The 55,353-nt window shown below is 60.5% G+C and carries 56 protein-coding genes (1 of these 56 only partly in view); 32 read left to right on the top strand and 24 right to left on the bottom strand.

The annotated features are described in order from the left end of the window. Positions 1 to 249: 249 nt before the first annotated feature. From FD715_RS18655 to FD715_RS18705, 11 genes are all read right to left on the bottom strand, one after another. Positions 250 to 1,011 carry an SDR family NAD(P)-dependent oxidoreductase gene (locus tag FD715_RS18655; RefSeq protein ID WP_147113541.1) on the bottom strand — a complete coding sequence of 254 codons (762 nt, stop codon included), beginning with the start codon at positions 1,009 to 1,011 and terminating at the stop codon, positions 250 to 252. Positions 1,012 to 1,024: 13 nt separating this feature from the next. Continuing rightward, on the bottom strand, positions 1,025 to 2,011 hold the full coding sequence (locus tag FD715_RS18660) for an acetamidase/formamidase family protein (protein ID WP_147113544.1): 987 nt from the start codon (positions 2,009 to 2,011) through the stop codon (positions 1,025 to 1,027). A 31-nt stretch (positions 2,012 to 2,042) separates the two neighbouring features. Further along, positions 2,043 to 2,567, bottom strand: coding sequence for a hypothetical protein (locus FD715_RS18665; protein ID WP_147113547.1), 525 nt, complete (start codon positions 2,565 to 2,567; stop codon positions 2,043 to 2,045). A gap of 1 nt (position 2,568) precedes the next feature. After that, positions 2,569 to 2,859, bottom strand: a complete 291-nt coding sequence (locus FD715_RS18670) for a putative quinol monooxygenase (protein ID WP_147113550.1) — start codon at positions 2,857 to 2,859, stop codon at positions 2,569 to 2,571. Positions 2,860 to 2,922: 63 nt separating this feature from the next. After that, the gene (locus tag FD715_RS18675; RefSeq protein ID WP_147113553.1) at positions 2,923 to 4,482 is read right to left on the bottom strand and encodes an amidase; all 1,560 of its coding nucleotides are present in this window, start codon (positions 4,480 to 4,482) and stop codon (positions 2,923 to 2,925) included. Between the two features lie 65 nt (positions 4,483 to 4,547). Then, complete coding sequence (locus FD715_RS18680; RefSeq protein WP_147113556.1) at positions 4,548 to 5,255, bottom strand: ABC transporter ATP-binding protein; 708 nt, start codon at positions 5,253 to 5,255, stop codon at positions 4,548 to 4,550. Beyond that, positions 5,252 to 5,974, bottom strand: coding sequence for an ATP-binding cassette domain-containing protein (locus tag FD715_RS18685; RefSeq protein WP_147113559.1), 723 nt, complete (start codon positions 5,972 to 5,974; stop codon positions 5,252 to 5,254). Before FD715_RS18685 ends, FD715_RS18680 begins: the two co-directional genes overlap by 4 nt. After that, positions 5,971 to 7,008 (bottom strand): branched-chain amino acid ABC transporter permease, encoded by a 1,038-nt coding sequence (locus tag FD715_RS18690; RefSeq protein ID WP_147113562.1) that lies wholly within the window; start codon positions 7,006 to 7,008, stop codon positions 5,971 to 5,973. Before FD715_RS18690 ends, FD715_RS18685 begins: the two co-directional genes overlap by 4 nt. Then, positions 7,008 to 7,874, bottom strand: a complete 867-nt coding sequence (locus FD715_RS18695; RefSeq protein ID WP_147113565.1) for a branched-chain amino acid ABC transporter permease — start codon at positions 7,872 to 7,874, stop codon at positions 7,008 to 7,010. The genes FD715_RS18690 and FD715_RS18695 overlap by 1 nt, the downstream gene beginning before the upstream one ends. Positions 7,875 to 7,884: 10 nt before the next feature. Continuing rightward, positions 7,885 to 9,123 carry an ABC transporter substrate-binding protein gene (locus FD715_RS18700; protein ID WP_147113568.1) on the bottom strand — a complete coding sequence of 413 codons (1,239 nt, stop codon included), beginning with the start codon at positions 9,121 to 9,123 and terminating at the stop codon, positions 7,885 to 7,887. 105 nt (positions 9,124 to 9,228) lie between these two features. Further along, positions 9,229 to 10,749 (bottom strand): amidase, encoded by a 1,521-nt coding sequence (locus tag FD715_RS18705; RefSeq protein ID WP_147113571.1) that lies wholly within the window; start codon positions 10,747 to 10,749, stop codon positions 9,229 to 9,231. A gap of 429 nt (positions 10,750 to 11,178) precedes the next feature. On the opposite strand from FD715_RS18705, the gene nthA reads away from it, so the two are divergent. The 4 genes from nthA to FD715_RS18720 are packed head-to-tail and all read left to right on the top strand — an operon-like array spanning position 11,179 to position 12,865. Next, positions 11,179 to 11,787 carry a nitrile hydratase subunit alpha gene (gene nthA / locus FD715_RS18710; protein WP_147113574.1) on the top strand — a complete coding sequence of 203 codons (609 nt, stop codon included), beginning with the start codon at positions 11,179 to 11,181 and terminating at the stop codon, positions 11,785 to 11,787. A 30-nt stretch (positions 11,788 to 11,817) separates the two neighbouring features. After that, positions 11,818 to 12,129: an SH3-like domain-containing protein gene (locus tag FD715_RS22960; protein WP_255450671.1), complete on the top strand. Its 312-nt coding sequence runs from the start codon at positions 11,818 to 11,820 to the stop codon at positions 12,127 to 12,129. After that, positions 12,129 to 12,482: an SH3-like domain-containing protein gene (locus FD715_RS22965; protein WP_255450672.1), complete on the top strand. Its 354-nt coding sequence runs from the start codon at positions 12,129 to 12,131 to the stop codon at positions 12,480 to 12,482. The genes FD715_RS22960 and FD715_RS22965 overlap by 1 nt, the downstream gene beginning before the upstream one ends. Further along, positions 12,479 to 12,865, top strand: coding sequence for a nitrile hydratase accessory protein (locus tag FD715_RS18720; RefSeq protein WP_147113577.1), 387 nt, complete (start codon positions 12,479 to 12,481; stop codon positions 12,863 to 12,865). The genes FD715_RS22965 and FD715_RS18720 overlap by 4 nt, the downstream gene beginning before the upstream one ends. Before the next feature lie 70 nt (positions 12,866 to 12,935). Here the strand turns inward: FD715_RS18720 and FD715_RS18725 are convergent, their stop codons facing one another. Continuing rightward, entirely contained in the window at positions 12,936 to 13,280 is a 345-nt protein-coding gene (locus FD715_RS18725) for a MarR family winged helix-turn-helix transcriptional regulator (protein WP_223274976.1), read from the bottom strand. Between the two features lie 169 nt (positions 13,281 to 13,449). Here FD715_RS18725 and FD715_RS18730 point away from each other — a divergent pair, with 169 nt between their 5' ends. Together FD715_RS18730 and FD715_RS18735 are read left to right on the top strand one after the other, a co-directional pair. Continuing rightward, positions 13,450 to 14,583, top strand: a complete 1,134-nt coding sequence (locus FD715_RS18730; protein ID WP_147113584.1) for a substrate-binding domain-containing protein — start codon at positions 13,450 to 13,452, stop codon at positions 14,581 to 14,583. A gap of 683 nt (positions 14,584 to 15,266) precedes the next feature. Further along, positions 15,267 to 15,860: a hypothetical protein gene (locus tag FD715_RS18735; RefSeq protein ID WP_147113588.1), complete on the top strand. Its 594-nt coding sequence runs from the start codon at positions 15,267 to 15,269 to the stop codon at positions 15,858 to 15,860. Positions 15,861 to 15,959: 99 nt separating this feature from the next. Here FD715_RS18735 and FD715_RS18740 read toward each other — a convergent pair whose 3' ends face one another. Next, the gene (locus FD715_RS18740) at positions 15,960 to 16,838 is read right to left on the bottom strand and encodes an IS1595 family transposase (RefSeq protein ID WP_147113592.1); all 879 of its coding nucleotides are present in this window, start codon (positions 16,836 to 16,838) and stop codon (positions 15,960 to 15,962) included. A 490-nt stretch (positions 16,839 to 17,328) separates the two neighbouring features. Here FD715_RS18740 and dusA point away from each other — a divergent pair, with 490 nt between their 5' ends. Genes dusA through FD715_RS18755 form a run of 3 tightly spaced genes read left to right on the top strand, consistent with a single transcriptional unit; the run spans position 17,329 to position 19,923 of the window. Further along, positions 17,329 to 18,339, top strand: a complete 1,011-nt coding sequence (dusA, locus tag FD715_RS18745; RefSeq protein ID WP_147113595.1) for a tRNA dihydrouridine(20/20a) synthase DusA — start codon at positions 17,329 to 17,331, stop codon at positions 18,337 to 18,339. 28 nt (positions 18,340 to 18,367) lie between these two features. After that, positions 18,368 to 19,189, top strand: a complete 822-nt coding sequence (locus FD715_RS18750) for a sulfite exporter TauE/SafE family protein (protein WP_147113598.1) — start codon at positions 18,368 to 18,370, stop codon at positions 19,187 to 19,189. Then, positions 19,186 to 19,923 carry a hypothetical protein gene (locus FD715_RS18755; protein WP_147113601.1) on the top strand — a complete coding sequence of 246 codons (738 nt, stop codon included), beginning with the start codon at positions 19,186 to 19,188 and terminating at the stop codon, positions 19,921 to 19,923. Before FD715_RS18750 ends, FD715_RS18755 begins: the two co-directional genes overlap by 4 nt. Positions 19,924 to 19,954: 31 nt before the next feature. Here FD715_RS18755 and FD715_RS18760 read toward each other — a convergent pair whose 3' ends face one another. The 3 genes from FD715_RS18760 to ccmI are packed head-to-tail and all read right to left on the bottom strand — an operon-like array spanning position 19,955 to position 21,884. After that, positions 19,955 to 20,197 carry a DUF1289 domain-containing protein gene (locus FD715_RS18760; protein WP_147113605.1) on the bottom strand — a complete coding sequence of 81 codons (243 nt, stop codon included), beginning with the start codon at positions 20,195 to 20,197 and terminating at the stop codon, positions 19,955 to 19,957. Then, positions 20,194 to 20,670 carry a Holliday junction resolvase RuvX gene (ruvX, locus tag FD715_RS18765; protein WP_147113608.1) on the bottom strand — a complete coding sequence of 159 codons (477 nt, stop codon included), beginning with the start codon at positions 20,668 to 20,670 and terminating at the stop codon, positions 20,194 to 20,196. Before ruvX ends, FD715_RS18760 begins: the two co-directional genes overlap by 4 nt. Continuing rightward, a complete protein-coding gene (ccmI, locus tag FD715_RS18770; protein WP_147113611.1) occupies positions 20,667 to 21,884 on the bottom strand; it encodes a c-type cytochrome biogenesis protein CcmI in 1,218 nt (405 codons plus the stop codon). The genes ruvX and ccmI overlap by 4 nt, the downstream gene beginning before the upstream one ends. A 206-nt stretch (positions 21,885 to 22,090) precedes the next feature. Here ccmI and FD715_RS18775 point away from each other — a divergent pair, with 206 nt between their 5' ends. Next, on the top strand, positions 22,091 to 23,335 hold the full coding sequence (locus tag FD715_RS18775; RefSeq protein ID WP_147113614.1) for a sarcosine oxidase subunit beta family protein: 1,245 nt from the start codon (positions 22,091 to 22,093) through the stop codon (positions 23,333 to 23,335). 2 nt (positions 23,336 to 23,337) lie between these two features. Here the strand turns inward: FD715_RS18775 and FD715_RS18780 are convergent, their stop codons facing one another. After that, the gene (locus FD715_RS18780) at positions 23,338 to 23,523 is read right to left on the bottom strand and encodes a hypothetical protein (RefSeq protein ID WP_147113617.1); all 186 of its coding nucleotides are present in this window, start codon (positions 23,521 to 23,523) and stop codon (positions 23,338 to 23,340) included. Positions 23,524 to 23,723: 200 nt separating this feature from the next. Between FD715_RS18780 and FD715_RS18785 the strand changes: the two genes are divergently transcribed. The 7 genes from FD715_RS18785 to FD715_RS18815 all read left to right on the top strand — a co-directional run bounded on the left by FD715_RS18785 (position 23,724) and on the right by FD715_RS18815 (position 29,725). Further along, positions 23,724 to 23,942, top strand: a complete 219-nt coding sequence (locus FD715_RS18785; protein ID WP_147113620.1) for a hypothetical protein — start codon at positions 23,724 to 23,726, stop codon at positions 23,940 to 23,942. A gap of 87 nt (positions 23,943 to 24,029) precedes the next feature. Beyond that, entirely contained in the window at positions 24,030 to 24,359 is a 330-nt protein-coding gene (locus FD715_RS18790) for a sarcosine oxidase subunit delta (protein ID WP_147113623.1), read from the top strand. A 67-nt stretch (positions 24,360 to 24,426) separates the two neighbouring features. After that, entirely contained in the window at positions 24,427 to 27,441 is a 3,015-nt protein-coding gene (locus FD715_RS18795; protein ID WP_147113628.1) for a sarcosine oxidase subunit alpha family protein, read from the top strand. Continuing rightward, positions 27,434 to 28,003 carry a sarcosine oxidase subunit gamma gene (locus FD715_RS18800; RefSeq protein WP_147113632.1) on the top strand — a complete coding sequence of 190 codons (570 nt, stop codon included), beginning with the start codon at positions 27,434 to 27,436 and terminating at the stop codon, positions 28,001 to 28,003. Before FD715_RS18795 ends, FD715_RS18800 begins: the two co-directional genes overlap by 8 nt. A 64-nt stretch (positions 28,004 to 28,067) precedes the next feature. Then, positions 28,068 to 28,460: a hypothetical protein gene (locus FD715_RS18805; RefSeq protein WP_189799554.1), complete on the top strand. Its 393-nt coding sequence runs from the start codon at positions 28,068 to 28,070 to the stop codon at positions 28,458 to 28,460. A 138-nt stretch (positions 28,461 to 28,598) separates the two neighbouring features. Further along, positions 28,599 to 29,024, top strand: a complete 426-nt coding sequence (locus tag FD715_RS18810) for a hypothetical protein (RefSeq protein WP_147113638.1) — start codon at positions 28,599 to 28,601, stop codon at positions 29,022 to 29,024. A gap of 101 nt (positions 29,025 to 29,125) precedes the next feature. Continuing rightward, complete coding sequence (locus FD715_RS18815; RefSeq protein WP_147113641.1) at positions 29,126 to 29,725, top strand: superoxide dismutase; 600 nt, start codon at positions 29,126 to 29,128, stop codon at positions 29,723 to 29,725. A gap of 155 nt (positions 29,726 to 29,880) precedes the next feature. Here FD715_RS18815 and FD715_RS18820 read toward each other — a convergent pair whose 3' ends face one another. Then, positions 29,881 to 30,420 (bottom strand): TIGR00730 family Rossman fold protein, encoded by a 540-nt coding sequence (locus FD715_RS18820; protein ID WP_147113644.1) that lies wholly within the window; start codon positions 30,418 to 30,420, stop codon positions 29,881 to 29,883. 126 nt (positions 30,421 to 30,546) lie between these two features. Here FD715_RS18820 and FD715_RS18825 point away from each other — a divergent pair, with 126 nt between their 5' ends. Together FD715_RS18825 and FD715_RS18830 are read left to right on the top strand one after the other, a co-directional pair. Further along, entirely contained in the window at positions 30,547 to 31,893 is a 1,347-nt protein-coding gene (locus tag FD715_RS18825; RefSeq protein ID WP_147113647.1) for a LysM peptidoglycan-binding domain-containing protein, read from the top strand. Positions 31,894 to 31,973: 80 nt separating this feature from the next. After that, positions 31,974 to 33,827 (top strand): ABC transporter ATP-binding protein/permease, encoded by a 1,854-nt coding sequence (locus FD715_RS18830; protein WP_147113650.1) that lies wholly within the window; start codon positions 31,974 to 31,976, stop codon positions 33,825 to 33,827. A 291-nt stretch (positions 33,828 to 34,118) separates the two neighbouring features. On the opposite strand, the gene FD715_RS18835 is transcribed toward FD715_RS18830, so the two are convergent. Together FD715_RS18835 and FD715_RS18840 are read right to left on the bottom strand one after the other, a co-directional pair. After that, on the bottom strand, positions 34,119 to 38,009 hold the full coding sequence (locus FD715_RS18835) for an efflux RND transporter permease subunit (protein ID WP_147113653.1): 3,891 nt from the start codon (positions 38,007 to 38,009) through the stop codon (positions 34,119 to 34,121). Then, the gene (locus FD715_RS18840; RefSeq protein WP_147113656.1) at positions 38,006 to 39,301 is read right to left on the bottom strand and encodes an efflux RND transporter periplasmic adaptor subunit; all 1,296 of its coding nucleotides are present in this window, start codon (positions 39,299 to 39,301) and stop codon (positions 38,006 to 38,008) included. The genes FD715_RS18835 and FD715_RS18840 overlap by 4 nt, the downstream gene beginning before the upstream one ends. A gap of 243 nt (positions 39,302 to 39,544) precedes the next feature. Here FD715_RS18840 and FD715_RS18845 point away from each other — a divergent pair, with 243 nt between their 5' ends. Beyond that, complete coding sequence (locus tag FD715_RS18845; RefSeq protein ID WP_147113659.1) at positions 39,545 to 40,216, top strand: hypothetical protein; 672 nt, start codon at positions 39,545 to 39,547, stop codon at positions 40,214 to 40,216. 1 nt (position 40,217) lies between these two features. After that, a complete protein-coding gene (locus FD715_RS18850) occupies positions 40,218 to 41,573 on the top strand; it encodes a PQQ-like beta-propeller repeat protein (protein ID WP_223274977.1) in 1,356 nt (451 codons plus the stop codon). A gap of 40 nt (positions 41,574 to 41,613) precedes the next feature. On the opposite strand, the gene FD715_RS18855 is transcribed toward FD715_RS18850, so the two are convergent. Next, positions 41,614 to 42,126 carry a GNAT family N-acetyltransferase gene (locus tag FD715_RS18855; protein ID WP_189799555.1) on the bottom strand — a complete coding sequence of 171 codons (513 nt, stop codon included), beginning with the start codon at positions 42,124 to 42,126 and terminating at the stop codon, positions 41,614 to 41,616. 115 nt (positions 42,127 to 42,241) lie between these two features. Here FD715_RS18855 and der point away from each other — a divergent pair, with 115 nt between their 5' ends. Next, positions 42,242 to 43,693 carry a ribosome biogenesis GTPase Der gene (gene der / locus FD715_RS18860; protein WP_147113668.1) on the top strand — a complete coding sequence of 484 codons (1,452 nt, stop codon included), beginning with the start codon at positions 42,242 to 42,244 and terminating at the stop codon, positions 43,691 to 43,693. Positions 43,694 to 43,731: 38 nt separating this feature from the next. Here der and FD715_RS18865 read toward each other — a convergent pair whose 3' ends face one another. Beyond that, positions 43,732 to 44,448: a tryptophan-rich sensory protein gene (locus FD715_RS18865; RefSeq protein ID WP_147113670.1), complete on the bottom strand. Its 717-nt coding sequence runs from the start codon at positions 44,446 to 44,448 to the stop codon at positions 43,732 to 43,734. 112 nt (positions 44,449 to 44,560) lie between these two features. Between FD715_RS18865 and FD715_RS18870 the strand changes: the two genes are divergently transcribed. After that, complete coding sequence (locus FD715_RS18870) at positions 44,561 to 45,634, top strand: DUF2235 domain-containing protein (protein ID WP_147113672.1); 1,074 nt, start codon at positions 44,561 to 44,563, stop codon at positions 45,632 to 45,634. On the opposite strand, the gene serS is transcribed toward FD715_RS18870, so the two are convergent. Together serS and FD715_RS18880 are read right to left on the bottom strand one after the other, a co-directional pair. Beyond that, on the bottom strand, positions 45,631 to 46,923 hold the full coding sequence (serS, locus tag FD715_RS18875) for a serine--tRNA ligase (protein WP_147113675.1): 1,293 nt from the start codon (positions 46,921 to 46,923) through the stop codon (positions 45,631 to 45,633). The two genes, FD715_RS18870 and serS, sit on opposite strands and share 4 nt — an antisense overlap. A gap of 315 nt (positions 46,924 to 47,238) precedes the next feature. Then, entirely contained in the window at positions 47,239 to 48,486 is a 1,248-nt protein-coding gene (locus tag FD715_RS18880) for a pentapeptide repeat-containing protein (protein WP_147113677.1), read from the bottom strand. A 182-nt stretch (positions 48,487 to 48,668) separates the two neighbouring features. Between FD715_RS18880 and yajC the strand changes: the two genes are divergently transcribed. From yajC to FD715_RS18925, 9 genes are all read left to right on the top strand, one after another. Then, on the top strand, positions 48,669 to 48,947 hold the full coding sequence (yajC, locus tag FD715_RS18885) for a preprotein translocase subunit YajC (RefSeq protein ID WP_039683235.1): 279 nt from the start codon (positions 48,669 to 48,671) through the stop codon (positions 48,945 to 48,947). After that, positions 48,947 to 50,611, top strand: a complete 1,665-nt coding sequence (gene secD, locus FD715_RS18890) for a protein translocase subunit SecD (RefSeq protein WP_147113680.1) — start codon at positions 48,947 to 48,949, stop codon at positions 50,609 to 50,611. The genes yajC and secD overlap by 1 nt, the downstream gene beginning before the upstream one ends. Before the next feature lies 1 nt (position 50,612). Further along, positions 50,613 to 51,581 (top strand): protein translocase subunit SecF, encoded by a 969-nt coding sequence (gene secF, locus FD715_RS18895; RefSeq protein WP_147113684.1) that lies wholly within the window; start codon positions 50,613 to 50,615, stop codon positions 51,579 to 51,581. Positions 51,582 to 51,651: 70 nt separating this feature from the next. Then, positions 51,652 to 52,407, top strand: a complete 756-nt coding sequence (locus FD715_RS18900; RefSeq protein ID WP_147113686.1) for a sulfite exporter TauE/SafE family protein — start codon at positions 51,652 to 51,654, stop codon at positions 52,405 to 52,407. Then, a complete protein-coding gene (locus FD715_RS18905; protein ID WP_147113689.1) occupies positions 52,404 to 53,174 on the top strand; it encodes a sulfite exporter TauE/SafE family protein in 771 nt (256 codons plus the stop codon). The genes FD715_RS18900 and FD715_RS18905 overlap by 4 nt, the downstream gene beginning before the upstream one ends. Beyond that, the gene (locus FD715_RS18910) at positions 53,161 to 53,514 is read left to right on the top strand and encodes an Mth938-like domain-containing protein (RefSeq protein WP_147113692.1); all 354 of its coding nucleotides are present in this window, start codon (positions 53,161 to 53,163) and stop codon (positions 53,512 to 53,514) included. Before FD715_RS18905 ends, FD715_RS18910 begins: the two co-directional genes overlap by 14 nt. Before the next feature lie 113 nt (positions 53,515 to 53,627). Continuing rightward, positions 53,628 to 54,242, top strand: coding sequence for a heme ABC exporter ATP-binding protein CcmA (gene ccmA / locus FD715_RS18915; protein ID WP_147113695.1), 615 nt, complete (start codon positions 53,628 to 53,630; stop codon positions 54,240 to 54,242). After that, positions 54,239 to 54,895 carry a heme exporter protein CcmB gene (gene ccmB, locus FD715_RS18920; RefSeq protein WP_039683222.1) on the top strand — a complete coding sequence of 219 codons (657 nt, stop codon included), beginning with the start codon at positions 54,239 to 54,241 and terminating at the stop codon, positions 54,893 to 54,895. Before ccmA ends, ccmB begins: the two co-directional genes overlap by 4 nt. 47 nt (positions 54,896 to 54,942) lie before the next feature. Further along, positions 54,943 to 55,353: the 5' portion of a heme ABC transporter permease gene (locus FD715_RS18925; protein WP_147113697.1), read on the top strand. Its footprint extends 342 nt past the window's final position; the window shows 411 of its 753 coding nt (coding positions 1–411); the start codon lies at positions 54,943 to 54,945; the stop codon falls past the right edge of the window.

Here is a 55,353-nt window from a genome sequence, read left to right on the forward strand (position 1 = left end):
TCTGCCAAACATGATCTAAGTCCGAATGCGGCGCCTGTTGTATCGGAAAGGTATCTCGCGCTCTTTGCGACCTGGAATGCACGCCCGTTCCCTCCTCCAAAACAACGTAGTCAAAACGACCACACCGTCGCCGTGATGCGCCAAATGCCGCCGCAGCAATCATTCAAACGCGATCAGCGAGCCCAAAGCGGAACTAACGTTTCCTGTTTGCTTGCGAACGCTAACATGTCATGCGCAATGCAGCCCCGGCTAAAGCTGCACACCTTTGGTCAAGGCTCCATCAATCACAAGATTTGTTCCTGTGGTGAAACTGGAACAAGGCGCAGATAAGAACACAACTCCGGCAGCGACCTCTTCGGGCGTACCCATGCGACCCGTTGGGTTGAGCGACATGGCCTCGGCAAAAAGCTCGGGATTGCCTTCTTCGATCTGCTGCCAGATGCCCCCTGGGAAGTAGGTGTTGCCTGGTGAGACCGTGTTGGCACGGATCCCTTTCCTCGCCAATTTGTATGCTAAACCCTGCGCGTAATGCACTAACGCGGCTTTGAATGCCCCGTAACTCGGCCCGGTAAAATCTATCTCGCGCCCCGACACTGACGAGATCAGGGTAATTGCTGCATGATTTGACTTTTCCAACCAAGGCATCGCGGCGTTCACCAGGCGGACGGAGTGCATCATGTCGGTGTCGAAACCGGCATTCCAAGCGGCTTCATCGTCGCCGACGGCCAACGCAGACACATTGGCGATGATGATGTCGATGCCTCCGAGCGCTGCGGCGCTTTCGGTAACCCAGCCCTCCAGCGCGCTCTTGTCGGACACGTCCACCGGCGCACCAGAACACAAGGTGCCGTGGGCCTTCAGGTCGGCTACCGCGGCCGCGACCTCGGTCGCGCTGCGTGCGCAGATCGACACATTGGCCCCTTCCCGCACCATCAAATCGGCGCAGCGTTGGCCTATGCCCTTGCTGCCGCCGGTTATCAGAACATTCAGCCCTTTCAATCCCAGATCCATGGCCGTCTCCTTCTCAAACCAAGTAGCGTTTCAGGATCGAAGCCCCGACCGAGTATTTCGGATCGACCATATTGCCCAAGCGCACCTTGCCGCACATCGTCAACAGCATATAGGCTTCCTCTTCCGACTGCCTGGTCTGCGCAGCAACCCAGCGGACCAATTCGCGATAAGCAATCCGCGAGGCGTCCTCCAGCGGGCGGGCGCTGCCGACGAACATCATGGCGTCTTCGGTCTCCAGCTGGGGCCAAGCATTGCCATGCCCCTTTATCAGATCAATCTGCAGCTCCACCGTCGCAGGGATTTCAAGCGCCACACCGCAAAGCTCACCATCGCCCTGAATAGCATGGCAATCCCCGACATAGAGATACCCGCCCGGCGTATTGACGGGCAGATAGATGATCGCCCCCGGTGCCACATCGGGCAGGTCCATGTTACCGCCGTAGTAATCCGGCTGCAGCGACGAAATCGCCTCGATCTCGGGCGCGGTCCCAATAGTGCCGATGAAGGGCTCATAGGGGAGTGTCAGCGTGTCGGACCAATGCACGCCCTCTTCATCCACCACCACTTTCTTAACGATCTCGGGTAAGGGCGCGTTCAGCATTGCGGTCTGACCAGTTGAGACCAGGCCCCCGAATTCTGGGATAAGACATGTTGTGCCCACAGGTTGCGGCCCACGTGGCGTGATCGAGATAATTCGCACCGCCAAGGCATCGCCCTTTTCCGCACCGCGCACATGGATCGGGCCGGATTGCGGGTTGAGGAAAGGGAATTGCAGGATCTCGGACGGTTTATCCGCCTCGCTCAGGATCTTGCCCTCAAAGGCGTCATGGGTTTCGACTGTGACGACAGCACCCGGCTCGATCTCCAGCACCGGATCGGCATAGGGCCCATAGACGTAGTGAAAGGTTTTCTGATCTTCGACGGTCAGCTTGTACGCCGCACCAGCGATACCGCCAGCCACCCCCTTTTGTCCCATGATCGACCGTTTCAACCACTCCATACGCGCGTCTCCCTCTTGCTGTTGGTCACGTTCAGATATGCACTCCACCATCTTTGGACCAAGATGGCAGCGCAGCTAAGGCCGCTGTCGATGCGCTTTGCGTCTGGGGGAAGCGCTCACCGGCCACCGGGGCTAGCCCAGGCATCCAGGTCTCATGAATAAAGGACCAGGCCACACCCAACGGTGCAGAGGCGGCCGCGGTGTAGAGGACCGTCGACAGCCGGGCCGAGCTTTGACCATCGAGATCATGCCATTCCTCATAACTGACCAACGCGTGATCTTTCCAACGCCGCAGAACGCTTGCGTTTTCAACCCTGATCACAAACACCTCGCCCTGCGCAGACAGCGAGCCATGGATGGCCTCGAACTCCGTGAGCAAAGCGGCACGTTCCGTAATGGTGCCCAACGGGCTCACCACGCGGCAGGGATCGCCGAGCGCGTCGGCGAAGGGGGCAAAGCCCGCTGGCGTCCGCGGCAACGTCCCGCGCAGCCAGTCTTGCAGGACCACATGTAGCCTGTGCGCCTCTTCGATACAGGCGCTTGCGAACCTATCCATCTTATGTGACTTCGCGACAGGTGTGCAGCACCACGTCACCCTCGATCAAACCCGGGGCCTTGGCAAAAAACTGTGCGACAGCCTCCGACCCATTGTGCGTATCCTTGGCGGCCTCATCCACGAACCGTTCGTAGGTTGTGAAGATTGCTGTGTCCTCAAGGCTTTGCGCCACGTGGAAGCCAAGAGTACCGGGCTCATGCGCGGCCACATACGCAGCAACTTCCAAGAGGGCATCCTGCAAGGCTGTCTCTTGTCCGGGCTTAGACTGGATAATGGCCGTAATCGTGATCATGTGGCCCTCCGATGACTGGAGAAACCGGGGCCGACACAGCACAGGATCAGCCCCGGATCATGGTTACTCTGCGGGGGTCAGCTCAGGTTCGGGCGTGACCGCCTTGGGTGCGGTCGCCGCTACACCCACCGTTGCCTCATATGCGGCAGCCGCGGCATAGACGGTGCTTTCGGTGTAATCCGCCCCAGTCAACATCAGACCGACAGGCAGGCCATCGACCTCACCGCAGGGGATCGACATAGACGGATGACCGGTCACGTCGAATTGCGACGTATTGGCGATCATCTCAAACGCCCGCGCGATAACTTCAGAGATCGGTGCGCCGGGCTCGGGCAGTTTCGATGCAGTGATCGGCAGCGTCGGCATCAACAGCAGGTCGTAGTCAGCAAAGACGGCATCATAGGCCGCCTTGACCTTGCGCGACAGGTTCTGCGCCTTGGCGTAGTAGCGGCCATTGTAGTGGTCGATGCCGTATTGCCCGATCAACATACAGATCTTCAGGCTTTCGGACAGATCATCCGCCTTGCCGCGCCAGTTTGCATGATAGTCCATCAGCCCGACGTCGTAGGCCCCTTTCCAGTTCATGCCCATGCCGTTGCCCTGCATCATCTGCCACTGCAGGCCTTCAATCGCAATTGGCCCCCAGACGGCGGCGGCCAAGAGATGCTCGGGGATCGAAATCTCTTCGACCGTGGCCCCCAGACCGCGATAGGTCTCTGCTGCCTCTTTCACGGCATCCGCGACGCCGGGCATCATGTTGCCTGCCACAAAGCCCTCTTTCAGAACGCCGATTTTCATGCCGGTTACACCGCGATCGAGCGCGCTTGTGTAGCCGTCGACCTTCGGTGCGTATTGGCGCGGATCCAGGCCATCAGCGCCTGCCAAAACCTCAAGCATCAGGGCGTTGTCGGCCACGGACATGGTCATCGGGCCAGTGTGGTCAATCGTGCTCTCGATGGGCATGACGCCGGTGTAGGGCACCAGACCATGCGTTGGTTTCATGCCTGAGATCCCGCAGTAGGACGCAGGCATCCGGATCGACCCGCCCTGGTCGCCACCGATGGCCATATCGACCTCGCCTGCGGCCACAAGCGCTGCGCTGCCGGAGGACGACCCACCCGCCGAGTAGCCCATTTTGCGCGGGTTATGCACCATCGACGGCTTGGAGGTGTGGCTGCCGCCCGACAGGCAAAAGTATTCGCAAACTGCCTTGCCCTTGATCGTGGCTCCGGCATTCAAAAGCCGCGTGACGATGGTTGCATCAGCGACCGGCACAAAGCCCTCCAGCGTCGAGGCACCATTTGTCATCGGCACGCCAGCCAAGGCCACGTTATCCTTAAGAGCCACGGTCTTGCCTTTAAGCTTTCCGCTTGCCGCCCCTTCAACGTCAACTTTGCGGGCCCAGGCACCGAATGGATTTTCAGGCGCCGAGGGCGCATAGCCTGACGTGCGTGGATACATCACAGGTGGCGTAAAGTCCGGCTCTGCATCAACCACATCATAAGCGTCGAGGTTTGGCTGCATCAGCGTGTGATACTCTTCGGCCTCGGCCCGGGTCAGGCTCATTCCCAGCCCTTCCGCAATCTCTAGCACCTTGTCGACTGTAGGTCGTGTGATGGTCATGGGTTGTCTCCTCTGGGTCAGTTGAGTTGTGCAAATGCGGCCTCCCCGCCGCATCGCTTAGATGGTCAGGCCGTTGTCATTCCAACGAATTCAGCAACGGTTTCGGGGTTTTTCAGATCCTGCGGGGAAAGCTCACCGGTGATCGCGCCTTTCTGAATGATCAGTACGCGGCCCGACAGCGCCGCAATGAAATCAAGGTTTTGCTCCACCAGCACCAGCGACAGGCCCCGGTCCCGAAGCGCCTTCAGCGTGTCCACGATTTCCTCAAGGATAGACGGCTGGATGCCTTCTGTAGGCTCATCCAAAAGCATCAGTTTGGGCCGGGCGCAGAGGCACCTGGCCAGTGCTAGCAATTGCTGTTCCCCGCCCGAAAGCGCACCCCCGCGGCGGTCGAGCAAGCGATGCAGGCGCGGTAAGAGATCCAGAATGTCGCCTAACAGGTCAGCGTCTTCGGCCTTGCTGCCCGCCATCCCCATGCGTAGGTTTTCGTGCACGGTGAGGTCTGGAAAAATCTGGCGACCCTGCGGAACCAGGCCCAAACCGGCGAGCGCGCGCTTGTGCGCAGGCTGCCGGGTCACATCCTCGCCGTTGAAGCGGACGGTGCCACCGGTGGCGGGCAAATGCCCCATCAACGTGTTCATCAGCGTCGTCTTGCCCATGCCGTTATGGCCAAGGATGCCAAGAAACTCGCCTTCTTCGACATTGAGCGTGACACCGGCGAGGATCGGAATCCGGCCGTAGCCGGAGCGCAGCGCATCGACTTCGAGGATCATGCCGCAAGCCCTTTGCCGAGATAGACATCGCGCACGCGGGCATCTTCTAGCACGCGTGATACATCATCCTCGATCAGCACGGCCCCCTGATGCAACACAGTCACCGTCTTGGCGATCATCTTGATGAATTGCATGTCATGTTCCACGACGACCAAAGCACGCGACCGATTGATATCCTGTATAAGTTCTGCGGTGCGCTCGACCTCCTCGTGGGTCATGCCCGCTGCCGGCTCATCCAGGAGGATCAGCTCAGGTTCACCCGCCAGTACGGTGCCGATCTCGACCCATTGCCGCTGTCCGTGGGCCAATTGGCCAACTTCCTTGTGGGCAATGGCGGTGAGGCGCAATTCCGACAAGATCTGGTCGGTCAATTCTGTTGCATAGGCAGGCGTGTGTTTGTGCCGCGCGGCAATCCAGAGGTTTTCCTGAACCGTCATTGCATTGAAAACGTTTGGAACTTGCGTCTTGATGCCCACGCCCAGCCGCGCAATTTCATGTGGCCGGGCACCCGAGATGTCTTGGCCCCGCAGATGCACGTGCCCTTCGGTCGGGTGCAATTGGCCCGTCAGCAGCTTGAAAAAGGTGGACTTGCCAGCGCCATTGGGCCCGATCAGACAGCGCAGTTCAGCCTCCTTGAGGGTGAAGTCGACCTGATCGACCGCCGTGACCCCGCCAAAGCGGATCGTCAGGCCACCGGTTTGCAGCAAGGGCACGCTCATGTCTTCACCTTTGCGGTTGCGTCGGCTGTTGGTGCCGGTGCTGTGTCACGCGACAACCGTGACATCGCCAGATCGCGCAGCGTGGGAGCGATGCCTTTGGGCACCAACAGGACAAAGACGATAAGGATCGCGCCGAGCACAAAATTGGCGTCCATCGCCTGTTGCGCGCCGATTTCTGTGACCAGCCATTGCAGCAGTAGGCAGCCGATGACTGGTCCGATCAGCGTGCCACGCCCGCCAATAATGACCCAGATGATGATCTGCGCCGACAGGCCCAGTGCAAAGATCGTCGGGCTGACGAAGGCCCCCCAGTTGACATAGAGAGCGCCCGCCAACCCGGCGATTGCGCCACCGATCATGAAGGTGATGAGCTTGTAGATGCGCGGGTCGTAGCCCAGCAGGGCGGCCCGTGTTTCGTTCTCGCGGATGGCGACGATGATGCGCCCGAACGAGCTAGCGATCAGCACGCGCAGACCTAGATAGACCAGGATAAGCGCCATGCCGGTCACCATCCACGCCTGTTCTGGTGTCAGGATGTAGCTGGGATCGCCCGGCAGGTTGAAGGTCGGCACTCCCGGGATGCCGTTAAAACCGCCAAGGCGCGCCTCTCCGATCTTGTAGAAATCGCCTGCGGTGGAGTTCACCAGATTGAACAGGATCAACGAGACGGTGAGCGTGATCACCCCCAGATACACATCGCTGATCCCGCCATAAATCATGAAATATCCCAGCAAAGTGGCGAAGATCACTGGGACAAGGATGGCCAGCGCGATGGCGGGGGTGCTGTCGCCAAAGTTGATCGCCGCGACCGCATAGGCATAGGCACCCAGCCCGAAAAACGATGTCTGGCCAAAGCAGAGGATCCCCCCATAGCCCCAAATGAACCCAAGGCTCAGCGCCAGCACTGCCATCGCGGCAAAGACAGTCAGCTGCATGATCTGGAAGAGATCGATGTAAAGCGGTGCGGTCAGGATCGCGACGGCGGCAATGGCCGCCCCGATCAGCGCGCCCCTCATTCCGTTCAAAAGGTGCATTACAAACGTCCCTTGAAAAACCGACCAGAGATGCCCGTAGGCAGCAACCGGATCAGGATGATGGCAGCGATGAAGAGGATCACCTCACCAAAGACCGGCGTGGTCAGGAAGGCCGCGATCTGGTTGATGAAGCCAAAAAGGCCCGAGGCGGAAATCAGGCCCCAGAGGATTGAGGTGCCGCCGCCCACCACAGTGATAAAAGCCTTGGCGATAAACGCGGCCCCCATTGTCGGGACAACCCCGGCAATCGGCGCCAACAACCCGCCCGCAAGGCCCGACATTGCCGCCCCCAACCCGAAGGTGGCCATATAGACCCGCGCCGGGTTGACACCGAGGGTGGCAGCCATGTCGGGGTTCTGCATGACCGCTCGCGCTATGAGACCAGCGCGAGTGAAACGCATCACCCCAAACACCGCCGTCATAAGCAATAGTGCCATGAGCGCCAGAAATGGCGTGTAAAGGCTGGACTGATACGCCCCGACCTGAAATCCGCCCAGAGGCGAGGATACCCCCACAATCGTATTGCCAAAGATCATCGTGGTGCCGCCGACGATGACGAGGCTGAGCCCCCAAGTAGCCAGCATCGAATCCACCAGCCGCCCGTAAAGAAACTGGATCAGGCAACGCTCGACGATCATGCCGACGAGACCCACGAACACGGGCGCAATGACCAGCATGGCAAACCAGATGTTCACACCAGCCGACACCGACAGCACCGTGGCGTAAGCCCCGAGCATGAGGAATTCCCCGTGCGCTAGGTTGATGATTTTCATCATGCCGAAGATCACCGCAAGACCGGCGCTGATCAGCACCAGCGAGGCGATGCCGCTTACAACGTCCAGCCCTACAATGATCGCGATGTCCATGTGCCTGCCCTTAGATATCGATGATGTAGTGGGTGGTGTCGTTCGGGTTCGCTTCGAGATCGCAAACGGCCGCCGTATCCAGCGGTTGTTGCTGCTCAAAGGTTTCCAGCACTTTCCACGCCCGATTTTCGACCTCTGCCAGGAAGGTGTTGCGGGTCACGTGGTGGGTCTTGGGATCAACCACCACCTTGCCGCTCGGCCCTTCAAAGGACAGGCCAGTCTCCAGCGCTTCGATCACCTCCATCCGGTCGACCGATCCCGCCTGTCTGACGCCTTCGGCCCAGAGGTGGACGCCTTCGTAGCTGGCCGCAGCAAGTTCGCTGACGTAAGGGGTCTGTGCCCCGTGCCGGTCCTTGATCGCTTTGACAAAGGCGACGCTGGCTGGCGTGTCGAGCTCTTCGAAGTAGCCGTAGCTGCCCAGAACGCCGGTACTTTCCGCATCCTCCAACGTGGCCGGTTCGTTCACCAGACCGAATGTCGTCGAAGCGATCGGGATTTCGTCCTTCAAACCGGCTGCGGCCCACTGCCGGTAGAAGGCGGTGTGGTTCCCGCCGACCATGGCTGACAGAAGCAAATCGGGCTCCGCCGCCTGAATGCGCGAAATCGACGGGCCGAAATTTGTCACATCCAGCGGGAAGAAGTCGATGGAGGCCACTTCGCCGCCATTGTCTTCAACGTATTTGCGCATCCATTTGGCGGTGATCTGTCCGTAATTGTAATCCGCCGCGATGATGTACGCCTTCTTGCCCCAAAGGTTCATGGCGTGGGGCACCAATTTCTCGACCGTTTGCGCAGGTGTAGTTCCCGTATTGAACGTGTTGCGGTCGCAAACGCCGCCCTCATAGAGCGTGTTGTAGAAATAGAGAGTTCTGAACCGGCTAAAGATCGGCCGGATCGCCTCGCGTGATGCCGAAGTGATACCCCCATGGATCACGTCCACCCTGTCCCGCACAGCCAGTTGCTGGGCAAACTGGGAATAGAGTTGGATGTTGGACTGGGTGTCATAGTTGATCAACTCGACCTCACGCCCCAGCAATCCGCCTGCCGCGTTGATCTCTTCCACAGCCAGCATGATCGCATAAACCATGGGCTCTCCGGTGGCAGCCAGCGGTCCGGCCAAGTCATGCAAGCTACCCAGCTTGATCGGACCATCCTGCGCTCGCGCCACGCTGCCGATAAGCGCAGGCGCGGCCAACGTCGCCCCGCCTGCTGCGGTGTTGCGAATGAACTTACGGCGTGAAAGTGTCATGGAAATACTCCTTCTGTTGGTCTTAGGTCGCGTGCAGTGCCGCGACCGTTTGGTGCGCCGTGCGCCAGGGCAAATCGCGTCGCGCAAGACGGGGTTGCGGCAACGTCACTCGACCGCTGCATTCTCAAACGAAAGCTGTTCAACTGCTGCCGCCGCGCGGTAGAGCGTCTTTTCATCCAGCTTGGCGGCGATAAACATGGCCCCAATCGGTCGGCCATCGCCAGTCGTGCCGGCGGGGACTGAAATGCTGGGGTGGCCCGAGGCACAGGAGGGCGCGGTGTTGGGGATCATGGCAAAGGCACGCTCGACAATCGTCTCGCGGCTGACCTCCGGTCCGGGCAGCGGGTGCGTTGCCATCGGCGTAGTGGGCATCAACAGCACATCAAATCTGGCCAGCAGATCGTCATAGGCCGCCGTCAACAAACGGTTCAGATTCTGCGCCTTGCCGTAATAGCGCCCTTTATGGCGCGACGACATGTAATGGCCCATCAAAAGGCCAAGCTTCAGCGTCTCCGACATATCGTCGGCCTGCTCTTTCCATCTGGATTGCTTGTCCAGCAGGCTTTCGAGAAAGACGCCCTTCATGTTGGTGCCATAGGCGTTTTGGCGCATCATCAATTCGGTGGCACCTTCAAGGAAGATCGGCGTCCAGATCGCAGCACCCGCGGCATGCAGCGGCATCGAGACCTCCTCGACCTCAGCCCCTTGCGTGCTCAACCTGTCGGCCACCTCGCGAATGCGGACATCGACCTCAGTCTCTGCCCCTGGATGCTCAAACCCCTCCGCAAGCAGGCCTACCTTTAGTCCACGCGGCGGCGAACCGAGGTGTTTGGAGTAGTCCTGCGATGGCGCACCCGTCTGGCGCGGGTCAAGCCCGTCCGGTCCGGCCATGACCTCCAGCATCAGTGCATTGTCCGCCACGGTTCGCGTGATCGGCCCGACGTGGTCAACGGTCAATTCGACAGGGAAAACGCCTGTATACGGCACAAGCCCGTGGGTCGGTTTCAGACCGACGACGCCACAAAACGCGGCCGGAATGCGGATCGAACCACCCTGGTCGCCACCCGTCGCCATGTCGACGATGCCCGCCGCCACCAAGGCCGCAGAGCCGGAGGATGACCCGCCCGCGTTGTGCCCCGGAACAACGGGGTTCTCCACAGGACCGCTTGCCGACGTATGGCTGCCGCCGGAGGCACAATAGTACTCACAGACCGACTTGCCGTGGATGTCAGCACCGGCATCAAGCAGGCGTGTGACGATTGTCGCGTCAGTTTCCGGGACATAACCGCCAAGAATGGTCGAACCATTCTCCATCGTGACGCCCGCCACATTGACGTTGTCCTTGATCGCGACGGTCTTGCCCGACAGCTTGCCGTTGGCAGCGCCCTTAATCGTGGTTTTGACGGCCCAGGCATTGAACGGGTTGTCATTCGGGTCGGGCCGGACTCCCGGCGACCGGTCGTATTTGACCTCTGGAAGCGGAGTGTGCATGCCCGCCACAAGGTCATATGCCTCAAAGAGACCTTCCATAAGGCCTAGAAAAGAGGCACTGTCTTGCGAACTAAGATGCAAGCCCAACTCGGCCCCTGCGGCACGCACAGCCTCTGCGTCTGGACGGTCTATCATCTTGGTGGCCCCATCTGTTCAGGCCCGCCCGGGTGCGCGTCCGGGCAGTTAATTGCTGTTTCGCTGCGTCCAAATAGTCAGCATCAGACGCGTAACACGCTGTCTCTACTAAATAAAATGAAGCAGTCGCGTCTTGCCGCACGACGGGGCCTCATGTACTCCCGCTGTCCTTACCCAACCACTAACTGAAAATTAGTTGAATTGGAAAGTTAATTTCGGTTAACCTCTCGATAGCCACACTGCAACAGATCGCAAAAGGAATTTCGACGATTTTTGCAGCCTCTCGACAAGGTGCCCGGTTTTTAATCAGCGACACTCCAGGTTTTGCGCCACCATTAACAGCTTCTCTGGACTGATCGGACTGTGACCAAGCCGCGTCAGTGTGCACCGCAGTTGAGGCGCACCAACATTGCCAAGGAGACGATAAACATGCCTCATGACCATCCCCACGCGCACAACAAACCGCTGTCGGATGTGGAATTGCGCGTCAAGGCGCTGGAATCCGTGCTGAGCGATAAGGGGTTGATCGATCCAGAAGCCATCGATCTGATCGTCGAAACCTATGAGACGAAGATAGGGCCGCGCAACGGCGCGCGTGTCGTTGCAAAGGCATGGTGCGATCCGGCCTACAAAGATCGGCTGCTAACCGATGCCACGGCTGCAATCAGCGAACTCGGCTTTTCCGGCGTGCAGGGCGAGGACATGGTGGTGGTTGAGAACACCGAAACCGTCCATAACATCGTCGTCTGCACCCTGTGCTCTTGCTATCCTTGGCCGACGCTGGGCCTGCCGCCGGTGTGGTACAGGGCTGCACCCTACCGCGCAAAAGTGGTGAAGGACCCGCGCGGCGTTCTCGAAGAATTCGGCGTCACCCTGCCAGAAGATACTGAAATCCGCGTTTGGGACAGCAATGCCGAGTTGCGCTATCTTGTTCTGCCCAAACGACCTGCTGGCACCGACGGGCTGACCGAAGAGCAACTGTCCGAGCTTGTGACCCGCGATGCGATGATCGGAACAGATGTGCTCGCTGCGCGCTGAACGGCCCAACATGACAGAAAGGACAGTCGGATGAATGGCATACATGACCTGGGCGGCATGGACGGGCTTGGACCGATCAACCCCGTCAAAGAAGAGCCTTGTTTCAAGGATGAATGGGAGCGCCGGATGTTCGGCCTCTTTGTCTCCTGCTTTGCGGGCGGGCATTACAACGTGGATGAGTTCCGACATGCTATCGAACGCATGGGCCCGGCGCATTATCTTGAGACTAGTTACTACGAGCATTGGCTCGCCTCGCTTGAGACGCTGCTGACGGAAAAGGGCGTTGTCACCCAGGATGAGTTGGAAGCGCGCAAGAAATTCATCGCGATGGAGGACGCCTGATGCCCACTTTGACCCCAGACATTGTGCCTGGCCTGATTGCCACAGGCGCGTCGGCGCGCCTCGACGAAGACGTGGCCCCTAAATTCAAAGTCGGCGACAGGGTGGAGATGAAGAACATCAACCCTGTGACGCATACCCGCCTGCCACGGTATGTGCGTGGCAAGACCGGCGTTGTGCAGCGCGCTCACGGCGTCTTTGCCTTTCCCGACACCGCAGCCCACGGTCATGGCCACAAAGCGCAACACGTCTATTCCGTCAAGTTCTCGTTCCGTGAGCTTTGGGGCGAGGATCACGCCGAAAACATGTTTCTCTATATCGACATGTTCGACGACTACATGAGGCCGGCACCATGAACGATCAGATCAAGGGGTCCGACTTGAAGCATACGCCGCACCTGCCTCACGACGAAGGCGGCCCGGTGTTCAACGCGCCATGGGAAGCCAAAGCTTTCGCCATAACTGTCGACTTGCACAAGCGCGGTGTCTTTGACTGGTCAGAGTGGTGCGACACCCTCGCGGATGAAATCCGGTCGGCTCAGGCCGCAGGCGATCCAGATCTGGGTGACACTTATTACGCGCACTGGCTCAACGCGTTGGAGACGCTGATCACCGCCAAGAAAGTGAGCACCGCCGAGAGCCTTCTAGCGGCTAAAGATGATTGGCGCGCTGCCGATGAACATCGTGGGTTCGGTGAGGCCCCTGTATTTGTGAAAGGTGCGGCGCAACCCGGTGCCTAAGCGATTGTGAGCTGACCAATACAACGGCTGCATGCACCCCGATGGGTCCCGCAGGCTCGCTTGCCATGGATCATGTCAGCGTTTGAAGTGCTTCGCGCAGTAGCTGCGCCTTTTCCGAACCGATCGTCTCAATGATCCGGTCGTTTTGCTCTTCGACATGCAATACGATCTCGTCAGACAGTTTGACCCCGAGGTCCGTCAACGCCAAGTAGACCCGACGTTGATCATGCGGCGACAGCTGCCGTTGCACCAAACCATCGGCAACCATTCTGTCCACCAGCTTAGTCAGTGTCGGGGGATTCATCAGAACACTATCCGCGAGTTCACGCATTGTGATACCCTTGGTAACACGCAATGACTGCAGCACACGCCACGTCTCGACCTGCACGTTGAGCGTCTTCAATTTGTCGCTCAATTCGACGTGAAGCTTACGATGCGCCGCAGCAAGTGCGTAAGAAATGTACGAGTCTATGGATTTCTGTGGCTTTGTCATCCTGAGACCAGCAGTACACTCGTTGAAAAGTTGACGTTGGACACACCACGTACCACCGTCTTGAATGCAAAACTAGCAGAGAAACAGATCGATGGCTTCGACGCGCGTGCATCTCTGGCGAGCCAACGAAAAGGCGGATCTTTCAACGGACCGACCGGATATACGCACAGACCAAAGGAACGAGCATGCCTACCGCGTCGCCTTGTTAATCCCGATGTGTGGCGCGGCAGGCATGTGGGCGCCGTCCTGCATTGCAAGCGCCGAGGTTGCCTTGCAAGAACTCAACGCACAGTCAGGTATCTGCGGACGTTACGTCGAACTTGTGCTGATCAATGCCGCCATCGAAGCGGAAACACCAGCCGAAACCCTGATTGACGACCTGATCATACAGGGGCAAATCGATGCCATCGTAGGGATGCACATCAGCGCCGTGCGCCAGAGGGTCATCGCAGCCGTCCGCGGCAGAATTCCATTTATCTACACCCCGCTCTACGAGGGTGGTGAGGCGGCACCCGGCGTCTTTGCAATCGGTGATACCCCCGCCCGTCAGCTAGGTCCGGCTATTCGGTACATGAGCGCGCGGTTTCGGCTGAAGAAGTGGGCACTGATCGGAAACGACTACATATGGCCTCGCGTATCGCATGCCCACGCCAAAAAAGAACTGCGCTGCCAGCATCTCGATCTGGCTTCAGAGACTTACTTGCCGTTCAGCTCCAACAAGATCAGTGAGGCCGTGGAGGCCATTGGGGCTTCCGGAGCAGACGCAGTGCTGATTTCACTGGTGGGTCAGGACGCGGTTGTATTCAACCGCATTTTCGGCGCGATGAAGTTGCATGACAGGATGTTCCGCCTGTCCTGCGCCATCGAGGAAAACGGTCTGTTGGCAAGTGGCGTACGAAACCTTGATCGCTTGTTCTCTTCTGCATCCTATTTTGCTCGGCTCGAGACGGCGGAGAATGCTGAATTTCGTGCAAAATACCACAACCTTCATCAAGAGCGCGCGCCGATGCTGAACGCCTTGGGCCAATCGACATATGAGGGGCTTCACTTTCTGGCCAGCTTGGTGAGCCAACCTGGCCAAGACTGGCGGATGCGTGCATCCGAACCAGTTTTATATAAGAGCGCGCGGCGTGGCTTCTATACAACCAATGCCTCCAACACGTCGCCTGTATTTGTCGCACGTGCGAATGGATTTGTTTTCGACGATTTACGAAGGCTTCCCTGACGCAGCCTGAAGTGCACTTGTAACGTAAGCGATAATGCCTCTGGCCCCTGGGCTTATGATGGGTAAGTACGTTTGGGCGATCGGCGTTTTTGTTCGTATCCCAGTCTGCAACTATGCACGGCAAGAAGAATCCGTTTGCGTGGCTAGTTCAACCACGACCACATGACCCGCGCGGAAGATGTTTCTTGTCGTCCCATGCGTCGCCGATTTGGTCGAGGCTCATCAGATCATAGTCCTGCGCGTTGTTGTGGGTGCATCTTTGGCCTAGCAATTGCTGGTCTCTGGAAGGCTCGGGATACTGCGTCCTCAGCAAAATGTGCATCCTAAGATGCTTCAGATAGTTGCTGAACCGGCCCAAACCTGCCATCCAACTAGCGCCTTCGGCGCTGCGGCGCAGCCCGCCAAAGACACCATTCGCTACCATCGCGAAATCCAATTGTGCTGAGAGGTCAGCTAAGCAGGACCAAGCGCTTACTCGCTGCGTAGTTACCAGCTGAGAAGTGTTGTGCTCGTTGACGGAAGCCAACTGCTGAGCGCCACTCTACGTTGTTGTTCGAATGCAAAAACAGTGATCGTGGTTGGCGCGGCCTGACGGAGGTTGGCTGGGAGGTGATCTAGTGGGGTGTATCCCCTCTGCATACGTTGTTCTCGACTCTCGCGGGGGTTCGTGAGATGAGAGGTTCATGCTCAAACGAATTGCGATTTGGCTTTGGAATGCTGGCGGATGGCTTTGGCTGGCCGTCAATGCGGCAACAACCTATGCGACACTGCCCGAGGATATTGAAGAATTCTGGAGGGAGAACATGATGGGTGAGCCGCTCCTGCCATGGCTTGTTGTCGGTACAGGTGCACTTCTTATGCTGTGGGTCTATTACCCAGCATTTCGAGCATGGGGTACCGTCAAAAATGAGCGGGGCGCAGTGGACCGGAGTGTCAGTATTGGCCGCGACAACCTAGCACCAATTTTAACTGGTGACGTTCATATCAACCCAAGGCTTGAGGTCACCGATCACCTCGTTTCAGAACTGGTCCAAGCAATAGACTTGAGTAAACCAGTGGTAGTCGCCTCCGCCATGGACGGTAGGTCCCAGACTTTAAGTTCGGAACTTCGCGAGAGACTGAAAAGCGCCGGTTGCAACGTTTCAAGCGCGACGCTGCAAATTGGCTCTAGTACTGCTATGGTGTACGATAAGCCCGTTACAATCTGGCCTAATGGCTTGCCACTCTTTGGCGGGCAAGAACAGACAGTATTCATTGATGCGGGCGTCCCTCTATGACCAATCTTAAGCAGGCTAGAAACAAAGGCAAAATTGAAGCCTTCATCAAGGAACACGAGGCCGACCCAGACGGCGACCTCGACAAGCTAGACGCCTTGATTAAGCGTCCAGTTCAGGAAAGCGGGAAAGCAACTCATCCAGCATCGTCTCAGGACGCATCCGACGATTGAAGCGGTACTCAAACTCTTTGACGTAACGCTCTAGGTACTTTGGCGAAACGCTGGTGTGCGTGCCTGCAATCGACTTCTTTAAATGGTTGAAGAAGCTCTCAATCTGGTTCGTGCTGGTCCCGTCTGGCGTGGCGTACTCGCCCTTGCCGTGGTTGACCGTCTCGTGGGTGTAGTCGGTGACGGGAAGCGCCTTCTGATAGGCACGCAGTTCGTCCGTGTGAACCTCTGAGCCGGGCTTCACGTGCTCTATAATCTCTGGCACCAATGACCAGCGCGTCTGGTCAGGGACAACTTGCAGGATCGCGTCACCGCCGCGCTCAACCATACCCATGACAACGGTCTTACGTTTACGCCAGTCCATCCCGGTAGTCTTGCCACCCACAAAGGTTTCATCAACCTCTACGACCTCACCAGCGCCGCCCAGAGGCGCATCACCATCGACTGCCGCCATGTGTTCGCGGATCAGCTTCGCCATGCGCCATGCGGTCTTGTACGTCACGCCAAGCTGGCGCTGCAATTCCTTGCCGCTCACGCCGTGCTTTGACGTGGTGAAAAGGAAGATAGCGTAGAACCAGAGTTGCAGCGGTGTGCGCGACTTTTCAAAGATGCTGCCAACCATCGGGTGGATGTGGTGGCCGCACCACTGGCACGAATAGGCCTGCTCATTGGTCAGGCGATACCACTTCGCCTCGCGCTCACACTTGGGGCATTCGTGGCCCTGACCAAAGCGGACGTTGAACAAATGCTCAAGACAGGCTTCATCGTTGGGGAATTGTGTGAAGAACTGGCGTACGTTGGTCTGTTTCATACCCTTTACGTGGGTATTGGTCTACCGTATGTCAAGGGGATACACCCCAGATAATCTATAGTAATCGCTATCCTGAAAGCTTGGATTACAGGCAGGCAGGCTGGTTGCGCATCAGTACGCGGGATTATCCGTTCCCTAGAGCAACGCAAAGGAAACGGCAAAAAAAGGGCAAGCCATCCAACGTTTTTGTCGTTTTGGGAACTGCCGAATACGTGTCGTGACAAGCTGGTTCGGGGGAGCTTTCGTGAGATTGCTCCCAATTACGACGGAGCCGGTTTGTGTGTTTATCGGCAGTGCGCTGACGGTCGTCGGTCGTTTTGACCTCAACGTGGCAACGCCGAGGCGTCGTTACTAGTCTTTTTCGCCCTTGACGCCAATGCTGCCGGTCGCACGTCTTTGCGCGAGGCGGGATGGCTTATCATACACTACCTGCGTATCGTGCACGGAATAGGTCCCACCTGAAAACTTTTGAACCTTTGGAGAGTGTTCAATGCCCAAGAACGCAGCCACTAAGGCAGCGAGACTATCGACTGCCCCCATGATGGATTGGACGGATCGGCATTGCCGCTACCTCCACCGGCAGCTGAGCACGCATGCGCTGCTATACACGGAAATGGTGACGGCGCCTGCGTTGGTGCGTGGCGGCGCATTGCATCTGTTAGACCACGATCCAGCTGAACATCCAGTGGCGCTGCAGCTTGGCGGCTCTGATCCCGCCGAATTGGCACAGGCGGCGCGATTGGGGGCGGTCGCGGGTTATGACGAGATCAACCTGAATTGCGGCTGCCCATCGGATCGTGTCCAGTCGGGGACATTCGGTGCGATCCTTATGCGCCATCCGGCAACTGTCGCCGCTTGCGTGGCCGAAATGCAGGCCGCAGTGGACGTGCCTGTCACCGTAAAGTGCCGCATCGGTGTGGATGACCAGGATCCCGAAGAGGTGTTGCCAGAGTTCCTGTCCCGTATCGTTGCCGCCGGTTGCGAGCGGGTCACAATTCATGCCCGCAAGGCCTGGCTCAAGGGGCTGAGCCCCAAGGAAAATCGCGATATTCCCCCGCTGGACTATGACCTCGTTCAAAGAATGAAGGGGCTCTTTCCCAATCTGCACATTTCCATCAACGGCGGTGTCACTTCGTTGGAGCAGGCGGAAGCGTTGCTGGACAGTGGGCTTGACGGCGTCATGATCGGGCGGACAGCCTACCACCAGCCAACAGATATCCTCGCACAAGCGGATCGCAGAATCTTTGGCGCGGGCGAGGACCGATCAGCCGAAACCGCCGTTTTTGCCATGCTGCCCTATATCGAGGCGCATGTGAGTGCGGGCGGACGTCTGCATCAGGTCACACGGCATATGCTGGGCCTGTTTGCCGGACGTCCCGGCGCGCGTGCATGGCGCCGTGTCATCAGCGAGGGTGCCACCAAAGATGGCGCGGGACCGGAACTGGTCGAAGCGGCACTTGCCCACGTCACTGCACTGGTCCCGGACGCCAAAGCGGTGTAGCAGCACGCGACATTCGGCGGAGCCGCTTATGCCGGACACCACTCTTTTCATCCATATGTCGCTGCTGCTTGCGGGCATCGGTGCGTTTGCAGGCGTGTTTGCGGGTCTTCTGGGTGTAGGCGGCGGCATTGTTCTGGTGCCAGCATTCTTCTACGCATTCCAGACCCTCGGCTATGACGGACCCGACGTGATGCAGATGTGTCTGGCCACTTCGCTGGCGACGATCATGGTCACATCCGCGCGCTCTGTTCTCAGTCACCACAAAAAAGAGGCCATTGACTGGGACATTCTGAAAGGCTGGGCGCCGGGTATTATCATCGGCGCTGTGCTGGGGATGCTGTTGGTCGCGCAATTGCGCTCGACGACGCTGCAAGCAACTTTTGGCATCCTGGCCCTTCTCATCGGCCTCTACATGGCGTTTGGCCGGGAAAGCTGGCGGCTGGGCGCGTCCATGCCCGTGGGCGCGCGGCGCGCCGCTGTGTCGCCTGCCATGGGCTTTCTGTCGGTCCTTATGGGGATTGGTGGCGGCAGCTTTGGCGTGCCGTTGATGAGCCTCTTTTCCGTACCGATCCACCGCGCCGTCGCGACGGCCGCAGGCTTTGGCGTGCTGATCGCTGTACCCTCGGTTATCGGCTTTCTAACGGTTGGGATCGAAGGGCCGGTGCCACCTCTGACAATTGGTGCGGTGAACCTGATCGCCTTTGGCATCGTCATCACCATTACATTGATCACGGCGCCCTGGGGCGTGAGGTTGGCACATGCGATGGATCCGGGCCCGCTAAAACGGATTTTTGCGGTTTTTCTGGTGCTGGTTGCCCTGAACATGCTGCGCAAGGTTGTCCTCGGATGATGTCCCGTGATGGCTTTGTCGTGTTCGACCACGATCCACGCACGGCGCGGTGGGCTCATGCCGCGCACAACGTCGCCGCAAGACTGGCAACGGATCCGCAGGTCCGAGCGCAGAACTTGCGTCATGGCGACACCTGGTTCGTGGGTGTCGATCTGCTCCCGAATGACCGCCAAGGCGCTGTCGAAAACGTCCCGCTTGCCGGTCCGTGGCAAACGGATGTGCCCGATCTGCTACTTCATCCGGCACAAGTGTCGATTGTGTATCCCGGCTATCCCGCGCGCGACCCTGATCAGTCCGAGGCAAATCATCGGTACCGCGTGACGCGCATGGCTGCTCATGTGGACGGATTGCTGCCAGAGGGGAAAGACCGGCGGCGCTTTCCACGTGAGTTTCATGCATACATCCTGGGCTTGCCCCTGAAGGACGTGTCCGCATCGCCGACCGTCGTGTGGAAAGGGAGCCACATCATCATGCAGGCTGCCCTTGCCGACGTAATCGGGGGGCGTGACCCCAAGACTGTAGACGTGACAGAGGCCTACCACGCCGCCCGCCGAGAGGTTTTTGAACGCTGCGATGCCGTGCCGATGGCCGCAAGGCCGGGCCAGGCTTTCCTGATCCACCGCATGGCGCTGCACGGGACCGCACCTTGGACCGGGCCGCCAGGTGCAGGGCGTATGATCGCGTTTTTCCGCCCGGAGTTTGCAGACCCTCGAGATTGGCTAAACGATCTTTGAAGGGTCTTGTCGGGTCCCGAGGTGGTCCACGCTACCGTTTCAGCCGGGCCGCCCGTCCGCCGCGCCGTCCCTTGGGGGCTGCCTCCCGGTTCGGCAAGTCCGCCATGATCGCACGACGCTCTTCGGGCGCCATCCGGCTCCACCCGCCAATCTCGTCAATGGAACGGGCGCATCCCGTGCACAGACGCGTCTCGGGATGAATCACGCAGATCTGCACGCAGGGGCTTTCCATCTCGTTGCGTTTCCACACCACTGAACTGGGAACGTCGGTCATGCCTGCCTCTTCATAACTGCCAGCCTGTCCAGCAGTCCCTGCAAGATATAACCGGCGGCCACATGATCAATCACCTCGGCGCGACGTTTCCGTGTCGTATCCGCCTCAAGCAGCGCTTTTTCCGCTGCAACCGTGCTGAGCCGCTCGTCCCAAAAGGTGATGGGGCCGTCCCAAAGCCGCTCGAAATTCCGCGCAAAGGCGCGTGTAGACTGGCAACGCGGCCCCTCGGATCCATCCATGTTGCGCGGCAGGCCGAGGATCAGGCCTCCGACCCGCCGTTCTGCGATGATTTCTTGCAAACGGGCGGCATCCACACCGAATTTCTTTCGGCGCACAGTCTCAAGCGGTGTGGCCACAGACCAGAACGTATCCGATACCGCGACACCAATGGTCTTGTCGCCCAGGTCCAGGCCCATCAGCGCCTGCATCGGCGGCAGGGCGTTCACAAAAGACGCAGTGTCGTCTGTGATCATTCGAGGCCCACGCGGTCGGCCACTTCGCTCAGGATGTCACCGGCGCGAGGGTCGTCGCCGAACACCTCGCGGGCGTTGATCAGAATGGCGCGGGCCTGATCCATCTGACCCAATACGCCAAGGGCAGAAATCAACTGGGCCCAATCCTCTACCGGGCCACCCTCGGTCGCAAGCCTGTCGGACAAGCCCGAAACCATGCCCTGGATCATATCCATACGCTCTGACGGGCTCAGATTTTCGGCTGCCGCGATCTGGTCGGCGTTGGGGCCACGGCCTGTGCCAATGGCAGGCAGGGCGTAGTTGACCCCGGCGCGTATGGCGATGTCCTCGATCTGAGCCGACACGGGGCCGATCCATGGCGCTTCTGCCGGACCTTCCCGCAGCAGTTGGTCCCAGATGCGCAGCGCCGTATCCGGGCGCCCGGTTTGGGCATTCATCAAGCCATAGTAGTAACGGGATGGTCCGTCGGTCGGATCCATCGACAAGGCGCGTTCAAGCACGCCCTCTGCCTCGGGCGACACATATCCGCCAGCCGCGAGGATCAGCAGGTCGGCATATTCCGAAAAGTCGGATGCGGTCGCGTCTGCACCTTTCAGGCTGATCACCTGCGCCTTGGCGGCATGGGCGCGTGCAAAGTTACCAAGCCGCCCCTCGGCTCGGCTTAGTAATTCGTGCCCTTCAATGTCGCCTGGGCGGGTGACGACGGCCTGCCGCAACTGCTCGACCAGCGCGATGTAATCAGGATCGACATCCGCCGGCGGTGGGCGTTGGTCCAGGCTCGCCTCGGCCGTCTCCTGGCTGGGGCGTTCTTCGCGAAGGATTTGTGCAGCCTCGATCCGATCCGCCAGCGCGAGATCGCCGTATCCGGGCGCGCCCAACGCGTCATAGATCACATATGTGCCCACCACGATCGAACCGATGGTTAGCCCAAGCGTGATATACCCGCCGGAGCCTTCCAGCTTCTGCTCTTGCTTTTGCAGTGCGGCATCGGCGGCCAGGATGCGACGCGACACTTCGGTGCGCACCCGGTCGGCATCAGCCTCGGACACCACGCCGCGCGCCAGATCGCGATCCACCTCGCGCAATTGGTCGCGGTACACGTCCAGATCATACGCCGCCGGTGGGCGGTCTCCGACCGAGCCACGCAGCATCGCGCGGGCCAGCGTTGCCAGAACCGCAAGGGTCAAAAGTGCTGTCACAATCCAGAAATACATGCGCCTCACATCCAAGCCTTCACGTCATGTAACCCCTGCATGCGCCACGCAAAAGGGGCCATGCCGGACCCGTTATGTCGCAGGGCTGATGGACGTGTCGCAAATCCGTCAAAAAGCGACGCGGGTGCGGCCCCTTTTTTCGGGCGCAAAGGCGATTAAAACGTGAGAAATCCGCATCGCGATTCCAAGGTTCCAGACGGCTGCACATGAAAAAATACTCTGCCTTTGCCATCGCCCGAGAGGCCGCGCGCTACCACACCGGCTGGGAACGGGCCTGGCGTGCGCCAGAACCGAAGAAGAAATATGATGTGATCATCGTCGGTGCCGGCGGCCACGGGCTCGCGACCGCGTATTATCTGGGCAAGAATTTCGGCATCACGAACGTGGCGATCCTGGAAAAAGGGTGGCTCGGTGGCGGCAATACGGGCCGCAATACGACGATCATCCGCTCGAACTATCTGCAGGATCCCTCGGCCGCCATCTACGAAAAGGCGCGCAGCCTGTATGAGACGATGAGCCAGGATCTGAATTACAACGTCATGTTCAGTCCCCGCGGTGTGATCATGCTGGCGCAGACCCATCACGAGGTTCGCGGTTATCAGCGCACGGCCCACGCCAATGCGCTTCAAGGCGTCAAAACCGAATTCATCGGCCCGGAAAAGGTCAAGGAACTGGTCCCGATCATCCATTTGGACGGCCCACGCTACCCGGTCATGGGAGGTCTGTGGCAAGCGCGCGGCGGCACCGCGCGGCACGACGCGGTCGCCTGGGGCTACGCGCGCGCGTGTTCGGACATGGGCATGGACGTCATCCAGAAATGCGAAGTCACCGCCATCCGGCGCGAGGGCAACAAGGTTGTTGGTGTCGATACCTCCAAGGGTGCCATCGACTGCGACAAGCTGGGCATCGTCGTGGCAGGGCATTCCGGCCACCTGGCCGACATGGCGGGCTTCCGTCTGCCCATTGAGTCCGTCGCCCTTCAGGCGCTGGTGTCAGAGCCGATCAAACCCTGCATGGACGTGGTGGTGATGGCCAACACGGTGCACGGCTACATGAGCCAGTCCGACAAGGGAGAGATGGTGATCGGTGGCGGCACCGACGGGTACAACAATTACACGCAGCGAGGCTCGTTCCACCATATCGAGGAAACAGTGCGTGCCCTGATCGAAACCTTCCCCATGATCTCGCGGCTCAAGATGCTGCGTCAATGGGGCGGTATTGTGGATGTGACGGGTGACCGCTCTCCCATCCTGTCGAAGACACCGGTGGATGGCGTATTCATCAATTGCGGCTGGGGGACTGGCGGGTTCAAGGCGATACCCGGATCCGGCTGGGCCATGGCAGAATTAATCGCCAAGGGTCGGTCACCACTGACCGACGAATTTGGTCTCAACCGCTTCCGCGAGGGGCGGTTCATCGACGAAAGCGTTGCGGCAGGGGTCGCACACTGATGTCAGTCGTGCGTCTTTTCTCCTTCGCCCGCGGCAGAGCCAAAGGCGATCAGGCTGGCGACATCCACTTCGCGCCCGCCACGGGCTTCGAGCCGCTTGGCCGCCGCGCGCCGTTCGAGCATAAACATGATGACCGCACCTACTGCGATCGCGCCAAAGACCAGGATGGCGCCGGTTGTGTGATCCATGGTGATCTCCTGTCAACTTTGGTTGACAGTGGCACAGAATCGCCGGTCAGGTCACGCAAAATCACCAAACAAGCGGAACGTGGCCACCTGAAACCGGCTAAACCGGCTGCCCTCGGCCCGTTTCCGGGCCATTGCCGCGTACCAATTGCGCTAGGCCGTTCCAGTGCTGACATGAGGCTTCAGAAATCGGAGGCTTACTCATGTCAGACTATCCTAACCCGAATATCTATCGTGGCGACGGCGTGTCCGGCCGCGGGCTTCTTATCTCATTCGCCGTCGTCGTTGCCGTTGTCGCGCTGCTTGCCCTTCTGGGCTCTGTCGGCTCGGGCGGTCGCGAAGGCGCGCCAACCCAGGATGCCGTTGCGCCAGCAGTCATTGACTCGACCGGCGCTGCAGGCATCGCGGTGCCAACCGAATAACTCCTCCCCAACTATTCGGACCGCATTAGGCGGGCGTCTTCGGGCGCCCGCCTTTTGCGTGTCCGCACCAACCATCGGACCACGCGCATGCTGATGCTGACTTGTCCCGTATGCGGCGTCACAGCCGAAGAGACCGAGTTTCACGCAGGGGGTGAGGCACACCTGACCCGCTTCGGACCCGGATCATCTGACGATGACTTTGAGACCTACCTGTTCATGCGCGAAAACCCTAAGGGCGTGCATTTCGAACGCTGGCGGCATGTCTATGGATGCGGCAAGTGGTTTCATGCGGCGCGCTGCACAACGACGCTTGAGGTGTTCGGGACGTATTCGGCCCAAGTGACAGAACCGCCAAAAGAGATCCTCGACGCAATCTCTGAAAAGCGCCCCGGCTGGACGTGGAGGGACCTCGCGTGATGTTTCTTCTGCCCAAAAATACCACCGCCGGGGGCTCCCACGCCAGCCGCAGCGATGAGGCCCAAACATGAGCACACGTCTTGCCACGGGTGGCCGCCTACTCAACAAGGAAAAGGCGGTGCGCTTTACCTTCAACGGCCAGCACATGCGTGGGTTCGAGGGGGACACGCTCGCCTCTGCCCTGCTTGCCAATGACCAGATGCTGGTGGGCCGGTCGTTCAAATACCATCGCCCGCGCGGCATCGTCGCTGCCGGAGCGGAAGAGCCCAACGCCTTGGTCAACCTCGGGGTCGAGGGCAAGTTCGAGCCGAACCAGCGCGCCACCACGACCGAGCTGTTTGAAGGTCTGCTTGCCACATCGCAGAACCACTGGCCGAGCCTGGAATTCGATGTGGGTGCCATCAACGCCAAGCTGTCGCGGTTCATGCCCGCAGGCTTCTACTACAAGATGTTCATCCACCCGCGGCCCTTGTGGAAGCACGTGTACGAGCCGTTCATCCGGCAAGCCGCCGGCCTGGGCCAAGCGCCCAAGGGACGGGACGCGGACACGTATGAGCATTTCCATGCGTTTTGCGATGTACTGGTGATCGGCGGTGGCATTGCCGGTCTTTTGGCCGCGCGCTCAGCGGCTCAGGCTGGTGCGCGGGTTCTGATCCTAGAACAAACGGCCCATTGGGGCGGTCGTGCGCCCGTTGACGGCGGCGAAGTTGACGGCAAGCCTGTGGATAAGATCGTGGACGAACTGGTGTCAGAGCTCGCTGACATGGCAAATGTCACGATGCGCACACGCACGATGGGGGCAGGTTTGTATGACCACGGCTATGTCCTCGGGTATGAGCGCCTGACGGACCACGCACCCGAAACAGACGGTCCGCGCCATCGCCTGTGGCGTATCCGTGCCGGGCACATCATCACCGCAACAGGCGCCATTGAACGTCCGTTGTCCTTTGCAGGCAATGACATACCGGGCGTGATGCTCGCCTCTGCCGTCCGGGATTACGTGGTGAACTACGGTGTCAGCGCGGGCGACCGAACCGTCATCGTGACCAACAATGACGACGCATACCGCACTGCAACCGCTTTGAAAGCGGCGGGGCTGGATGTTCCGGTCATTCTGGACGCACGTGTGTTGCCCGTCGACAGCCCGCTTATGGCCGAAGCGAAAGCCGCAGGCATTCGGGTGATGATGGGCCACGGCGTTGCCAAGGTTCTGGGCGGTAAGCGCGTGACCGGCGTGGCCGTCTGCGCGCAGGCGGGCGAGGGCGCAGTTCTGGAAGAGATCGCCTGCGACGCGGTTGCCATGTCAGGCGGCTGGTCTCCGGTCGTCCACCTGTGGTCGCATTGCGGTGGCAAGCTGCTCTGGGACAGTGATTTCGCCATGTTCCGCCCCGATGTGGATAAAGCGCCGACAGGCGCGGATGGTTCACCCTTCGTCAGCTGCGCTGGCGCTGCAAACGGCCATTTCGGTCTGACCGAGATTGTCGGTGACGCACACGCCATGGGTCACGCAGCGGCCCGAGCGACTGGACATGAGGCCATACCCAAGCCCGCACCCGACGCCGCCAGCACCGAAGAGGCGCCGATGGCCCCTGTCTGGCTCATGCCGCAGGCGGCAGGGACGGCGTTGCGTGGCAAGGCGTGGCTCGACTACCAGAACGACGTCAAGGTGTCGGATGTGCAGCTTGCCGCGCAGGAAGGGTTTGAAAGCGTCGAACATGCCAAACGCTACACGACCCTCGGCATGGCGACGGATCAGGGCAAGCTCAGCAACATCAACGGGCTCGCGATCCTGTCGGACGCCTTGAACCAGCCGATCCCGCAGACCGGCACGACTACCTTCCGTCCGCCCTATACGCCTATTTCCATGGGCGCCATCGCGGGCGAAGCGCGTGGCAAGGTGTTCCAACCCGTCCGCCAAACCCCGATGCATGCCTGGCATCACGAAAACGGCGCAAACTGGGAACCCGTGGGCCACTGGCGCCGTCCCTACGCCTATGTTCGCAGCGGCGAGACCGTGCACGACGCTGTTATGCGCGAGACCAGAAACGTTCGTGAAAACCTTGGGCTGCTCGACGCCTCAACGCTCGGCAAGCTGGTTGTCAAAGGGCCGGATGCGGGCAAGTTCCTCGACCTGCTCTACACCAACATGATGAGCACGCTGAAGCCTGGCAAATGCCGCTACGGCCTGATGTGCAGCGAAAACGGTTTTCTGATCGACGACGGCGTGGTGGCCCGGATCGACGAGGACACGTTCCTCTGCCACACCACCACCGGAGGGGCCGAGCGCATCCACCAACACATGGAAGAATGGCTGCAGACCGAATGGTGGGACATGAAGGTCTATGTCGCCAACGTGACGGAGCAATACGCCCAGATCGCCGTGGTCGGCCCCAAAGCGCGCAAGGCTCTGGAAGCGCTGGGCGGCATGGATGTCTCTGCTGAGGCGCTTGGGTTCATGGAATGGGCCGATGGCACGCTGGGCGGGTTCGACGTCCGCGCCTACCGCATCTCGTTCTCGGGAGAGCTCAGCTACGAGATTGCCGTCAAAGCCTCCGAAGGGCAGGCGTTCTGGGATGCGCTGATGACCGTCGGCGATGCGCTTGGTGTCATGCCCTATGGCACAGAGGCGCTGCATATCCTGCGCGCCGAAAAGGGCTTCATCATGATCGGCGACGAAACCGATGGCACCGTGATCCCCCAGGATCTTGGCCTGCACTGGGCGCTGTCGAAGAAGAAGGACGACTACCTAGGCAAACGGGCGCAGGAGCGCACGCATATGATCGATCCCGAGCGCTGGCAGCTTGTCGGGCTGGAAACCGTCGATGGTTCGGTCCTGCCTGACGGGGCCTATGCTGTGGCAGCTGGAACCAACGAAAACGGTCAACGCAACATGCAGGGGCGGGTGACGTCGTCCTATCACTCACCAAACCTGAACAGGGGGATCGCCATGGGCCTCGTGCTACACGGTCCTGATCGCATGGGTGAGGTGATCGACTTTCCCGGCACTGATGGCACCACCTATACGGCCAAGATCGTGAGCCCCGTCTTTTTTGATCCCGAAGGGGAGAAGCAGAATGTCTAAGGCAGTCAGTGCGCTGAACGGCGCCACGTGGTCCGACGGGATCGCAACGATCAGCGAAGTGACACTGCAGGGCATGATCACTCTGCGCGGCGACCTAAGCGATCCGGCCATACGAAGTGCCGCGACTGGCGTTGCCGCGGTGGATATGCCCGATCAGGGACAGGCGCAGTGCACAGACGACCGCGGTCTCTGCTGGATGTCGCCGGACGAATTGCTGGTGCTGTGCCCATATGATGAGGTCGCGGCAAACATCGAAAAGATGCAGACGGCTCTCAAGGGCATTCACAGCCTGTGCTTCAACGTCTCTGACGCGCGCGCGGTCTTTGACCTGTCCGGCCCGAACGCGCGGGATGTTCTGGCCAAGCTCGTACCGGTTGATCTGGCGCCGGAGCGTTTCACGAAAGGTATGTTCCGACGCACTCGGATGGCGCAAGTGCCTGCTGCCTTTTGGCTGCACGACACGGACCACTTCCGCATCATCTGTTTCCGCAGCCAGGCGCAGTATGTTTACGATTTGCTAAAGACCGCATCTGCCTGTGGCTCAACTGTGAGTTACTTTTAGTCTGGAAATCGGCATAGGTTTCGTGTTTGGGTGCAATAGCAACAACCAGATCTATGAGTATCGAGTGAAAACAGTATTGTTGGGCGCAGCCTCCGCAATCGTAATGTCCACAGCTGCCTTTGCGGAACAGTATGTTTGCAACATCAAGGCAGCGAAGGACTCGTTCGTGTCGCCCGTTCTGGCATTCGAACTTGTGCCAGGCCAGGACAGCGCCCTGGTTTACGACGTCTTTGTGCACGAGGTGCATGGCGAACCGGTCGCGGCCAAGGTAAAGAAGATGGGTGGCGACAAGTACCGCTTGCAATGGGTTGTGAACGGTATCCCGACAACGACCACACCGGCCAGGGTCAGCTACCGCGCCACAATTGATATCGCCACGAAGCAGGTTTTTGTGCGCGGCAACATCTTTGCTGCTGACAACACCGTGCAGGGGCGCGGCGCTTGCGTTATCGAATAGCGTGCTAGGCAAGCATGAGAGTTAGCCGACCACCTGCGCACGCAGTATAAGAAATCAACTTACACCGCACGCAAAACAGCGCTGCATGTGCTTTGCGAAAACTCCGCGATTGTATTTCTCTGAAAATGGGCCCGATCAATGAAACGTAATATTCTGAAACTGGCGACTGCTGCTTTAATGCTGACCGCACCAGCGGCTTTTGCACAAACCACGACCTATGATTGTAAGGTGGCTTCCCTGGAAGGACGCGGGTTCATTCAAGACCGCGTCATCTTCTCGGTCAATCCGAACACGGGTCAGGCGGCTGTCGTCGATGGAGTCGTCATGTATGTCTACGAAAAACCTATCGCCGCTGACTTCCAACTGCTTGGCAACGGACAGTACCGGCTGAAGTGGGAAGTGAACAACCTCAAGTCGGGCTCACAAAGTTTCAACGTCGACTACACTTTGCAGTATCGCCCAAACGACAAGGGGTTCACCATGCGCGGTTGGCTCAGCGGGTTTGCCAACCGTCCTTTCGGCAGCGGCACCTGTGCTGTTTCCTCTGGCCGAGCGCTGTTCTGATCCTCAGACACAGTGACATTTCGTACGGCTTCGCCTTGATCTTGCAGCGTAACGCACGATCTGTCAGGAGCGGACTGTAATACGAAAATGAGGTGGCCCCAATGGCTTTTGAACTTCCTGACCTTCCCTATGCCCACGACGCTCTGGCGGACAACGGCATGTCGAAAGAGACGCTGGAATATCACCACGACCTGCACCACAACGCCTATGTCACGAACGGCAACAAGGCGATTGAAGGCACCGAGTGGGAGGGCAAGTCGCTCGAAGAGATCATCGTCGGCACCTACGATGCCAGCGCCGTGGCCCAGAACGGCATCTTCAACAACATCAGCCAGTTGTGGAACCACAACCAGTTCTGGGAAATGATGGGCCCGGGCGACAGCGCAATACCCGGTGAGTTGGAGAAGGCCCTGACCGAAAGCTTTGGTTCGGTCGACACGTTCAAAGAACAGTTTTCCGCGGCAGGTGCAGGCCAGTTCGGCTCCGGCTGGGCGTGGCTGGTCAAGGACACCGACGGTAGCCTCAAAGTCACCAAGACCGAAAATGGCGTGAACCCGCTCTGCTTCGGTCAGACGGCACTGCTGGGATGCGACGTGTGGGAGCATTCCTACTACATCGACTTCCGCAACAAGCGGCCTGCCTATCTGACGAACTTCCTCGACAATCTCGTGAACTGGGAAAACGTCGCCAGCCGCATGTAATCGGTCTGGCCAAGCTTAATACAGCTTTGTGGGGGCTGGCAGCGCTGCTGCCGGCCCTTTTCATTTGTGTTTGATGGAACGAAGCAGCGAGGTTGAGGCGGTGTCGGACATCACCGGAATCGCGTTTTGCGGATTGCCAATGCCGCAGCCGGTGCCTAACCCAGCGCGGCCAGTGCCTCAGCCGCGCACTCGACAACCGAGTAGTAGTCCAGCAGTGACTTGTCGGCGAACCCCTTTGTCACAACGTGCTGCAAAAGGTCGACCAGCGGGTCCCAATACCCTTCGACATTCATCAGAACGACCTGCTTCTCATGCAGACCCAGTTGCCGCCATGTCAGCACCTCGAACAGCTCATCAAGTGATCCGGCACCGCCCGGCATGACAACCACCGCATCACAATTCATGAACATGACCTTCTTGCGCTCGTGCATGGTCTCGGTCACGACGTAGCGGGTCAGGTCGGTCTTTCCGACCTCCCAGTCCACCAGGTGACGCGGAATGACACCGAACGTATCGCCGCCCTCGGCCTGTGCGGCCCGTGCGACTGATCCCATCAGGCCCACATCCCCCGCGCCATAAACCAGTCGCCAACCGCGCGCTGCAATGCCTGCGCCAAGGGCCTCGGCCTCAACGCTGAATGCGGGCGAAACACCCGGGCGCGAGCCGCAATATACGCAGACGGACAGATAGGACATGTGGTGCTCCTGTAACGGGCGCGCGAAAGTGATGGTTTTGTGACGCCGTTCTTTTGACCGCTATAGCGCCGCCTGTTATTGAAGCGCAACGAAACCGGGAAAACCGGTGCGGTGGAAAGGGTCTACATGTCCAAATGGGCGGCATTTGCCGGGTCAAACGGTGCCTTGGTCGGGACGGTCGCGGTTGTGGCGGCAGTGGCCGTTGGCGCTGGGCTGTACTTCAACGCCAACCAGTCCGGTCCAGTCCCGGTCGCACAACCGACCGAGGTTGCGACCGCGCCGCAAGTGACCGCCGCCGCGCCTGATGCTGAAGCTACACCTGACGTCGCTGTGCCGCTTGATCCGCCCTCGATCGACGAGGTGCGCGTGGAACCCGATGGCCTGACCGTGATCGCTGGCCGCGCAGCGCCAGGCAGCAAGGTGTCGGTGCTGCTGGACGGCGCGCAGAATGCAGAAACAACCACCGACAACGGCGGAAGCTTTGCCGCAATCACCAAATTGCCGCCCAGCCAAAAGGCGCAGGTCCTGACCGTCGTGCAGCGCGTCGGCATTGACGAGATTGCATCGGTGGATGAGGTGATCCTTGCACCGCAACGTCAGCCCGAGCCGAATGCCGTTGCCACAGCCCCGGCCGAACCCCAACAAACGGAAGCGGTGGCTATGGCCATACCGGAAGATGCGATAGAGGAGCCGCGCCTGCCTGCAGACGCGGGCTCCGCACAAGCGACCCCGGAGGCTGCGACACCGGACGCTCAATCAGTCGCTGCAGCATCCGACGCTACGGCGCCGACTGACCCTGTTGCACCCGAGCGGCACGCCGAGGACACCGCCGCCGCGAAAACAGCGCCCGACCCGGCAGGGGCTGCGGTCACGCAAGCGCCGGTTGCCGAAGCTGACGCACCGCAAGCAGACCCGGTACAAACCGCACAGGTCGACAGCGCGCAGCAGGTCACAGTGCTCAAATCCACCGAAGACGGCGTTGAAGTGCTGGGCAACACAGCCCCCGAGGCGTTGGACAATATTGCCCTCGACAGCATCAGCTATTCCGACGCAGGCGAGGTTGAGCTTGCAGGCCGGGCGCAGGCCGACGCCGATGCCGTGCGCGTCTACGTGAACAACGCGCCCGTCGCCGACATCGACGTGGCATCCGACGGCCGCTGGAAGGGCGAACTGCCCGACATCGACACAGGCACCTACACCCTGCGCGTAGACGAACTGGACACCGCGGGGCAGGTCACCAGCCGTGTCGAAACACCATTCCGACGCGAAGACCCACAAGTGCTGGCCCAGACAGAGGGGGTCGCAGCCCCCGCTACACAGATCACGGTTCAGGCCGGAAACACCCTCTGGGCCATTGCACGCGACCGCTACGGTGAGGGGACGCTCTATGTGCAGGTGTTCGAGGCCAACCGCGACCGCATCCGCAATCCGGACCTGATCTTTCCCGGCCAGATCTTTGCCCTACCAAACTGACGTGTAAATCGACCGGCGCGCTGGCAACTCACCCACCGCTGCCTTAGATAGTGGCACCTGAACGTCAGGAACCTACCCGCATGCCCGCAGACAGCTCAGCGTCGTCAGCACCCGCTGATCAAGCGCCCCACTCCAATGACCCCAGCGACAAGGTGGCAGAAGCCGAACGCAAATCCGGCCTGCGCACGATCCGTAAGGTCGCGCCATATCTCTGGCCTGACGACAAACCGTGGGTCAAGAAACGGGTCGTTCTGGCGATGCTGGCGCTGGTCCTGTCCAAGGTCGTGTCGGTCTACACGCCCATCCTATACCGCGACGCCGTCAACGTCCTGAGCGGCGAAGGTGTCTCGGACCTCGCCCTTGGGGCTATCGGCCTCACCGTTGCCTATGGGGTGGCGCGGCTCATGAACGTGGGCTTTCAGCAACTGCGCGACGCCATCTTTGCCCGTGTCGCGCAGCGCGCGCTGCGGATGCTGGCGCTTGAAACCTTCCAGCACATCCACCGCCTGTCCATGCGCTACCACATCACGCGCAAGACCGGTGGGCTGAGCCGCATCATCGAACGCGGGGTAAAGGGCGTCGAATTCCTGCTGCGCTTCCTTCTGTTCTCCATCGGGCCGCTGGTGCTCGAGCTTTTGATGATCGGGGTCGTGCTCACGATCCTTTTCGACATCTGGTATCTGGTCGTCGTGGCCGTCACCATTGGGCTTTATGTCTGGTTCACCTTTGCCGTCACCGAATGGCGGGTAAAGCTGCGACGGGTCATGAACGACCAGGACACGGACGCCAACCAAAAGGCCATCGACAGCCTGCTCAATTACGAAACGGTCAAGTATTTCGGCGCCGAGGCGCGCGAAGCCGGGCGCTATGACAAGGCGATGGAAGGGTACGAGGCGGCGGCGCTCAAGACCAGCTATTCGCTGGCCTTCCTCAATTTCGGCCAGTCGCTGATCATCACCGCGGGCCTTGTGGGTGTCATGGTTATGGCGGCCATCGGCGTGCAGAACGGGTCGCTGACCGTAGGCGATTTTGTCATGGTCAACGCCTACATGATCCAGATCACTATGCCGCTCAATTTCCTCGGCACCGTCTACCGTGAGATCCGGCAGGCGCTGGTGGATATGGGCGAAATGTTCGATCTGCTCGAACAACCGGCCGAGGTGGTGGACGCTCCGAACGCCAAGGCACTGGATGTGACCGGCGGACGGATCGAACTGGATAACGTGCATTTCGGCTATGACGCGGCCCGACCGATCCTCAAGGGCGTATCGGTCGTGGCTGAACCCGGCCAGCAGGTGGCCATCGTCGGCTCGACCGGGTCGGGTAAGTCCACAATCGGGCGACTTCTTTTCCGGTTCTATGATGTGGCGTCGGGTGCGCTGCGCATCGACGGGCAGGACGTGCGCGAGGTCACCCAAGACAGCCTGCATGCAGCCATTGGCGTCGTGCCGCAGGACACGGTGCTGTTCAACGATACGATCCGCTACAACATCGCTTATGGACGCGATGACGCCACTTACGCGGATATCGAACGGGCGGCCAAGGCGGCTCAGATCCACGATTTCATCATGGGCCTGCCGGACGGGTATGACACCGCAGTGGGCGAGCGCGGGCTGAAGCTGTCGGGCGGTGAAAAGCAGCGCGTCGGCATTGCACGCACGCTTCTGAAGAACCCGCCCATCCTCCTGCTGGACGAAGCCACCAGCGCGCTCGACACCGAGACAGAGCAGGAGATCAAGGAAGCACTGAACGCCGCCGGTCAGGGGCGCACAGTCCTGACCATTGCGCACCGGCTCAGCACGATCGCAGAGGCGGACCGCATCGTTGTGCTTGAACAGGGTGAAATCGTCGAAACCGGAACCCACGATGAATTGCTGGCCAACGATGGGCGCTACGCCCAACTGTGGCAGCGGCAGCAAGCGGACGAGTTGTGACGCGCCGCGCGGCCTTGTCTTGCCGTCAAACGGACTCCGCCTGCCATCCCGTAGCCGTTTCATAAAGCACGCGTTTTAATAAACGCAGACAAGATGCGGCCTTGTCTCAAGGCAAAAGTCTGCGCTGTAGGAAGCTCCTGGCGAGGTAACGCAGAACGTGGGTTCTACCTTTATGCCGCGTGGTCGCAGGCAGGTGTGCCAGATTGACAGGCGGTTCGTGGACCCGGAACGAATAAAGCGCCGGTCGGAAGACCGGCGCTTTTGCTTTTCGGCGCGGCAGCGCTCGTGCGCCTATTCCGCCGCTTTAAGCGGTGCCGCCGTGAGTGGTTTGGGCAGTGGCGCCTCAGCATGGGCGGGTTCTTCGCCGAAGTCCCAGACCAGTTCCTCGGTTGCCACGGTCTTGCAATCGCGCGACAGCGCCCAGTCCTGTGCCGCGCGGCTGGCGCGGCCCATGGAAAGTTTGGCAAAGAGCTGGCTGAGCCAACCGGCATAGGTCACGATCCAGACCCGCAGCGCCAGCAAGGATGGCGTCACCATCAGTGTCAGCACCGTGGCAATCCCCAGGCCAAATACGACCGCCGTCGCCAACTGCTTCCACCAAAGTGCCGTGGGGCTGTCGACGGTGTAACCGCCATTGCCGAAGTCCAGAGACAGGCCGAACATCATCGGCGCAAGGCCCGCCATCGTCGTGATCGTGGTCAGCAGCACGGGGCGGATACGGTCCTGCGCCGTGCGGATGATCGCCTCGATCCGGGGCATGTATTTTTCGTATTCCTGGTAGGTGTCGATCAGCACGATGTTGTTGTTCACCACGATGCCCGCCAACGCGACGATGCCCGTACCCGTCATGATGATCGAGAACGCCTGTCCCATGACAAGCATCCCGATCAGCACACCGGTCGTGGACAGCACGACCGCACCTAGCACGAGGAGCGCGTTGTAGATCGAATTGAACTGGGCCAGCAGGATGATGAACATCAGGAACAGGGCCCCGGCAAAGGCTTGCCCCAGGAACGCACTGGATTCGGCCTGATCCTCCTGGTCGCCGGTCCATTCGGTTTCGACGCCTGCGGGGAACGGGTTCGTTTCGACCCATTTTGTGATCTCAGCGATGCGCTCGTTGGCGTTTACGGGGATCATCCGCAACTCACCCGCATTCAATTCTGCCTGTAGGTCCACGCCCCGGCCCTCGGGCGCGAGGTTGAAGAGGGCGTATCCCTGCCCATCGACAGTGACAACGGCATCCGTTGAGGGGCGCACGGTGGCGACGATCTGCTCGACATCTGTGGTGCCATTGACCCGCTCGGTCCGCACCAGTTTATGCAGGCCGTCGAGGACATCCGCCTTCACATCGAAATACCGCTTCTGATCGACCCGGCTGATCTGCGCCAACTCGGCCACGGGGATGCGGGTGATGAAGTTGGCCAGCGGCACCAGACCATCCGCCGTGCGCACCTTCAGCGTGTCGAGCGTGGACAACACCCGGTCATCTTCCGGCAGGCGCACGCGGATTTCGATTTCCTCGTCCGACGTGTCCACCCGCATCGTGTCCAGCAGCAGACCGCGCGTCACCAGTTGCACCATCGCGCCAACGGTCGCCACATCAGCGCCGAAACGGCCCGCTTTTTCGACATCCACGTCGATCTGCCAGTCGATGCCGGGCAGGGGGCGCGTGTCCTCGATCCGGGTCAGGCCCGGCGTGCTGTCGAACTGGGCTCGGGCGAGGGATGCCGATTGCAACAGGTCTTCCCAATTGTCGCCCTTGATGCGCAGATGCACAGGCTTGGCCGATGCCGGGCCCTGCGCCAGCGCTAGAACCTCGGTCCGGATGCCCGGGATCTGCGACAGCTCCGCCGTCAGCTCATCCAGGATGGTGTTGCCGTCAAAATCAGATGCCTTGACTTGCCGCATGACCGTCCGATCGGTGAAGGGGATCGTGAACCATGGCTCGGACGTGTCGGGCCGGTCCTCCCATGCGATGGTCTCCAACTGGATCTGACCAATGGTGTCGCGCGGGCTTTGCGCACCGCCGGTGTTGGCGTTCAGACCACCGGCACCGGCAAAGGCAAAGGCGCTTTTGATGCCGGGATGCGCCAGCACGATCTCTTCGGCCTGACGCAGCAACGTGTCCTTTTCGTCCAGCGACATGTTTCCGCGGGCCAGCACATAGACAATCGACTGCTCCGGCTCCGTCTCGACAAAGAACTCCACACCGCGATTGTTGTTGATGAAGAAGATCATCGTGGTGCCGACAAAGACAAAGACGCAGCCGATCATGACCAGTGGCATGATCGGATTGCCGACAATGCCCTGAATGACATAGCCGAAGGTCGACCGCTGATAGCCCGCATTCACACGGCGATTGCGCGTGCCAAACACTTTGCGCCAGCCCCAGGTGAGGCCAAACCCAAGGCGCAGAAACAGGGCGGTCACCGACAATGCTGCCATGATAGCCCCTGCAAAGGCGAGCGCGGCCAGCACCAGCATGGTCAGGCCGAACATGAACACGTCAATGAAGGTGGGCAGGACGGATCCAAACACGTTTTGTTGATCCATCACCGCAAAGGCGCCGGTAACACGGTCGAGCAGAAACGGCACCGCCATGAGGCCAAGCATCATTACGCCGGACAGCACGAACAATCCCGCATGGGCCAGGATCGGCATCGTGGCGATGCGCTGGTTGCCGTTGCTCAGCGCCTGAATGAACCGCCCCAGCACACCGCCCATCACAGGCAGGTAGACCAGCGCAACGATCAGCGACGCGGACAGAACAAAGATCAGCGTGACGGGCAACATGCCCATAAACTCGCCCGGCACACCGGGCCAGAACAGCATGGGTAGGAACGCGCAGAGCGTGGTCGCGGTCGACGACACGACCGGCCAGAACATACGCTTGGCCGCATCCACATAGGATTGCATGGGGCCGACCCCCGCCTGTTGCCGCTTGTCGGCATATTCCACGACCACGATGGCCCCATCCACCAGCATACCCACCGACAGGATCAGGCCGAACATCACGATGTTCGACACCGAAATGCCCATGATTGCCAACAGGACAAAGCACAGCAGGAACGATGTCGGGATGGCAAAGCCCACGAGGGCAGAGGCCCGCGGCCCCAGAAACGCCAGTGACACGATCATCACCAGCGCGATGGCGGTCAGGACAGAGCCTTCGAGCTGACGCACCATCGACGCCACTTCGCGGCTCTGGTCGTTCGATGTGCCGACGTTGACAACCGCTTTCAGCCCATCGGGCCACAATGCACTACGCTCGGCGACCAGTTCCTTCACCTCGGTGGCGGTGTCGATCAGGTTGAAACCCTTGCGTTTGACAACCTGCAGGGCGACGGTGTCCGCCCCGTTGAAACGGGCGGTCGAGACGCGGTCCTCAAAGGTCAGATTGATCTGCGCCAGATCGCCCAGCGTGATGACGCGGTCGCCATTGGTCTTGACCGGCAACTCATAAATGTCGCGCACGTCGTCAAAAGAGGAGGGGATCTTGACGGCAAAGGCACCCTGCGCCGTCTCCACCTCACCTGCTGCGATCAGTTGGTTGTTGTTCTGGACAACCGTGATCAACTCGCCTGCGGTGACATTGTAGGCCTCAAGGCGCAGCGGGTCGATGACCACCTCGACCATCTCGTCCCGGTTGCCGACAAGGCTCGCCTCCAGCACCGCGTCCAGCGCTTCGATATCGTCCTGCAGGTTCTTGGCCACGCGGGCAATCGTGCGTTCGGGGACGGGGCCCGAGAGGTTGACGATCACGATGGGGAATTCGGAAAAGTTGAACTCTTCAACCGTGTATTGCTCGAACCCGTCAGGGAAATCGGCTTCAGCCTTGTCCATGGCATCCCGCACATCGGCCATGACCTGGGTCTTGTCCCAACCAAACTCGAACTCCAGCACCACGTTGGCATAGCCTTCGGCGGCGGTCGTCGACATGCGGTCCAGTCCGTCCAGGTCGGCCAGTTCGGTTTCCATCGGCTTGATCAGCAGGGTCTCGGAATCCGAAGCCGAAATGCCGGGGAACGGCACCGAGATCACCAGTGTCGGGATTTCGATGTCCGGCTCGCCTTCCTTGGGCAACACGATATAGGCCAGTGCCCCCGCCGCGATAGACAGAAAGACAAAGGCCACGACCATCCGCGCGCGGGAGGCGGCCCAGTCAACGATACCGGTCATTGTGTCTGCTCCTGGAAGGTCGGCGCGACAGTGACACCTGCGGTCACGAATTCCTGTCCCACCACGATCACGTTGATCTCATCGGGTAGATCGGCCAGCCAGATGCCCTGTGCGGTGTCCCGGACGACCGTCGCCGAATTGAATGCGACAATGCCGTCTTCGTCCACGGTGCGCAGGCCCAGGGCCCCATCCTCGTTCAGTGTTAGTGCCGATGATGGAAGGAAATGCGCCTTCGCGCCTGCTGCGGAAATGGCGATTTCAGCCGTCTGGCCGTCGCTGATCTTCAGATCGGCATTGGGCACTTCAATCTCGACGCGGAAGGTACGTGTGGTCGGGTCAGCCGCACGGCTGAGGAAGGTGACTTCACCCGAAACCTCCTGCCCGCCTGCCGCGAGGCGGGCACCGGCGGTCGCGCCCGGTGTGATACGTGCGACCTCGGTTTCCGGGGCGTAGGCCACCAGCTTGATCGGATCAAGCTGGATCACGGTGGCGCAGAGTGAACCGGGCTGCAGCAATGTGCCCAGTTCTGCCGTGTCGCTTTCCAACAACCCGGCAAAGGGCGCGCGAATCTCCAGCCGCTCCAGTTCCTTTTCCGCCGTGGCAATAGCTGCGCTGGCGCTTTCGATCGTGGCGTCTGCGGCCTGCAAGCCGGATCTGGACGCGGTCACGCTGGCCTTTGCTGCTTCGAGCGAGGCTTGCGCTGCTGCTACCGCCGCATCGGCGTTCTTGACGCGGGTTTCTGCCGCAAAACCGTCTTCGCTCAGGCGGCGGGCCGCGTTCTGGTTCACAAGCGCTTCGTCGATACGGGCCTGCGCCTCGATGACCCGGCTCTCGGCTTCCGGCACCCGACTTTCTGCTTCGGTCTTGTTGGCGATGGCTTCGGCCAGCCGCGCGCGCGCCTCTGCGAGGGTTGATGCACGCGTGCCAGGGTCCAGCTCGCACATCAGCTGACCTGCTTCGACAAATGTCCCCTTGCGCAGCGGCGGAGAAATGACGGTTGAGGATGTCTCGGCCCGCACTTCGACTTCGCGTGCGGCCTCTGTCTGGCCGCGCAAGACCACGGCATTGTCTATTTCCCGCGCAACCGATGCACGGGCAACCACTCGGATCAAGGCTTGGGTGTCAGGGTCGCCCGAAGCCTCTGCAGCCCCGTTCAACGGCGCATCCGCGGTGTCACCTTCGGCGGTTTCAGCCCCGCCCGCAAGAAACGCGAGGGTTCGTTCCCGCTCGATAATCCAAAAATACAGCCCTGCGCCCACAACAATGGCCAAGATCAACGACACAATCCGCATTTCGTATTCTTTCCTGATAGACGGCACTTCGCAAACTGACGAAGCGTCACGCGGCATATAAGAGCTTACGTCTAAACTAACCAGTTCAGATTAAAAAAATTGAGACACAATCGCAAGCTTGGCCAAATGCCGCAGATTTGAGCACGATTACCCGCTCTTGGCTTGGGCGCGCCATCACGATAAGACAGCCGCGAAAACAAACACGGGGTGGCCAGATCCACCACGGGAACTGGGAGCGCGGGCGTGAGCGATACCGACAGCTTTATTGATGAAGTCACCGAAGAGGTGCGCCGCGACCGCCTGTTTGGCTATGTCAAACGCTACGGTTGGATTGCCGGGTTGGTCATCCTGCTGATCGTCGGCGCCGCTGGCTTCAACGAATACCGCCGGGCCCAGGAACAAGCGCGGGCTCAAGCGCTCGGTGACGCGATGCTGGCCGCTCTCGCGTCCAATGAAGACGCCGCACGGGCCGAAGCGCTGGCAGGTGTCACCGCTGAAACGCCCGAGGGTGCCGCCGTGCTGGCTTTCATGACCGCGGGCGCGCAGGCCCAGGCAGGCCAGGACGCGGAGGCCATTGCCACGCTGGCACCGGTCGCGCAATCCTCTGACCTGCCGCTGATCTACCGCCAGATCGCCACGTTCAAATCGCTCATGCTGCAATCGACAACCGAGGATGCCGACACCCGCCGCCAGGGCTTTGCGGCCCTCGCTGTTCCCGGCGTCCGCCTCCGTCTGCACGCCGAAGAGCAACTGGCGCTCATCGATATCGAGACCGGCGACACAGACGCGGCAATCGCCCGCTTTCAAAGCATAATGGACGACGCCGAAGCGACCCCGGGCTTGCAACGCCGTGCCCTACAGGCAATGGTGGCGCTGGGCGGCGCGCCAGAGGCCACAGAGACCGCCGGAGAATAAGATGGGTCGGACGATGAGGGATCGGGGCATGGGACTTTACGCGCAGCGCCGTGCCGTGTTGGGGATTGTAGCACTTGCTGTCCTGGCCGGGTGCGCCGAACGGGAAACCATCCTGCCCGGCAAACGCGAACCGGTCTCGGCCGCGCTGTCCGGCGAAGCGACCGAAGCCGTGGTCCTAACGGACGCGGCCCGCGACATCACACTGCCACCTCAGGTCGCCAATGCCGACGCGGCGCAAAGCTTTGGCACACCGGCCTTCCGCACCGATCACCCGCAACTGAACCAGACACTCACACCAATCTGGTCCGTGAATATTGGCGAAGGCGACAGCCGGAAACACCGCATCGTGGCGGATCCGGTCGTGGCGGGCGGGCGCGTCTTCACGCTGGACGCTGAAACGACCGTTTCTGCCGTCTCCACTTCCGGCCAGCTGCTATGGCAACGCGATATCCTGCCCGCCCGCGCCGAACAGGGCGATGGCACCGGTGGCGGGCTCGCCGTTGATGGCGATGTGCTTTATGTCTCAAGCGGCCTCGGCACGCTCACCGCGCTTGACACCAGCACTGGCGGCACCCTGTGGACGCAAGAACTGGAGGCGATCGGCGTCGGGCGCCCTACAGTGTTCGAAAACCTCGTTTACGTCATGGCTGGCGACGACACCGGCTGGGCTATCGAAAAAGACGACGGGCGTATCGCCTGGCAAGTCACAAGTTCCGAAGCACGCACGAACGTGCTGGGTGGCCCCGCGCCCATCGTGACGGACGGGCTCACGGTCTTCTCCTTCGGCTCGGGCGAGTTGCAGGCCGTGTTCCGGCAGGGCGGGCTCCGGCGCTGGGACGCCTCTGTTCTGGGGGAACGGCAGGGGCGTGCATTGTCCAAGGTCGATGATGTCACCGGTCGGCCCATCGCCAAGGATGGTGTCATCTATGCCGGAAACCAGTCCGGGCGCACCGTGGCCGTGAACGCAGGCTCCGGCACCCCGATCTGGACCGCGGGCGAGGGGGCGATCGACACCGTTCTGCCGGTGGGCAACAGTGTCTTCCTGATCTCCGACCGCAACGAACTGCTTCGTCTCGATGCCGCAGATGGCAGCCGGGTCTGGGGCACGCGCCTGCCCAACTTTGTTCAGAACCGGCCAAATCGCCAGTCCGAGGTCTTTGCCCATCACGGCCCCGTTTTGGCTGGCGGCCGCCTGCTGGTTGCCTCGTCGGATGAAGTGCTGCGCAGTTTTGACCCTACAACGGGCGCGCTGGCCGGTTCGGCAGATATTCCCGGTGGTGCATCCACGGCCCCCGTGGTTGCGGGGCAAACACTGTATGTCGTGTCGCGCAACGGGCAATTGCTGGCCTACCGATAAACGGTAGGTGCCCCTTGGACCGGCGCGCGTGCATAGGGCCTCAAACGGGACCTTTGCGTGCAGTCTTGGCATAGATCACCTGCTCCGCACCAAACCGTTGAACCCGCGTGATCGCTACCATGCCCAGCTGTTCAAGCAGGCGGCAGGACGCCCCATTCGCGGTCTGGGTTTCCGCGATCACCCGCTTCAGTGCGCCAGTGCAAAGGGCTTCGGCAACGACAGCGCCAACGGCTTCGCGGGCATATCCATGCCCCCACACGGCGGGATCGAACTGGTACGACACCTCTGTATCTGCCCCGTCCTTGTGCCGCCCCAGCTCCACCATCCCAAGCGATTGGGCGTCTGCAGCACGACAGACCAGCCAGGCCGCCGCACCATCGGGCAAGGACAGGTATTCCCAAAACCGGCGCATCGCATGTTGCCTTGATACGGGGCCGCCCAGATACCGTCGCGTGTCGGCATTGCCCAGCAAGCGTACGAAGAACCGGCAGTCCTGCAGGGCCAGCGGACGCAAAACCAGCCGCTGTGTCCGTATCTCTTGTGCAAGCCTCATGGAACCAGCAAAGGCAGAGCCGTGGGACAACGCAAGGTTCGTGTGCGTCGGACCCCCTTTAAGTGACCGTCCGCATAGTCTATGTGCACGGCTTGATCTGTCGGATACGCACCCCATGACCATGACCCTCGCCATTGTCGGACGGCCCAATGTGGGCAAGTCGACGCTGTTCAACCGCCTTGTGGGCAAGCGCCTGGCGCTGGTCGACGACCAGCCCGGCGTGACGCGCGACCTGCGCGAGGGACTCGGGAAGCTCGCTGACCTGCGCTTTACCGTGATCGACACGGCCGGGCTTGAGGAAGCCAACGATGACAGCCTGCAGGGCCGCATGCGCCGCCTGACCGAACGTGCCGTCGACATGGCCGATGTGTGCCTCTTCATGATCGACGCCCGCACCGGCGTGACGCCGACGGACGAGGTCTTTGCCGACATCCTGCGCAAGCGCGCCGATCACGTGCTGCTCGCCGCCAACAAGGGCGAAGGGTCCGCCGCCGATGCTGGCGTGCTCGAAGCCTTCTCGCTCGGTCTGGGCGAGCCGATCCGACTGTCTGCAGAACATGGTGAGGGGCTCAACGACCTCTATGCCCAACTGCAGCCTCTTGCCGATCTCTTCGCAGAGAAAAACGCGCAGGAAGATCCCGAAACCGACGTGAGCGTGGACGGGGAGGACACCGACGAGGTCCCCCAACCCACAGCCTCGAAACCCCTGCAAGTGGCTGTCGTGGGCCGTCCGAACGCGGGCAAATCCACCCTCATCAACCGCATCATCGGCGAAGACCGCCTGTTGACCGGCCCCGAAGCCGGGATCACCCGCGACGCAATCTCCCTGCGTACCGACTGGGACGGCACGCCCATGCGCATCTTTGACACCGCAGGCATGCGCAAGCGGGCCAAGGTGCAGGAAAAGTTGGAAAAGCTGTCCGTCTCTGACGGCCTGCGTGCCGTGAAATTCGCCGAGGTGGTTGTCGTGCTCCTTGATGCCGCCATCCCCTTTGAACAGCAGGACCTGCGGATCGCAGACCTCGCCGAACGCGAAGGGCGCGCTGTCGTCATCGCCATCAACAAATGGGATGTCGAAGACGACAAGCAGGCCAAGCTGAGGGAGCTGAAAGAGAGCTTTGAACGGCTTCTGCCCCAACTCAAGGGCGCGCCGCTTGTGACCGTCTCGGCCAAGACCGGTCGCGGCCTCGACCGTCTGCACGGCGCGATCCTGCGCGCCTATGACGTCTGGAACCGCCGGGTTCCCACCGCTGCTCTGAACCGCTGGCTGACCGGTATGCTCGAACAGCACCCGCCGCCGGCACCGCAAGGAAAGCGGATCAAGCTGCGCTACATGACCCAGGCCAAGACCCGGCCACCGGGTTTCGTTGTCATGTGCTCGCACCCCGACAAGGTGCCGGAAAGCTACAACCGCTATCTGGTGAACGGCCTGCGCCTCGACTTCGACATGCCGGGCACGCCAATCCGCCTGTTCATGCGTGGGCAAAGCGATGCCAATCCCTACAAGGGCCGCAAAAAGGCGGGGCCCTCCAAGCTGCGCAAACACACCGAAGGACGGCGCGGTTAACCTTGGTTAACGGAATTTAACAGAAAAAGCGTTTGAAATCAGAGTTGTCCCCGCGGGGACAGATTTTCGCCGCGTATGGCGCTTACCGTGGGTCGGATCATGACGACCGCTCCCAGCACCGCCAGCGCCCCGACCGAGCGTGGATCAAAGCCGTTCTGAACGCCAATGGCCACCAGCGCCCAGATGACCGCGACCCCATAGGTCGGCGCGCGCCCGAGGCCTCGTTGGATCAGCAGCGCGAGGATCACCGCCGCGGTCACCATCAGCCAGGCCGCCGTCCGCTCGGATGTCCAGCCATATCCACCGAGCATCAGCCCAAGCGCCACACAGCTCGCCGCACTCAGCCACCCAGCATAAAGGCCAACCGGCCAAGCCGCCGCCCAGGGATCGAGCCGCGGACTACGCCAAAGAGCGATGAGCGCGCTGATCAGCATCACCCAGATCAGGACGGTCGCCCAGACTGGGCTCTGCACGGCGACCGGCAACCAAACGCTGCCCACCGCCAGCGACACCGCCAACGGGACGCGCATCGGAGCCCAATCCGGTGCCGACCAGCGCTTAACCACGCCAAAGCCCGCGCCGACCACCAGCCAAAGGTAGATCGGCCCCCAGATCGCAAACGCGTATCCTTCGGGCTGCACGGGCGGGTTGATCTGCGGAACGGGGAACTGGTCGCCTTCGAACCCACCGAAATCCGGCACCCAGAAGGGCGACGCGGCAAAGGTCAGGGCGAGGATCAGCACGAGCGCAGGCATGGTTTTCCACCGTTTACAAAATTTCTACCGCAGATCATCTTTGTGACGAAACCACGAATTTCAGCCAGTCAGAACCTAGTCTGGCGCATTGCATTTCAAGGACTTGCCTACCATGACACGTATTGCTGTTTTCTGCGACGGAACCTGGAATTCGCCCGATATTCCTGAACCGACAAGCGTACACAAACTCGCCCAGGCGCTTGTCAACGATCCGGCCAAAGGGCAGGTCGTCGCCTACTTCAAGGGGATCGGCACGGACAGGCGGTTTGACGGGCCGGTCATGAAAGCCTTGAACAAATACGCGGGTGGGGCGTTCGGCTGGGGGCTCGATGCAAAGGTCAAGCAGGCGTACCAGTTTCTCGCACAAGCCTATCAAAACGGGGACGAGATCTATCTCTTCGGTTTCTCGCGCGGAGCCTACACCGCCCGGTCCGTCGCGGGGATGATCCGCAAATGCGGGATCGTTCAGGACACCAGCACCGACGGGATCAACAAAGCCTTTCAACTTTACCGAAAACGCGGTGCGCGAAACCATCCGGACGCCCCGCATATTCGCGAGGCGCGACGTGAGATGTCGCCGAATTTTGGCACATCTGTCAGTGACTTGGCCTGGCGAAACGATACATCCCGCATGGTCGCCATCCCATATCTAGGAGTGTGGGACACGGTGGGTGCGCGGGGCATCCCGCCATCGCTTCTGGGGCCGGTCGCAAGCCTATGGAACAGGCAATACGCATTCCATGACATGGCGCTGTCGAGCCTTGTGCAATCTGCCCGTCATGCGCTGGCGCTGGACGAATTGCGTGTCATGTACAAACCCGCCAAATGGGACAATCTGGACGGGGACAAAGGGTTGAACAACGGCGATGTAGGGCCGCTGCGCCCGTATCAGCAGATGTGGTTTGTCGGAAATCACGGCATTGTAGGCGGGTCGGGCACGTCGCAAGGTTTGTCTGCGATCACTCTGGACTGGGTCGTGCAGGGGGCTGGCCGTTTGACGATTGAGCCAGAGAAAACCTTCCCGCCCACCTCGCCGGACCCGCTTGCGGACGCAGAGATGGACATCAGCCTGTCGTGGTTGCGGAAATGGCGGCAAGGGCCCGGGTCAGATTTGGAACTCCACCCGTCGGTCACAGAACGCAAAACGGGGCGGCCTGAATACCGCCCCGGGTCTTTGCGGTTCTAAACCAGCGCGCCGTCCGCGCCGAGTGTTGTCCTGCCCCCGAGGTAAGGTGCCAACGCCTTGGGCAGAGTGACAGACCCGTCGGCTTGCTGGCCATTTTCCAGCACCGCGATCAGGCAGCGGCCCACGGCGAGGCCCGAGCCATTAAGTGTGTGAACGAATTGCGGTTTTCCGCCGTCTGCGGGTTTGAACCGGGCGTTCATGCGGCGGGCCTGGAAGTCACCCGTGGTCGAGACTGAGCTGATCTCGCGGTAGGTGTTCTGACCCGGTAGCCATGCCTCGATATCATAGGTGCGGCGTGCGCCAAAGCCCATGTCACCCGTGCAGAGAACGACGGTTCTGTAAGGGATTTCAAGAACTTCCAGGAGGCCCTGGGCGCAGCCAAGCATCCGCTTCTGTTCGTCCTCGGAGGCGTCGGGGTGGGTGATCGACACCATCTCGACCTTTTCGAACTGGTGCTGACGCAGCATACCTGCCGTGTCGCGTCCCGCGCTGCCCGCTTCGGAGCGGAAGCAGAGCGTGTGGGCCGTCATGCGGATGGGTAGGGCCGCCTCGTCGAGAACGTCGCCGGCGACGGTGTAGGTCAGGGGCACTTCGGAGGTGGGAACAAGCCACATACCGTCTTCGGTCCGGTAGCTGTCTTCGCCAAATTTTGGAAGTTTATCAGTCCCATACATGGCATCGTCGCGCACGAGCACGGGGCTGTTCACTTCCGTGAGCCCATTCTGATCGACATGGGTGTCGATCATGAATTGGGCGAGGGCGCGGTGGATGCGGGCAACGGCGCCCTTGAGCATGACAAAACGGCTGCCCGAGGTCTTGGCAGCGGTCTCAAAGTCCATGGAGGCGGCGACGCCTGCGATCTCGAAATGCTCTTTTGCATCGAAATCAAAGGTTTGCGGGTCGCCCCACTTGTGGATTTCGACGTTGTCATCCTCGTCCGCGCCTTCCGGCACGTCCTCGGAGGGCAGGTTGGCGATGCGCGCGAGGGCGTCGGTCAGCTCGGCGTCGAGCGCCTTTGCCTCCTCCTGCATCTGCGCGATTTCCGCTTTCTTTTCAGCGACTAAGGCGCGGAGGCGTTGGAATTCATCCTCGTCCCCGCGGCCCTTGGCGGCGCCCACTTCCTTGCTGGCCTTGTTCTGGTCTGCCTGCGCGGTTTCGGCCGCGAGGATCTTGGCACGGCGCGCTTCGTCGAGGGCCAGAAGGGACGACGACATCGCAGCGTCCCCACGGCGCGCGAGGGCGGCGTCGAAAGCGGCGGGATTGGCGCGGATGGCGCGGATGTCGTGCATTGGTCTAATCCTCGGGACAGATTTTACAGTGCCGCCCCTATGCCCGATCAGGGGGCAGGGGCCAAGAGGTTAAGGCAGCGTACGGTGGGGCTGTGGCAGGGTGTTGCGGGCAAACTGCGATGTTTGGGGGTGAAACTGCGTGTTTTGGCGGGGTGGAAATGTGGGGTTTTGAGAGGGGATTGGGGAAACTGCACATTTTGCAGGGGAAACTGCGTGTTTTGGGCGGTGGTGGGGTGGTGAGGTTTGGTTAACTTTTGGGGGGCGTTAAGGTTTGGGGTGGGAGGTTAGGGATTGGGTAGGGTTTGGGGTGTGAGACTAGTCAGCCGAGGTGTCCCAACCAACCGGTAGGCTGGACTGCCACATGCGCCAAGCGTCATCGAATTCACCTTCGCGTAAGACATCACTACTCCAGTGCGGTGGCCGTTTAAGATAGTGCGGCAGCGTTACGGAACCGTCTGCAAAGGTCGCGTTGAGATGCCCTTGCTTTATGCCTACCTGAGAGAAGTCGATCTCGCGAAAGGCGCAGCCGAGAAATTGTGACTTGGTGAAGGTAGTGTGTCGGTCGAAAACGAGTTTTCGCAGCAGACACCCGACAAAAACGCTGCCGTGAAAGAGTGTCGATCGGCAGTCCGCTGCACGGATATGGCATTTTTCGAAACGACATCCGTGCAAGCTTGATTGGCCAAACTGTGCGAGGTTTAAACGCGCGTTGCGGAAGGTTCCGTCAAGTAGCCTTTCTCGTGAGAAGTTCACTCGTCTTAGATCAACAAAGAGGTCGCTTCCAAAGAAACCAGTTGAGGGAAACATTGCGCAAACGCAAGCGGCTGATTTGAGCGCCGCTCTGATGTCGCCGCTCACGCTGGGTTTCTTGGTTGATTGCGTTGTTCTCTTGCTGGAGCCTGTTGCATGTTCTTGGATGTAGTAGGCCAGCAGTTGTAAGATCTGAACTTTTATGGACATCGAGTGTGCCTCGGATGCGATACGTTCAAGTGACATGATCGCCGCTATTCTGACAGCAGTGTTTGGTCTTGTACCGTTTGGATCCGAGATTGTTTCGCCAAGCGCTTTGGTCGCCGTGTTCAATTTTTCAACTAGTAGCCCGTCTTCTGTCGCTTCTGTTTGACGCGAGGCTAGTCTGAGCCGGATCAGCGTGACCGGCAGAGCGATGGCAGCGCCCAATACTGTCGTGAGCGCGGTGAGCTGCACCAGTTTGAAACGAAATTCCCAGATGGCAGCGATCTTCTGGCTCTGCGTTGCCGGGCTGTCGGTGGGCGCTGTTCGCTGAGGGACATGATCAGTGGCAACATCCAGTATTAATCCGAAGAGCCCCACCACCAATACAAGGGTAAGACCGGTCCAAAGGACGATGCAAGTGAGGAAAACGATGGGGTGCAGGCCCTCCGCGCCGAAACGGGATTGTAGGCCGACCGGGCCAGTTGTGTCGTTGGCTTTAGGTAGGCTGATGTAAACCAAGCCTGAAGCTGCAATCACGCCTGCCAGGGTTATCAAGCCCCAAAAGAATGTCGCGGGAAGGGTTATCAGGATAGTAATTGTATTCTCCATCCCACCATTCTGACGCGAATGTGCGTCGGGCAAAAGGTCTTTGATCCGGCCCGTGTGATCTGTGACCTATCAATCCCCCGTTTTGTGCCCCCTTTGTGCCTTGCGCTAACACCTCCCCGCCCATAGGTTCTGCCAAACTCTGAAGCGGGCCAGTTGCCGCCCCAAGACCAAGGACAATTCCCATGGAAGCCATCGGCCAGTTCATTCCCCTGATCCTGATCTTTGCGATCATGTATTTCCTGCTGATCCGGCCTCAGCAAAAGAAGGTCAAGGAGCATGCCGCCATGGTTGAAGCCCTGCGCCGGGGTGATCAGGTGGTGACCCAAGGGGGGCTGATCGGCAAGGTGTCGAAGGTCAAGGAAGACAATGAGGTCGAGGTGGAAGTGGCCGAGGGCGTGAAAGTCCGCGTCGTGAAGTCCACCATCGCGCAGGTGCTCAATAAAACCGAGCCTGCGAAGTAATGCTTCAGATCGATGCGTGGAAACGGGTACTGATTTGGTCCTTATGTGCGCTGGGCCTGATCCTTGCCCTGCCCAACGGGTTCTATACCCGCGTTGAGCAGCACAATGATGCGGCCCAGGCCATAGAGCTGGGTGCTGATACGCCTGAGAACCAGGCGCTGTTTGCACAGTGGCCGGATTTCATGCCCTCTGCATTGGTGAACCTTGGCTTGGACCTGCGCGGGGGTGCGCATCTGCTGGCCGAGGTGCAGGTCGAGGATGTCTATGCCAGCCGGATCGAGGCGATGTGGCCCGAGGTGCGTGATACCTTGCGCGCGGAGCGTGCGACCATTGGCACCATTCGGTTGCAGCCTTCGGATGCGGATGTGCTGCGTATCCGGATTGGCGAGCCTGCGGGGATGCAGCGGGCTTTGCAGTTGGTGCGGACGTTGCAGCAACCCGTGCAGACGCTGACCGGTGTGGGCGCGAATGACATTGTTGTCAGTGCCGATGGGCCGGATGTTGTCGTTGTTCAGTTGAGTGACGAAGAGAAGTTGGCCTCGGACGAGCGGACGGTGCAGCAGTCGCTTGAGATCGTGCGACGTCGGATTGACGAGGTGGGCACGCGGGAGCCGACCATTCAGCGGCAGGGCGCGCAGCGGATTCTCATTCAGGTGCCGGGCATTGGGTCGGCGGCCGAGTTGAAGGAGATCATTGGGACGACGGCGCAGTTGACCTTTAATCCGGTTGTGAACCGGACGTCGGACGAGAACGCCTCGGCCGGTGTGGGCAACAAGCTGGTCCCATCACTGGATGAACCGGGCCTGTTTTATGTCATCGAGAGCGCGCCGGTGGTGACGGGCGAGGACCTTGTCGATGCGCAGCCGAGCTTTGACCAGAATGGCAATCCGGCTGTGTCGTTCCGGTTCAATACGACGGGCGCACGGCGGTTTGGGGATTATACGGCTGAGAACATTGGCTCGCCCTTTGCCATTGTGCTGGATGATGAGGTGGTGTCTGCACCCGTGATCCAGAGCCATATTCCGGGCGGGTCGGGGATTATTACCGGTCGTTTCTCAGTCGAGGAATCCACGAACCTCGCGGTGCTGTTGCGGGCGGGGGCGTTGCCTGCGGAGCTGACATTCCTTGAGGAACGGACCATCGGGCCGGAACTGGGGCAGGACAGCATTGATGCGGGCAAGGTGGCGACCATGGTCGCCTTTGCCGCGGTGCTGGTGTTCATGGGGCTGAGTTACGGTCTGTTCGGGATCTTTGCCAACATTGCGCTGATCATCAATATCGGGCTGATCTTTGGTTTGCTCAGCATGATCGGGGCGACGCTGACCTTGCCGGGGATTGCGGGGATTGTGCTGACGGTTGGTATGGCGGTGGACGCCAATGTGCTGGTGTTTGAGCGCATCCGCGAGGAGCTGAAGTCGTCGCGGGGGCCTGCGCGGGCCATTGAGCTTGGCTATGAAAAGGCGTTGTCGGCTATTCTGGATGCCAACATCACGACCTTCATTACCGCTGTGATCCTGTTTGCCATGGGGTCGGGCCCCGTACGCGGGTTTGCGATCACGCTGGGTCTGGGCATTTTGACGTCCGTGTTTACCGCGATCTTCGTGACGCGGCTGATGGTGGTGATGTGGTTCGAACGCCGCCGCCCCAAGACAATCGAGGTGTAAGATGCGACTGAAGCTGGTCAAACAGGGCACCAATTTCGATTTCTTCAGCCGGTGGAAGATCTGGTTGGGCATTTCCGGTCTGCTGATCGTGCTGGCGGCGGTGTCGTTCCTGTTGCAGGGGCTGAACTATGGCATCGACTTCCGGGGCGGGACGACCGTGCGGACGGAAAGCACGCAGCCGGTGGATATTGGTCTCTACCGTGATGCGCTGACGCCGCTGGAGTTGGGCGATATCTCGATCACCGAGGTCTTCGATCCGACCTTTGACGCAGATCAGAACGTCGCGATGATCCGCATTCAGGCCCAGGAAGGGCAGGAGGCGGTGACGCCCGAGACCATCCGCGCGGTGCAGGCGGCGATGAGTGCCGCCGTGCCGGATATTCAGTTCGTATCGGTGGAGTCGGTGGGTCCGAAAGTTTCGGGCGAGTTGATCATGACGGCCGCGATTGCGGTGCTTTTGGCCATCGGGGCGGTGCTGATCTACATCTGGCTCCGCTTTGAGTGGCAGTTTGCGTTGGGGGCCGTTGCGGCCCTTGTCCATGACGTGATCCTGACCATCGGGGTGTTTTCCGAGCTGCAGATCAAGTTTGATCTGGCCATCATCGCGGCCCTTCTGACCATTGTGGGCTATTCGCTGAACGACACGGTTGTGGTGTTCGACCGGGTGCGGGAGAACTTGCGGAAGTACAAGAAGAAGCCGCTGAACGAGGTGCTGAACATCTCGATCAACGAGACGTTGAGCCGGACGGTCATGACCTCGGTGACGACGCTGCTGGCGCTGATTTCGCTTTATGTGCTGGGCGGCGACGTGATCCGTGGCTTCGTCTTTGCGATGATCTGGGGCGTGATCGTGGGGACGTATTCTTCGGTCTTTGTCGCCTCGACCATCCTGTTGTGGCTGGGCGTGAAGCGTGACTGGTCGAAACCGGATGCGAATGCGGGCAACCAGTTTGCCAATGTGGATGCCTGACGCGCTGGCCTAGCGCTGGCGCTGAACTGGCCCTTGCTTGCAGGCCGTGAGCCTGCAAGCTGGGCGCATCATGACAGCAATGATTGCGGATACGCTGGCGTTGCCGGGCTTTGTCTGGGTGCTGCTCGTCACGGTGGTGGCGGGTGTCGTCTATGGCTTTGCGGGCTTTGGGGCGGCGCTGGTCTATATGCCGGTGGCGACAGTGTTCTTGCCGGTGGAGACGGCGATTGCAGCTTTTGGCGTGACGGCGTTGGCGTCGCTAGTGTCTGTTGTGCCGAGGGCATGGAAGCAGGCGGACCGGCCGAATGTGGTGTTGATGATTGTCTTGGCTACCCTTGCGCTGCCGCTTGGGATCGCGATCTTGCGGGTGAATGATGTGACGACCATGCGTTGGGCGGTGCTGGGCGTCACGACGCTGACCCTGATCGCGTTGGTGCTGGGCTGGCGGTATCAGGCTGCCCCGACCCGGGCGGCGCGCATGTCTGTCGCCGCGGCGACTGGGGTCGTGGGTGGCGCGACGGGCCTAGTGGGGCCGATCATGGTTCTGTTCCAGTTGAGCGGGCAGGAAGGTGTGGCGCGGGCGCGGGCCAATACTCTGGTGTTTCTGACCATCACCGGGCTTTTGACGGTGCCGTTGATGGCGATGCAGGGGCTCCTGACCGTTGAGGCTGTGGTGCTGGGGTTGATCTTGATCGTGCCCTATGGTGTCGCCTCGCGCATCGGGCAGGCACTGTTCGATCCGGCGCGGCAAGTGCTGTATCGGCGGGTGGCTTATGTGATCATCGCGGTGGCGATTGTCATGGGGCTGCCGGTGTTCGGGGAATGAGCGCGGCAGTCGTTGAGGCGCTGGCGTTGCCGGGGATCTGGTGGCTCGTCACTGCGATCCTCGCGGCCGGGCTGGTGCGTGGTTTTGCGGGGTTCGGGTCGGGCATGATCATCATGGCGGCGGCAAGCTCGGTTCTGTCGCCCTTTGCTGCGCTTGCCTTTCTGACCGTGGTGGAGCTGTGGGGGCCGCTTCCGAACCTGCGTCCGGCCTTGCGTAATGGGAATTTGCGGGAGACCGGTTGGCTGTTGCTGGGCGTCGCGATTGGTTTGCCTGTGGGGCTATGGACGTTGTCCTTTGTCAATCCAGTGGCCTTTGGCTGGGGGGTGTCGATTGCCATCCTGATCTTGCTAGGCGCGCTCATGTCCGGCTGGCGCTACCGGGGGCCTATGGGGCCGCGCACCACCGTGGGCGTGGGCACGTTTGGCGGCTTTCTTGGTGGTTTGGCGGGTATTCCCGGGCCGCCGGTCATTCTGCTGTATATGGCGTCGGCCAAGGCCATTGCGGTGATCCGTGCGAATTTCCTGCTGTATCTGTTAGGTGTCGATATGATGAAGCTGGGGATCTTCCTGGTCTTCGGTCTGCTGGATGCGCAAGCGGTCATCATTGGGCTGGTGATGGTGCCGCTTTACATGGTTGCGAATGTGGTGGGGGCGTGGTTGTTCGACCCGCAGGCGGAGCGACTTTTTCGCATAGTGGCCTATATCGTCATTGCGGCATCCGCTATTCTGGGCCTGCCGATTTGGGAGATGGGTCATGCGCCTGAATGAGATCACTTACACCGATGCGCAGCCGGTCGAGGGCTATGGGCCGGGGTTTTTCCGCATTGGCGGAGAGGTGGTTGAAGGTGGTTTGCTGACCGGTCCTGCGGGTACGGGCGGTTGGGGTGGTTATGAAGACCGTGCGCCCCTTTTGGCGCTGGCAGGACAGGTGGATGTGCTGTTTATGGGCACGGGCGCTGATGTCGCACATATCCCTGCCGATCTGCGGTCTGTGCTGGAAGAGGCTGGCTTGGGTGTTGAGGTGATGTCGTCGCCGTCTGCTGCGCGGACCTACAATGTGCTTTTGAGCGAAGGGCGGCGCATTGCGTTGGCGGTGCTGCCTGTTTGAGAGGGTGGAGGGGGCCAGCCCCCCGCGCGTTGCGCGTCCCCCGCGGTTTATTTGGCGAAATGAAGTTGGATCGGGGGCTTTTGGCAGGCCGCTCAATCGGTTAGCCATGTTCCATGGAATTGACTGTCACTGATCTGGCCGTGGGCCGTGGTGGGGTGCCCGTTCTGGCTGGTGTGACGTTTGTGCTGGGGCCTGGTCGGGCGCTGGTGCTGCGGGGGCCGAACGGCTCGGGCAAGACGACGCTGTTGCGCACGGTGGCGGGGTTGCAGCTGCCGATGGCCGGGACCGTGGCGGGGGCTGATGACCGGATTGCCTATGCTGCACATGCGGATGGGTTGAAGGCGGCGTTGACCGTGGCGGAGAATTTGCGGTTCTGGGCGTCGGTGTTTGGGCAGTCGGATATTGCGCCTGCGCTGGCGGCCTTTGATCTGGAGGATTTGGTGGATCGGCCTGCGGGTCGGTTGTCGGCGGGGCAGAAGCGTCGGTTGGGCCTTGCGCGGTTGATGGTCACGGGGCGCGATGTGTGGGTGCTGGACGAGCCGACCGTGTCGCTGGATGCGGCGTCGGTTGCGCTCTTTGCCGAGGCCGTGAAGGGGCATTTGGCGCGCGGTGGGTCGGCGTTGATGGCGACGCATATCGATCTTGGGATTGAGGCCGAGACGCTGGATGTGTCGGGCTTTCGCGCGGCGGCGGCTGAGATGGATGCCGCGGACGAGGCGTTTCTATGAGGGCGTTGTTTTTCCGTGATCTGGCGTTGGCCTTGCGGGCCGGGGGTGGGTTTGGCCTGGGGCTCGCGTTTTTCCTGATTGTCGTCGTGCTGGTGCCCTTCAGTGTGGGGCCGCAATCGGCGCTGTTGACCCAGATTGCGCCGGGGGTGTTGTGGTTGGGGGCACTGCTGGCGTGTCTTCTGTCGCTGGATCGGCTCTTGGCCGTCGATTGGGAGGATGGCGCGCTGGATTTGCTGGCGACATCGCCCCTGCCGCTGGAGGGGATCGTGGCGGTGAAGGCGGCGGCGCATTGGGTGACCACGGGTTTGCCGTTGGTGTTGGCGGCGCCTGTTTTGGGGGTGCTTTTGAACCTTGCGCCGTCTGGATATGGCGTGCTCGTGTTGAGCCTTGCCCTCGGGACGCCTGCGCTGTCGATGATCGGGGCCTTTGGGGCTGCGTTGACGGTTGGGATTAAGCGCGGGGGGCTTCTGCTGTCGCTCTTGGTTTTGCCGCTTTACGTGCCGACGCTGATCTTTGGGGCGGAGGCGGCGCGGCGGGCGGCGGAGGGATTGGACTCCGGTACGCCCTTACTGCTTTTGGCGGGGATCACGCTGGCCGTGCTGGCGGCGATGCCATTTGCCGCAGGGGCTGTGCTTCGGGTGAACCTGAGATAACGCGGATGTCGATTGAGATGGGGCCTGCGAGGGGTTAGATATCAAATATGTCACTTTGGGAATACGCCAACCCTGTCAAGTTTCTGCGTCTGAGCGAACGCGTACAGCCGTGGCTGTGGTGGGGGTCCGGGGTATGTCTGGTCGTGGGGCTGATCTGGGGGTTCTTCTTTACCCCGGATGACTTCCGGCAAGGATCGACCGTCAAGATCATATACCTGCACGTGCCGTCGGCGCTGATGGCGATCAATGCGTGGTTCATGATGCTGGTGGCCTCGCTGATCTGGATCGTGCGGCGGCATCATGTGTCGGCGCTGGCGGCGCGGGCGGCGGCGCCTGTGGGGATCGTGATGACGTTGATTGCGCTCTTTACCGGCGCGATCTGGGGGCAGCCGATGTGGGGGACCTGGTGGGCGTGGGATCCGCGGCTGACCTCGTTCCTGATCCTGTTTCTGTTTTAT

It is taken from the genome of Tateyamaria sp. syn59, assembly GCF_007995245.1.
Taxonomy (GTDB): Bacteria; Pseudomonadota; Alphaproteobacteria; order Rhodobacterales; family Rhodobacteraceae; genus Tateyamaria.

Excerpts from the sequence above, each read along its gene's own strand:
- FD715_RS18790 (WP_147113623.1), top strand. The coding sequence starts at position 24,030 with ATGCTGATGCTGACTTGTCCCGTATGCGGCGTCACAGCCGAAGAGACC.
- FD715_RS18775 (WP_147113614.1), top strand. The coding sequence starts at position 22,091 with ATGAAAAAATACTCTGCCTTTGCCATCGCCCGAGAGGCCGCGCGCTAC.
- FD715_RS18675 (WP_147113553.1), bottom strand. The coding sequence starts at position 4,482 with ATGACCATCACACGACCTACAGTCGACAAGGTGCTAGAGATTGCGGAA.
- FD715_RS18730 (WP_147113584.1), top strand. The coding sequence starts at position 13,450 with ATGGCTTCGACGCGCGTGCATCTCTGGCGAGCCAACGAAAAGGCGGAT.
- FD715_RS18865 (WP_147113670.1), bottom strand. The coding sequence starts at position 44,448 with ATGCCTGCGCTCGTGCTGATCCTCGCCCTGACCTTTGCCGCGTCGCCC.
- FD715_RS22960 (WP_255450671.1), top strand. The coding sequence starts at position 11,818 with ATGAATGGCATACATGACCTGGGCGGCATGGACGGGCTTGGACCGATC.
- FD715_RS18670 (WP_147113550.1), bottom strand. The coding sequence starts at position 2,859 with ATGATCACGATTACGGCCATTATCCAGTCTAAGCCCGGACAAGAGACA.
- FD715_RS18830 (WP_147113650.1), top strand. The coding sequence starts at position 31,974 with ATGCCCGCAGACAGCTCAGCGTCGTCAGCACCCGCTGATCAAGCGCCC.
- FD715_RS18835 (WP_147113653.1), bottom strand. The coding sequence starts at position 38,009 with ATGACCGGTATCGTTGACTGGGCCGCCTCCCGCGCGCGGATGGTCGTG.
- FD715_RS18825 (WP_147113647.1), top strand. The coding sequence starts at position 30,547 with ATGTCCAAATGGGCGGCATTTGCCGGGTCAAACGGTGCCTTGGTCGGG.
- FD715_RS18700 (WP_147113568.1), bottom strand. The coding sequence starts at position 9,123 with ATGACACTTTCACGCCGTAAGTTCATTCGCAACACCGCAGCAGGCGGG.
- ccmA (WP_147113695.1), top strand. The coding sequence starts at position 53,628 with ATGGAATTGACTGTCACTGATCTGGCCGTGGGCCGTGGTGGGGTGCCC.
- FD715_RS18820 (WP_147113644.1), bottom strand. The coding sequence starts at position 30,420 with ATGTCCTATCTGTCCGTCTGCGTATATTGCGGCTCGCGCCCGGGTGTT.
- FD715_RS18665 (WP_147113547.1), bottom strand. The coding sequence starts at position 2,567 with ATGGATAGGTTCGCAAGCGCCTGTATCGAAGAGGCGCACAGGCTACAT.
- FD715_RS18680 (WP_147113556.1), bottom strand. The coding sequence starts at position 5,255 with ATGATCCTCGAAGTCGATGCGCTGCGCTCCGGCTACGGCCGGATTCCG.
- dusA (WP_147113595.1), top strand. The coding sequence starts at position 17,329 with ATGCCCAAGAACGCAGCCACTAAGGCAGCGAGACTATCGACTGCCCCC.
- secD (WP_147113680.1), top strand. The coding sequence starts at position 48,947 with ATGCTTCAGATCGATGCGTGGAAACGGGTACTGATTTGGTCCTTATGT.
- ccmI (WP_147113611.1), bottom strand. The coding sequence starts at position 21,884 with ATGTATTTCTGGATTGTGACAGCACTTTTGACCCTTGCGGTTCTGGCA.
- FD715_RS18855 (WP_189799555.1), bottom strand. The coding sequence starts at position 42,126 with ATGAGGCTTGCACAAGAGATACGGACACAGCGGCTGGTTTTGCGTCCG.
- serS (WP_147113675.1), bottom strand. The coding sequence starts at position 46,923 with ATGCACGACATCCGCGCCATCCGCGCCAATCCCGCCGCTTTCGACGCC.
- FD715_RS18850 (WP_223274977.1), top strand. The coding sequence starts at position 40,218 with ATGGGTCGGACGATGAGGGATCGGGGCATGGGACTTTACGCGCAGCGC.
- FD715_RS18695 (WP_147113565.1), bottom strand. The coding sequence starts at position 7,874 with ATGGACATCGCGATCATTGTAGGGCTGGACGTTGTAAGCGGCATCGCC.
- FD715_RS18795 (WP_147113628.1), top strand. The coding sequence starts at position 24,427 with ATGAGCACACGTCTTGCCACGGGTGGCCGCCTACTCAACAAGGAAAAG.
- FD715_RS18910 (WP_147113692.1), top strand. The coding sequence starts at position 53,161 with ATGCGCCTGAATGAGATCACTTACACCGATGCGCAGCCGGTCGAGGGC.
- FD715_RS18900 (WP_147113686.1), top strand. The coding sequence starts at position 51,652 with ATGACAGCAATGATTGCGGATACGCTGGCGTTGCCGGGCTTTGTCTGG.
- FD715_RS22965 (WP_255450672.1), top strand. The coding sequence starts at position 12,129 with ATGCCCACTTTGACCCCAGACATTGTGCCTGGCCTGATTGCCACAGGC.
- FD715_RS18655 (WP_147113541.1), bottom strand. The coding sequence starts at position 1,011 with ATGGATCTGGGATTGAAAGGGCTGAATGTTCTGATAACCGGCGGCAGC.
- FD715_RS18750 (WP_147113598.1), top strand. The coding sequence starts at position 18,368 with ATGCCGGACACCACTCTTTTCATCCATATGTCGCTGCTGCTTGCGGGC.
- FD715_RS18755 (WP_147113601.1), top strand. The coding sequence starts at position 19,186 with ATGATGTCCCGTGATGGCTTTGTCGTGTTCGACCACGATCCACGCACG.
- secF (WP_147113684.1), top strand. The coding sequence starts at position 50,613 with ATGCGACTGAAGCTGGTCAAACAGGGCACCAATTTCGATTTCTTCAGC.
- FD715_RS18780 (WP_147113617.1), bottom strand. The coding sequence starts at position 23,523 with ATGGATCACACAACCGGCGCCATCCTGGTCTTTGGCGCGATCGCAGTA.
- FD715_RS18880 (WP_147113677.1), bottom strand. The coding sequence starts at position 48,486 with ATGGAGAATACAATTACTATCCTGATAACCCTTCCCGCGACATTCTTT.
- FD715_RS18760 (WP_147113605.1), bottom strand. The coding sequence starts at position 20,197 with ATGACCGACGTTCCCAGTTCAGTGGTGTGGAAACGCAACGAGATGGAA.
- der (WP_147113668.1), top strand. The coding sequence starts at position 42,242 with ATGACCATGACCCTCGCCATTGTCGGACGGCCCAATGTGGGCAAGTCG.
- FD715_RS18705 (WP_147113571.1), bottom strand. The coding sequence starts at position 10,749 with ATGATAGACCGTCCAGACGCAGAGGCTGTGCGTGCCGCAGGGGCCGAG.
- FD715_RS18800 (WP_147113632.1), top strand. The coding sequence starts at position 27,434 with ATGTCTAAGGCAGTCAGTGCGCTGAACGGCGCCACGTGGTCCGACGGG.
- FD715_RS18810 (WP_147113638.1), top strand. The coding sequence starts at position 28,599 with ATGAAACGTAATATTCTGAAACTGGCGACTGCTGCTTTAATGCTGACC.
- FD715_RS18740 (WP_147113592.1), bottom strand. The coding sequence starts at position 16,838 with ATGAAACAGACCAACGTACGCCAGTTCTTCACACAATTCCCCAACGAT.
- FD715_RS18720 (WP_147113577.1), top strand. The coding sequence starts at position 12,479 with ATGAACGATCAGATCAAGGGGTCCGACTTGAAGCATACGCCGCACCTG.
- FD715_RS18785 (WP_147113620.1), top strand. The coding sequence starts at position 23,724 with ATGTCAGACTATCCTAACCCGAATATCTATCGTGGCGACGGCGTGTCC.
- FD715_RS18660 (WP_147113544.1), bottom strand. The coding sequence starts at position 2,011 with ATGGAGTGGTTGAAACGGTCGATCATGGGACAAAAGGGGGTGGCTGGC.
- yajC (WP_039683235.1), top strand. The coding sequence starts at position 48,669 with ATGGAAGCCATCGGCCAGTTCATTCCCCTGATCCTGATCTTTGCGATC.
- ruvX (WP_147113608.1), bottom strand. The coding sequence starts at position 20,670 with ATGATCACAGACGACACTGCGTCTTTTGTGAACGCCCTGCCGCCGATG.
- ccmB (WP_039683222.1), top strand. The coding sequence starts at position 54,239 with ATGAGGGCGTTGTTTTTCCGTGATCTGGCGTTGGCCTTGCGGGCCGGG.
- FD715_RS18735 (WP_147113588.1), top strand. The coding sequence starts at position 15,267 with ATGCTCAAACGAATTGCGATTTGGCTTTGGAATGCTGGCGGATGGCTT.
- FD715_RS18690 (WP_147113562.1), bottom strand. The coding sequence starts at position 7,008 with ATGCACCTTTTGAACGGAATGAGGGGCGCGCTGATCGGGGCGGCCATT.
- FD715_RS18905 (WP_147113689.1), top strand. The coding sequence starts at position 52,404 with ATGAGCGCGGCAGTCGTTGAGGCGCTGGCGTTGCCGGGGATCTGGTGG.
- nthA (WP_147113574.1), top strand. The coding sequence starts at position 11,179 with ATGCCTCATGACCATCCCCACGCGCACAACAAACCGCTGTCGGATGTG.
- FD715_RS18685 (WP_147113559.1), bottom strand. The coding sequence starts at position 5,974 with ATGAGCGTGCCCTTGCTGCAAACCGGTGGCCTGACGATCCGCTTTGGC.
- FD715_RS18840 (WP_147113656.1), bottom strand. The coding sequence starts at position 39,301 with ATGCGGATTGTGTCGTTGATCTTGGCCATTGTTGTGGGCGCAGGGCTG.
- FD715_RS18815 (WP_147113641.1), top strand. The coding sequence starts at position 29,126 with ATGGCTTTTGAACTTCCTGACCTTCCCTATGCCCACGACGCTCTGGCG.
- FD715_RS18870 (WP_147113672.1), top strand. The coding sequence starts at position 44,561 with ATGACACGTATTGCTGTTTTCTGCGACGGAACCTGGAATTCGCCCGAT.